Source organism: Paenibacillus aquistagni (genome assembly GCF_900177815.1).
Taxonomy (GTDB): domain Bacteria; phylum Bacillota; class Bacilli; order Paenibacillales; family Paenibacillaceae; genus Paenibacillus_B; species Paenibacillus_B aquistagni.
On sequence record NZ_FXAZ01000003.1, the window covers coordinates 403,018 to 460,688 of the forward strand.

Sequence of the window (57,671 nt, forward strand, 5' to 3'; positions counted from 1 at the left end):
CTCATACGTATTAACAGGCTCGGTCTTCCACAGCTCGATGGCATCCTCCCAGTTGCGGAACAGGCCTTCGATCATCTTGGCTTCATCGCGTTCGATCAGCTGGCCAAGCTCCTTCATGGCGAAGAATGACTTTGTACGTTCACGAATGATCACATAGACAGCAACAGCTGCTGCACCTACTGCAGCAGCGAGACCCATCTGCAGGAAGGTTTCGCCAAACAAAATGCCAAGGAGAGCGGCAGCAATCATCAACAGCACATGTATAGCGGTTGAGCGCTGAGCCAACTGCTCCGCTTTTTTCTCAATCGATATCAGCTGATCGCGCCCACAGTGAGGGCAAGGCTCGTCTGCAATTAATGTATACTGACGGCAATGGTTGCAAATTTTTAACTTCTGATAGCGATAGGTCGTCTTATGATAGGGAAGTAGCGTAACGGGCTGCTTCTTCGTCATCGTCCATCACCTTCCTTGTTAAAGGCGTGGAGCAGCTGCTTGTCCAAGTCATCGGGCAGCGGAGTATGCTTATGGATGGTCAGGGCCCGGATGCAGAGATATCCAAGAAAAAGCAACAATATACCGATGCAAACGTACGTAATCATAGGAATATCCTTTCTATGCGTGTAAATGTTAAATGCTAGAGTTATTGTGGAATAACTTGGTAGGCGGCAAGATAAATATGCCTTTTTCAGTAAAATGGTGAATCTTTCACTCTTAATGTAGCGTATTATCCAAGCAATCGACATCATTTTAATCTTTTTATAAGGTTCTTGTCATAGAATGTAATTACGTTTCTGTTTTATAATACAAATGGTAGAATGTGTAAAGTTGCGAAAATGGAAGTAAGGCTTTATACCTAAACTATAATATAAAAAGATGATAGCTTGATAGATAACCATAGGTTCGACAATATCTTATAAACTAGAGTTATTATCTCAGATTAGATCAAAGGAGTACAACCAATGGCAAATCGAAACACTCGAAGCATATACTTTCCTATCCTTATGATATGGATGGCTGCCCTATTGCTGCTTCCGCCAGCAGGCTGGGCACCGAAGGCCCAAGCGGCAGGACAAGCACAGGACCCGAACATTGATGCCATGCTGGTGCTTGATGTCAGCAACTCCATGAGCACAAGTGATGTGAATAAGATCGGCAATGAAGCGATGAAGATGTTCGTCGATATGCTGTCGCCTACAGGGGACAAAGTTGGCGTGATTGCGTATACCGATAAGATTGAGCGGGAAAAAGCGCTGTTAGAGATGAACCAGCCTCAGGATAAGGAGGATCTCAAATCGTTCATCGATGACCTGAATCGCGGACCATATACGGACATTGCCGTTGGACTGAATGAAGCTGTTAAGGTGCTCGAACAGGGGACAACCTCAGGCCATGAGCCGATGATCGTTCTCTTTGCAGACGGCAACAACTACCTGAACAGCAAGGGCAGCCGGACGCAGGAGCAATCCGATAAAGAGCTGAATGAGGCTGTTGAGACTGCGAAGAAGATCGGAGCGCCAATCTATACGGTGGGGCTCAATGCGGATGGACAGCTCAACGCATCCACACTCGAAGATTTATCGAACCGTACAGGGGGCAAATCCTTCGTCACTTCATCTGCTGAGGATCTTCCGCGAATCTTGAGTGAGATCTTTGCGAGCCACCAGAAGCTGAAGGTCGTACCCGTTGATACCATTACAGCGAATGGCGACTATCAGGATGTGGTGATCGATGTTCCCAACAGCAATGTGAAGGAAGCCAACATCTCATTAATGTCGAGCCAGCCCGTTGACGTTCGCTTGAAAGATCCAACAGGCAAGGAAGTAACGGTTCCTTCTAGTGAAGTGCTGCTGTCGCGTTCGAAGAGCTATTCTCTTGTGAAGCTCTTGCAGCCTGCTGAAGGGAAATGGACGCTTCAGGTCAAGGGCGTGCCGAAGGATAAGATCGATATCAGCCTTGTATTCAACTATGACTTGGCCCTTATTCTGGAGGACATTCCCTCAAAGAACTTAAAGCCTGGCGACAAGGTGGACATCAAGGCGTATCTAGCGAGCAACGGTACGAAGCTGCCAAGCGATGAGCTGTACCCGGATATGAACGCCGTCTTGAAGGTGAAGGATCTGGATACAGGAGATACGTCAGAGGTGAAGCTTGATCTAAAAGGCGACTACTTCGGCGGCACATTCAAGGTAAGCGACAAGCACGACTATGAGCTGGTTGTGCGTGCCGAAGGCGATAGCTTCTACCGAGAGACTGCACCGGTGACGGTGAGCGGCAAGGCAGGGGCCGGAGGCGGTTCGGCTTCAATAGAAGAGCCTGCTGTGCCGACATGGGTGTGGATAGCAGCAGGCATTGCGCTTGTCCTGCTTGCGATTGCAGGCATGTTTATATTAGCGGCTATTAAGAAGGCTAATCGCGGCTTTGTCGGCCAGATGGTAATCGAGATTCGAGATGACAACACCGGTGAGAAGACTTCACCTCAATATAAGAAGCTCACAGCCTTCCGCGGCAAATTCAGTCTGCATCAGCTGCTTCAGCTGGCTCCAGAAATGAAGGAAACGGAAGGGTTGATATTCACGCCAGGCAGCGAGGACCGTGTTGTCCTGCACAACAGCTCTCCTGTCGTGGTCGAGAAGTCGGGCCGCGCTGTTGACGCAAGCCGAGGCGTTGAGCTGAAGAGTGGGGACCGCCTTACCATTGCACTCACGAATGTAGACAAGACGATTACGCTTGAATATCTCAAATAAGAGGAGAGAAGCAATATGAAACCAATCGTAAGAGAGCATATCCAGCAGCTGGATGTCTCCCTTGGCGGAGGCATTGTCAGCGAGAAAATACGGGTCGACACGATCGACAACCCGATCCTAATTATCGGTCTTGGGGGGACCGGAATCGATGCGCTGCTGCGTTTGAAATATCAGATCAATAGACGCTTCAAGCTGCCTGAGGACCCTTTGTCCAAAAAGAAGCTGGAGAAGCCCAATAACGTGGAATTTCTAGCTTTTGAGACCAATGAGCAGGACAAAGGCAAGCGATATAAAGGGATTGGGCTCGACCCGATCAATGAGTTCGTGCTGCTGTCGAATGCGGAGATTGGGGGACTGCTTCAGAATCGGCGCATCCTAGAGCCATACATTACGGACTGGCTTTCCCCTGAACTCAGCATCACAGATGGCATGAACGGTGCCGCAGGGGTTCGTCAGGCTGGGCGACTGCTGCTCTTTACGAAGATTAATCAGGTTGTACAGGCAATCGATAAGAAGATCAAGACGTTATCCGTAGGAACCAACAAGAAGCTGATGGTATTCTTGCTGACCGGGTTGTCCGGCGGTACTGGAAGCGGCTGCTTCCTTGATATTTCCTACATTGTGCGCGGCATTATTGAACGCGACTACGGCTCTGCTGGGATTGATCGCGTTAACACACTTGGCTATCTGTTTACGCCGGATGTGAACCTGTCGAACAAGTCTCTAAGCGAGCACACGCGCGAGTATATCAAGAAGAACGGCTACGCAGCGCTCAAGGAGCTCGACTACTGGATGAACGTCGATAGCCGCGGGGAGCGATTCCAGCAGCGCTATGGCAATATCCTTACGGTGAATTCACCGCTTCCTCCGTTCAATCTATGCCATCTGATTTCGGCTACGAATACGGAAGGCAAGCTGCTTGAAAGTGCGTATGACTACTGCATGAACGTAACAGCAGAGAACATTACGAACTTTATGGCGAGCGAAGAGAAGCAATCAGGCGAGGAATTCGCGATTCACGATTATATCAGCAATATTCGTACGAACATCGCACAGATGAATAAGATGTATCCAGCCAATTATGAATACAACATCATTGGTGCATCTTCTGCCGTTCTTCCGATCGAGGAGATGACCACATACCTGGGCTACCGCTTATTCAACAAGATGGAGAAGATGTTCGTCAAGGCGCCGTCCCAAGAGGATGTCGAGAAGTTTGTGCGCAAGCTGGGACTTGATCTGGATACGATGATTAAGACGTTCGAATCCCGTGTGCCTGAACCGCTGCCGGGCTTTGAGAACAGCGAGCGCTTATCCTACAGCAACGTTGTGAAGATGCAAGTCGTGAATATGGATACCGAGCTTGAGCAGGGCTTCCTAACTCGTGCCCGTGAAGAATACATTAAGATGAAGAAGCAGCTTCCTGGCGAGATCATGGATCAGTTCGCCGATCAGCTTCGCCGCATGTTCCTTCATCCAGAACAAGGGCCATTCTATGTGTCCCGCATGATCCATACGGAGAAAGGCTTCTGTATTCTTAAAATGCTGCTCTCTTATATCGAGACGCTGCGCGAGAGCCTTCATCGCATTCCACGAGATATCGAAGCGGCTGCCGACCAAGCGGATCAGCGTCTTGGCGATGCGAAGAGCGCCTTTGTGTCGAAGGATAAGAAGAAGAACTTCTATATTGAAGCCAAGATCAACGAATACTGGCTGCGTGCCGATGTGGAACGAACCGAGCAGATGATCGAGTTCTACGAAGATCTATATCAGCTCCTGAACAGCGAGAACAACCGCATTTATAGCGTATTTACAGAGATTCTAAATGCACTGAACGGCATCTTCGAGAAGAATGGCGACATTCTCATTAACGGAGATGAAGAGCTTGATCATAAAGGCAACAAGACGTACTACTGGAACATTGTCAGCGTTCCGGATGTAGCGAAGGTCATCTCCAAGGTGATGGAGCAGAAGGAAGTCGATGATCTCATTCGCGACTTTACGCTTGAGCTCTTGAACCACTCGAACCAGTGGGTGAAGGAGCAGGAGATTGATATTGTAAGCTCTATTTCCGAATTCCTGACCGAGAAGTTTGGTGATCTGATCACGCAATCGATGGAAGAATTCCTCATTATGAAATATGGCGATGAGGAACCACTTGAGAAGTTTGTTGAACGCAAGATCGCAAGCAAGCTGGATGACGAAGCTGTAGCGGTATTCCACCTGAGCAACAGCGCAGGCAACCTGCACTTCCCATCCTGGGGCTTCGTGTCGGTGCCGGTGCAGGCGCCAAGCATCTTGAAGGGGATCAAGAACTATCAGAATAATGCAATCGGCAAGTCGAACTTTACGATCAAGGAAAGCCAAGTCAAGAACCGAATCTTCTGGCTCAATACGAAGAATGGCGTACCGCTCTTCGTGTATACGCCGCTTAAAGTGTATGAAGAGAGCTATGAGCGCACGATTCTGGACAAGGAGGGCATTGGCCGCCATCTTGTTCAAACAGAACGCGAGAACTGGACCTACCTGCCTTCTCCAATCCCAGAGAAGTCGTGGGGTGACACGTATCTGAATGAACGTGTTCAGCGTTACAATGCACGCGTGCGTGATGAATTTAAGAAGGCGCTGCAATACAAGGTTGTAGTAGAGAAGCACATTGATGAGAACACCAGCAACCGCTATGCGCTGACGACAACGAAGCCATTTGATCTCGCAGCCTTCTTGGAGGGCTATGACCTCTCCCTTCACACGGCCAAGCCGAACCTTGGCGAGGTGAAGCGTGCTGTAATCGATATGAAGCGCTTGTTGGCAGAAGGGCTTGAGTCTGCTGAGACCAAGGATATCTTCGGCAGCATCAATGAAGAGATGGCCAAGGAGAACCTGATCCGCACACCGAAGGGCATTGATCGCATGCGCCAGGAGCTTGGCAAGTATGAGGCTATTGCTGCGAAGGTAGCAGAGCTTGAGCATTTGCTTGGCCAGCATCAGGATGAAGAGAAGGTGCTGGATCAATTTATCGAGGCCTTGTACACGGCAACGATCACGAAGAAGGGCGCTCTCTTTGTCTACGACAAAGACGAAGAGGAAGAGGCATGGGAGCCATTCGCGAACGTGATGAAGAGCCGTGACTTTGTTGAATACGAGGTGTTCCAGGTCTTCAGGGAACTGGACGAGAAGCGTCGCAGCACCTTGATGCGCAAGGCTAGCCGCCGGGACAGCGAACTCACGGCATCAGAAGATGTATCGGTGCTGCTGGATCGCCTTGGCGACATGTATGAGACATTCCTTGAGGCTCGCGACCGCTTGGAATATGAGAAGATTGAGCTTGAGTATGGAGAGGATGCATATCGCTTCTACAATGAGGTTACCTCGAAGCTCCATGCCATTCGCAGAAAGTTGAGATAATCATGAGGACGCTACTGGAACGATTCGCAGCACAATATGCATACGAGGAAGACAAGCTAACCGGGCACGATGATGACCAGAGCAGCATTCATTATCCTTCCGTCTATCTCTTCATTGGAGATAAGACCGCATCTCTGATACAGCCGATGATGGACATTCATCATCGGCTGTGGGAGAACAGCGCCGGTGTCATGTATGTCCAGATCGGGACAGAACGGCAGCATACGGTGGTAGATAGACATCCTGCGGCGAATCACTCAGCATACGAAGCATCTCGGGATGGCTTTGAACACCAGCCATCTCACGATGCGGAGCATAACAACTTGGCACGCTCATCGCGCTATACTCGCATAGCACTGCAGGTGCAGGCGGAGCAGGAGAAGAGCAAGACCTATCGTCATGACTTGTACCAGGAATTGAGGCAAGATGCATCGCATCTGTATCAACTGAACCGCGCCTTGCGTCAGGTCAGCATGAACATAGCGGAATATGGAAGACTGTATGCATCCTTTGATCGCATTCATCTTCATGTCATTACGCGGGTCGATGACCCGCTTAATGTGTTCTTGCCAGAGCTTTCCGTACTCGCAAGCGCCATATTCGGCCAATCCTTCAAATCGGTGCAAATGGATCTGCACGTGCTCATTCGTGAGCGGGATCAGATCGAGTCATTTGGCTATACGAGCGCAGTCGGCATGGCCTTTATTCGCGAGCTGGAACAGATGCAAAGCTCGGATTATTCGTTTGAGGCGCTGCTGCATATGACAGAGGATGGCATTGCTATCCCAGTGAAGCATGAGAGCAGAGCCCTTTTTGACCTCGTATATGTCCTGTCGGATAAGGATGAGCGAGGAATAACCCTTGGTTCGGACGCAGAGGACGATGCAGAATTGATCTCGCATATTGCGCTTCTAAAAAACCGAAGACTGAAAGAGGATGGGCCTGATATCAATCGTGGCGCAAGTTCATACAATAACACCTCATTCAAAAATAACTTGCTGAATGAATCGGGTGTGCAGGGCTATGTATCCGCTGGTTTCTCGAAAGTAAAGCGGCCGAATCGATCCATTGCGCTTACGGTGCTCTATCATTTCTTCTGCGGACTTGAGCAAAGAATGTCGCAGCCGATTGATCGAAGCGTACAGGAAAAGCTCTCACTGCTTGGCGTTGACACGATGCAGGATACAGCATCTGTGCTGGCTTTGCTGCCTGATTCTAGTGCGATCGAGCATATGAATGGGTTGATGACGCATTCGATCAGCTATGGCGCTTTGAAGCGAATGACGTTGGCAGAAGCGGAAGAGGCCTTGTTTGGGCAAGGCTGCGCTCTTTATTTCAGAGAAAATGTAGAGCGCGAGGCAGAGCGGATACTCGGACAAGTCGATATTGAGTCTGAGCTTACTCGCGATCAGGCTGCAAGGCTCGCGCGATCTCCCGAGGTCAGCTTCTATCACTTGCATGTGTGGAGTGATGAACACATTGATCATGAAGGGGTTATGGGAGAGCTGCAAAGCCTGCAACGGGATAAGAGCAGGGAGCTTGTATCGCTGCAAGGGGAGCTTGAAGAGCTTTATCAGCTCCGTGTTGAAGATCTGTCCTTCCAGCGTCTCCCCTTGATGGACAAGCACAATATACGCAGCTTCATTCGTGCATTTTTTGATACGGTATATTTGAAGAAGCTTGAGATGGTGAGAAGGGAAGCAGAGCTTGCTCTTCTAAAGCGGTATGAGCGTGCGCTGATTCATATACACACGACATACAAGCATCAGGTGCGGCAGATGGAGGAGCTTCGACAAATGATCAAGGAGGCCGCTCAAGACAGCATCCGCCAAGCAGATGATTATATTGGCCAGAATCTAATGGCTTATTATGAGTTGGTGACCGCCGCTGCGATGGAGGACTTCGAGAAGAAGCGGGGCGCCTATGCTTTTTTCGAAGAGCGTTATGTTGGAGATGTTGCGGCACTTCTGAATGCTGGGCCTGATCAGCTGTTGAAGCGACTGGTTCAAGTATGTGAGCAGGAGATTCTGACGCAGCAGCCCTTCAAGCTGGCATTCGAAGAGGAACTGCTGCAGCGGGCAAACGTTGCCGTTGAATACCACAACAAAGAAGTGCTTGCAAAGGACGATCTGTTCAAGAAGCTGTATCGCACATTGGAAGATCATGCCGGCATTCGGATTCGTTTGCTGGACTATACGCATAAGCATCGCTATGAAGAGAAATATTTCTTCGGCGATACGCGCAGTGAATTCGTGCGATTTGCGATACAAGCAGATGAGACGAGCCGCATCTACAAGCTTGGCGCCGTACACGAGAATCGAAAGAGCGGTGTGGAGAAGCTGAATCTCATGGGCGGCTTCCAACTAAAAGACCTATTATTCTATCGCAATGGCAAAGTGTACTATGATTCCTATCAGGAGCATGGCTATGTCTTGCATGGACTCGATCCGAGCATGCTGCCTGAGCTAGAATAGGCTTGATCTTGTTGACCTTGTTGATCTTGTTGATCTTGTTGACCTTGTTGAACCGAAGCAGTGTTGCATGCAAATAGAGAGTAGACAAATTTGTACTAGGGGAGAAAGGAGGCATACGTTATGCAGCGTAAAATTAATGGCCTGCTCGTGCTGTTCAGCTTGCTTGGAGGAGCGCTCGGCTATGTCCTCGGCGAGATTCTTCTTCATCAATTAGAAGATAAGACCCCTCAGATTGTGAATGTGGGTTTGTATTTTGGAATCTTGGCACTGTGCATTGGGCTTGGCTGTCTGCTGGCGGAGATGATCTCTCCAAGGCTTAACGGCGCGTCGTGGCGTCAAATGTATATGGGCACCTCTTGGAAGCTATGGATTCCAGCTACGCTCGTGCTGCTGCTTGTTGCAGGGGCGGCGCTTGAGTTTCTATATGAGGTTGACATGGGCGGGCAGCGCCAGGTCCGCAATATCGTATTTGTCATTGATAATTCTGGCAGCATGAGACAGACGGACCCTGATAATGCGCGCTACGCGGCAGCCAAGAGCTTGATTGGCCAGATGGATTCGGCAAAGCAAGTATCGGTCATTTCATTTGGCAATGAGGCTGAAGTGATTCAGCCCTTCGTCAAGGCTCATGACCAGGATACGAAGCTAGCCATCTATGAGAAGATTGATGCGCTTGAGCCTACAGAGGATGGAACGAACATTGAAGGCGCCCTTAATCAGGCTATGCAGCTGATTCGGCAGGAGAGCACGAAAGGCACGCTTGTGATCTTGCTGTCAGACGGCGTTAGTGATGTGGATGTAGATAAGACGCTAAGCGATTATATCGATCAGCGCATTGCCGTCCATACCGTTGGGCTCAGCTTGGTTGATCCATCGGGCACGCGGCTCTTGGAGACAATTGCTGGCCGTACGGGCGGGCAGTATTACGATGTAGAGGAGGCAAAGGACCTGTCCTTGGTCTTCCAGCAAATCTACAATACCGTTGGGGAGCGTACCCTGCTGACCGAACGGACAGGCACGCTTGAGAGCAGCAGTCTGTATATGATATTGCGCATCGTGGCGCTTACGCTTATTGGCACATTGATCGGCCTTGCGCTCGGGATCATGTTCGACAACCGCTACTTGGCAAAAAGCTTTGCCATCGGCGGAGCGGCAGCAGGACTCCTTGCTGGCTGTCTGCTGGAGTTCGGCTTAAGCGGATCGCCTTGGCTAGATGGAATGATTCGACTGCTGGCAGCCCTTATTCTAGCGCTGATTATCTCCTTGTTTACGATGGTTGTACCAATCAAGGAGCATGGCGTGAAATCCTACTCAAGATCCGCGCGTCCAGGTCGTCAAGGGTCAGCTGCTCAAGCCTTTGATCAGCCTGACAAGGATCGGACAAGCAGAGGATTCAACAGGTAGGGGGCACACACGATGAGAATCGACAATCAAGCGCTAGAGTCCCGTCAGATTCGGGGGTTGGCAGGTAAGGTCAACGATAATCGCTGCACCTTGCAGTGGTTATGGCCGGCTGAGGTAGAGGCCGTCTATGTTCATAAGACACGGGCTGACCTGCCCCATGATGAGCCGGCGTCTTTGCAAGGCATGAAGCTGTACACGAAGGACGAGTACAAGGCGAATAATGGCTATCATGAACGCCTGGAGGATATCGGCGCGGTACGATACACCATTTACGTAACGGAGCTGTCTGCTGGCGAGACGATCTTGTATCGCCAGCAAGAAGGCTCTAATCAGCACACGGTTCGCGGCGCGAAGGCTAAGATCTATTATTCGATCCAGTACAAATCCGGCTTGTTCAAGAAGCATAAGACGGTCCAGATTCAAGTCATGAGCGAGGTGCCGCTTGCCAAGGACGTTCTATGCTATGTCAAAAAGCAGGGCGGGCCTCCAGCTCGTCTCGAGGATGGCACCTTATACCCCTTTGTCGAGGATTTCCCGCCAGGGCGTACAGTGCTTCCCGCAATCGAGATTGGAAAGGACGAGATGATTCGTCTTTTCTTTACAGATGGCCGCCATTACGGTCAGCTCTTTGAGCTGATACCGGAATAAGGAGGGAACATGGTGGGACTATTTGATTTGTTTAAACGAAAAAAAGATGAGGCGCCTAAGCCTTTGTTTTACGATATTGTATGTCCTTATTGCTTCAACAAGTTCTCCCCCGAGGAAGTCGTATTTCGTGCGGCTCACTCTCGGGAGGATGATGAGGATTATGCGCTGCAAGAAGACGAGGCGCTGAATCGGTATCGGGATCGGTTCGGTCTCGATACGGTCTATGAGATGGAAGCCGTATTGCGTCCACAGGATATCCCTGAGGAGCATCGCATCTATTCGGATCATGTGCTGGTAGCTTTGCATGATCGTTACGGGGTGACAACAAGGAAGCGGCTTTGCCCGCATTGCCACAATGAGCTTCCAGTGACAGCAGGCAAGGTGCCAAGCAATATCATCTCCATTGTGGGCGCTTCTCAGGTCGGCAAGTCGGTCTACATGACCTCGCTCATCCATACGCTTCAGCATATGACTGCGGATCGGTTCGATGCAGCCTGCATGCCGCTCACGACGGAGATCAGCCGCAAGTTCCGAACGATGTATGAGGAACCGCTGTTCGAGCGTGGAGACCTGCTTGCCTCCACTCAGAAGGAGAAGATGCAGGAGCCGTTCATCTTCCAGTTCGTGTTCCGGGATGAATTGAAGCCTCCGCTGACGCTGGTATTCTTTGATGTTGCCGGCGAAGGCATGGTGGATCAGGATTATCTTGGCCTGCATGGCCAGCATATTAAGAATTCGGCGGGCATTTTGTTTATGATCGATCCGCTGCAGATTCGCTCCATTCGCGAGAAGATTCGTATCAAGTATGGGGATCAGCCAGGCGAATGGACGCCGCAGTATGATGAGCCAAGGGATGTCGTGCTGACGCTCTTTGGCGACTTTATCGCCTACGAGGAAAGCGGCAAGACGGATATCCCTACGGCCGTTGTGCTGACCAAGAGCGATATGCTGAACTTCCTGAAGGAAGAAGACGGCGATTATATCAAGCCTAACAGCAACATGTTCAACAATGCTGTCCATGAGAAGTATTTTAATCTTAGTGAATTTGAAAATATTGATGGTGAGGTTCGACGGTTTATTGAGAAGGTGGATCGTCCGTTCAAAGGGACAATGGACGTATACTTTTCAAATGCGGCCTACTTTGCGGTATCTGCACTTGGTAGCAATCCGGTGAACCAGAAGCTGCAGGGCGTGGTTAGTCCGATTCGTGTTGATGAGCCATTCATCTGGCTTCTATACCAGCTTCAATATATTGAGGGGAGAGATTGATCATGCGCCCATCATCCTCAACATGGATTGAACAGCAAATGTATACAAGGGAGCGGCGCGGCATCTTCCGAACGAATGAGGGCTACGACACGGTTGCAGTATCAAAGGGACTTGATCCCAATATGGTCAAGAAGGTGCTGCATCCATTCTGTACTTACGATGCGCCAGCAGAGCTGACAGCATCAGGCGAGAAGGATGGAAGCTTGTACCCTGAGTCCATTCACTTGTACCATACGGAACAAGGCGCTAGTGTGCTCGGCCGCAGCATTTATCAGGCTCAGGACTTTACCGGCCTTCGCAGCGCCTTCTTCACCCATCATTATGTCATTCCTGCTGAGCGCAGCGAGGAAGTGGTCAACGGCTTCCGTCAGTGGCTGCATGCTGATTATGCAGCTCATTATGATATCGAAGAGGGAACAGAGCTTGCTCAGCTGCGAGACATCCCGGTCAAGCCAGCCGCTCAGGTACAGCCGTTAGAGCTGCTTAGCGAGCTTAAGATCGATGAGCGCATCTTTAAGCAGCTGTTGTTTGCGCTGACGAATGCCGCTACTGGCCGAAAAAAGGTCTATGTGGCATTGGATGTGCCGATTGACAAGCTTTCTGCTTACGCTGCTCGGTTGCTGGAGGTGTTGTTCCAAAGCCTCCCTTATGCTTATCGCCGCATGCTGGGCTTCATGACGTACAGCAAGGAGCCTGAGAGCAAGAAGGGCATTCATGTCATGTTCGTGGAAAAGGGCAGCCTTCGTGCGAATGATCGCAATATTGAGCGAGAATACATCTTTGATCTGGCCGCAGGGCGAATGATGAACGTCGATATCGAGCTGGAGCACCAGCCGTATTTGGAGTTTGCTTGGAAGCATCTGAATGATATAGATGCGCTTGAGGCGTTCTACCGCTATGCTGATCAGCTTCTTATAGGCACAGAACAGCATAAGCAGATTGCCCTTATAAGCTATCATGAGCTTTCGATCTTCTATCAATTGGAACAAGGCGATTATACGCTGTATGAAGAGCATAAGCAGCCTGTACTCCGGGCATTGCTCGGCCATATGGCCCAAGGGGAGATGACGACTGCGAAGCAGCGTCTGCATGCGCTATTTGCAAGACTAGAGGAGCTTGAGCTGGAGAATGTGAAGCAAGGTACGCTGCCAGAACCAGACTTGCTGGATGGCTTTAAGGATTACTTATACCAAGAGCAGGTGACAGAACGCGGGAAAGCGCAGCTTATTCCGCTGTTCATTCATTCGATACATCAAGCGGCAGTACAGAGCAACCATGCGTTGTCTTTGCGCTATTATGCCATTGTGGCCAGCCATCCGGAGCTAAGCCGAGTCTTTTTTGATACCGTCTTGAACCGAGGACTTGCTCAATCCTTATTTGAGCCCTATGTGGCGAAGCAGTTCCAAGAAGCCCCGCGAGCTGGCGATATCGTTGATCTCGTATGTGATTGGGGAACGCGTCATACCCAAGTGCTGAAGCTTGCTTCTTTCAGAGCGATGGCCCAGGAAGCCCTCATTCAGAAGCTTCGCAAGGAGAATGAGCCTGTCAAGATCGCGAATGCCATTCTTGAGCAGCTTCACCGCCTTCCTCGGGGACGGGATGAGGAAATCGAACTAGCGGATTCGGAGCTGATGGATACGCTGATATATGCGGTGAACTGCTTCTTGCTCTTGGAATCGGATCTTAAGCGGATCTCGAAGCAAGAGCTGCTGCAGATTGGCTTCTTGCAGCAGCCGAAGCAGTTCATCCAATGGGCCCGCCGCTTCGATGATCATGTCCAATCGAAGGCGGAGAAGATGGTGGCCTTATATGATTGGTTCCATGCATCTGCGCCTGAGGTGTTTGTGTTTGAGCGCTTGTCGCAAGAGGAACTAGAGGAGACACAGCAGATCGGACTGCGATTGCTTCAACAGGAGCTAAGCGAAGGGCAGTTTGCTCGACTTGTGCTGGCCTTCTATCGCGATACCGAATCCAGACAAGTGGAGTACGGTGCATTGCTCCAGTTTTTGCATCAGAGCGCGAAGAACAAAGAAGTCATTTATCAGTTCTTCCAATGGTCTGAAGATCATCATGACTTTGTCCGCTCGAAGAAGCCGTCTCCTGCGTACGCTGCAGCTTTGCTGAATTATTTTAAAAAGTATGACCGGGAAGCTTTTAAGCATCGCACGTATCGCAAGCATTACTTTGAGACAAGCTCGGTACTTGGACCCGTTTACCAAAAAGCGAAGGTAGAGCTGTCTTCGCCGCTCATGCGCCTGTTAGCGCGTAACAAGCGAGCTTTGTTCTCGCTCGTGGCGATTATAATCGTTGTTGGGGGGGCGCTGCTAGCCCTTCAAGCAACGGGCATTATGGGGGCAGATGGCAAGAAGGAAGCGAATCCGCCTATCGGGCAGGGCGACCAAACCACTAACGTGAAGCCGGAGATTCCTGTCTCGTCAACGCCAGTAACAACTGGAGTCATTCGGACTCCGGTCGATGGAGCTGAGAAGGAAGTGACCGTTTTAACCTTTTTCTTTGCAAGCCAGACAGAAGCTGACGGCTTTACGCCGGAGTCCATCATTTTGGACCCAGGGTCTGCTCAGCAAACGCTTGCGATCCTAAAGCGCGAGCCTTCTCTTGAGCAAAATCCGCTTGAAGGCGCTGACGAGCAGCAAGGAGACGCTTCTGAGGCCGGTAGGCAAGGTAAAGCATCGGATCAAGGGGATCAGAACGAAGAAGCGGACCCCTTGAATTCATCCGAGCAAGCAGATACATCTGCTGATTCGGATACAGACAAACAACAGAGCCAGACGGATGGGGCCAAGACGCCATCAGAGTCAACAGGGCCGTTTGAGGTTCGCATTTTGTTGACAGACAAGCACGACATCAAGGCTGGCACTGTCATTCAAGCGCAAGAAAAAAAATTCACGATCAAGGATCAAGTGTAAAAGCTCAAGTTCTGGATATCTAGATGCAAACAAGCATGAAGTCTATGTATAGAACGGCAGGACATTCACTTGATGGCGGCAGTGCTTGATGAAATGGCTTTTCCAGTCTGTTCATATGCTGTGAATACATGTTATAATGCAGAAACGCTTTTCACTCCTAACCGGGGTGCAAGGGCGTTTCTCTGTTTTTGCCGATGATCACGAAGGGAACACGCTTCATTCTGCGGTCTAATGGGTATAACATTCTGAAGACCAGCATACAGCATCCTTGCCGGCAGGTGGATGGTAATAGAATCAACATTAGGGCAAGGATATATACGAACCGATATATGTATGGACAAGATAGACAAAGAGTAGGTCCATGCCGCGATGTTCCTTCACGTTTCGTCAGCCATTGGATTACAGCGATACAGTTCTAGGGGAGAGAGGAAACAAATCATGAGAAGAGCGGTCCAGGTAAGCATTTTTGTTATCTTGCTCATGTTGCTCGGTTACTACGTGAATGACACGTTTGGCAAGTCCATTACTTGGGTGCTTAGTGTCATGACGAGTCTCGCGGTCATTACGATCGCCATCATTATCTTTATGGAGAACCGTCATCCCTCCAGCACGATGGCGTGGATTCTTGTATTGGCGCTGGTGCCGGTAGCGGGCTTTGTGTTTTATATTTTGTTCGGTCAAAATTATTACAAGCGTCGCTCCTTTGATAAGAAGAAAAGGCGGGATAAGGCGAGCTATGCCTTTGTAAGCAAGGATACATTGCCCAGTCATCCCGAGCTTACAACGTATACCGAGGACCAATTATTAATGCTTAAGCTGACACAGCGGATGAGCCGCTGTCCTGTCACCTTTAATTCAGAGACCGTTGTTCTGACGAATGGGCAGGAGACGTTCTCCGCCCTTCTCAATGAGCTTGAGAAGGCAAAGCATCATATTCATATGGAATATTATATTTATCGTGATGATGAGATCGGAAGAGACATCCAGCGCATTCTCATGGATAAGGCAAGAGCTGGGGTTGAGGTTCGCTTCATGTATGATGCGGTAGGCAGCATTCACTTAAAGAAGCCATTCCTTGAGGAGATGCGCAATGCTGGCGTCAAGGTCGCGGCTTTTGGACCTGTTAAGCTTCGCATGTTCTCCAATCAGGTCAATTACCGCAACCATCGCAAGATTGTCGTTGTGGATGGCTCCATTGCTTTTATGGGCGGCTTGAATGTAGGCGATGAATACCTGAGCCGCAGCAAGACATACGGCTTCTGGCGCGATACGCATATGCTTGTTCGCGGCGAGGCGGTACAGACGCTGCAAATGATCTTTTTGCAGGACTGGCGCTACCTGACGAAGGAGCATGTGATTGGCTCCAGATATTTTGTTGGCATTGCCCCGGATCGGGAGCACAAGGGAGCGGTGCAGATTATTCCGAGTGGACCCGATCAGGAGTTCCAGACGATGAAGAATCTGTTTTTCTCCATGCTGACCTCTGCCAAGAAGTCGATCTGGATGGCGACCCCTTATTTCATTCCCGATGAGGACATCTTCACGGCGCTGAAGGTGGCTGCCTTATCGGGCATCGAGGTTAAGGTGCTGTTCCCTGCGAAGCCGGACAAATGGATACCGTTTTTAGCCTCTCACTCCTACTTTCCAGGCTTAATTGAAGCAGGGGTGAAGATCTACGAGTACGAAAAAGGATTTTTGCACTCCAAGCTCGTAATTGTCGATGGAGAGATGGCCACGATCGGAACAACCAATATGGATATGCGAAGCTTCTACTTGAACTTCGAGGTGAATACCTTGCTCGTTCGCACTGAGAGTGTAGATCGTCTCATTCAAGACTTTGAGCGGGATCTGCATTCTGCAACGCGCATTCAAGAAGAGCAGTTTTTGCAGCGGAAGATGCGCATACGCTTTTTGGAATCAGCAGCAAGGCTGTTGTCGCCATTACTGTAAGGTTAATGCTTCATATTTTGTCTATTATAGGGAGACAATTGTCCGTTTGTTCAAAAGGGCAATTGTCTTCTTTTTTCTGCATGAAAATAGGTGGTTGGAGTCTTGACTTTCCTTCAATTATTTCGCATGCTTTACTTAAAAATGTCTTTGGTAAGTGGACAGTTTCTAGCGTACAATAGGTAAGAATGAGCGAAGCTGTTGTGGAATATTAAGGGATGGGGGCGTAAGCGGATGAAGTACCGCAGTGTATTCGATATTATTGGGCCGATTATGGTGGGACCCTCAAGCTCGCATACCGCAGGCGCGGCGAAGATCGGTCGTCTTGCACGCAGCATTTTTGGGCGACAGCCAAAAAAGGTGCATATTTCACTGTATGGATCGTTTGCTGAGACGTATAAAGGACATGCGACAGATGTTGCCTTGATCGCAGGGATTTTGGATTACGACACGAATGATCCAAGGTTGCCGGAAGCGCCTAAGTATGCTGAAGAAGCGGGCGTTGAGATTGAGATTACGACGGAAGAAGCTGTGCCTGAGCATCCGAACACCGCTCGTATTCGCATGATGGATGGCGCCGATGAGATGGAGGTAGTAGGCATCTCTATTGGCGGAGGCAAGGTGGAGATCGCTGAATTGAACGGCTTTCAACTGAATCTGTCGGGACAGAGTCCAGCCATCTTGGTCGTCAATCACGACCGCTATGGGGTTATCGCTAGCGTAACGGAGATTCTTAGCAAACAAAGAGTGAACATTGGCAATATGCGCGTATCCCGCAAGGAAAAAGGAAAGATGGCGCTGATGGTCATTGAGACCGATGATATCATGGATGAATCGATTTTGTCCCAGATTCGGGTGCTTCCAGGGGTAGAGCGTGTGCTTCGTATGGAAGACTAAGATTAATGCCTAATATCGTGCTGTTAAGCTCGTATTGAGTAGCTTAAGGGCACAGAAGAAGGGCGTAAATGGTGCAGAAGACGAATGGGCAGCTATAATGGCTGAATGTATATCTTGTTTATAGACGTTCAACATGATGATGGTGGAACTAAAGGTCGTGAGTAAAGGAGGGAGCGCTTACATGTTTCGAAATGTTGCAGAACTCGTGGCGCTTGCAGAGCAGCAGTCCTGTTCAATTGCTGAGATTATGGTGGAACAGGAAGTTCGGGTTACAGGCAGAACCCGTGAGCAGATAAGGGAGCAGATGGGGCGGAATCTGGATGTGATGGAGCAGGCCGTTGAACGCGGCCTCCAAGGCGTTCAATCTCATTCTGGCCTAACCGGCGGCGATGCGGTGAAGCTGAATCAATATATTGCTCAAGGCAAGGGATTGAGCGGGGATACTATCCTGGATGCTGTAAGCAAGGCTGTTGCCACGAATGAGGTCAATGCCGCGATGGGAATGATCTGCGCGACACCTACAGCGGGGTCAGCAGGCGTCGTGCCAGGCGCGCTGTTTGGACTAAAGGATAAGCTCAATCCGACGCGCGAACAGATGATTGACTATTTGTTCACCTCAGGAGCCTTTGGCTTCGTGGTGGCCAATAATGCATCGATCAGTGGAGCAGCAGGCGGCTGCCAAGCTGAAGTCGGATCAGCAGCAGGGATGGCAGCTGCTGCAATTGTTGCGCTGGCGGGAGGAACACCGCAGCAATCCGCCCATGCAATGGCTATCGCGCTCAAGAATTTGCTTGGCCTTGTGTGTGATCCGGTAGCTGGCCTTGTTGAAGTGCCATGCGTGAAACGCAATGCGATGGGAGCTGCGGTTGCTATGGTCGCAGCAGATATGGCGCTTGCCGGCATAACAAGCACTATTCCGTGTGACGAAGTAATTGAGGCCATGTTCCGTATTGGCCAGACGATGCCTACTGCTCTGCGGGAAACGGCGCTCGGAGGCTTGGCTGCAACACCGACAGGCAAGCGGCTTAAGGAAGAGATCTTTGGCAAGCAGCAGAACCCTTCTCCTTCATCCAAAGGATAGCTAGAACGGGATATGGGAAGCGCAGCATTTTCGGGAGAGTTGTATTCAGCAATAGGATTTGGCAATAGGAAAGCTATCTGAGAAATCATCTATAGATAGCCTCCTTCTTCAATGGATTAACTTCCATTGGCGAGGGAGGCTTTTTTGATGCCCGCCTATCTTCTGGACAAAACCATCATTTTGTTGGCTGATGTGGAGCTTGCATTACGATCTTGGAGCTGAACCAGATACAGGGCAGACACGATGAGAGCCAGATATTCTTGTTCAACATCCTGCTACGATTTGGACAAACTATGCTTCATATCACAGGCAATCCTATGATATGCTATGCTGAGATTAATTACATGCTGTTAACCATCATTTACATACAACGAATGGTCAGCATTGTCCGATGGAGAGACGAAGACACTGACTGACAAGGAAAGGAGAGACAAGATTGCCGCAGCATGAAGAGAATGCTTCAATAAAGCATGATGCCAGTCATCAAGCGAATCAGACTGAGCGCAGGAAAGCAGACCATATACGGATCTGCTTAGAAGAAACGGTACAGGCATCAGGCGTGACGACTGGACTTGAACGGTATCGTTTCGTGCATCAGGCTTTGCCTGAGTTGAATTTTGATGATATCGACCTTAACACCTCATGGTTTGGTATTCCTGTGGACACTCCTTTTCTCATCAGCTCTATGACGGGGGGCAGTGAGGGCACAGACCGGATTAACTTGCGTCTTGCTGCAATTGCAGAGGAGCGAGGCTGGGCAATGGGAGTTGGCTCGGTAAGAGCAGCTGTTGAGAATCCAGCGCTGATATCTACATTCAAGCTGAGGCATGTTGCACCTACGATTCCCTTGTTCGCCAATATCGGAGCTGTACAGCTGAATATGGGCATGGGGGTCAATGAATGCGAGAAGGCAGTTGAGATCGTAGAAGCCAATGCGCTGATTCTGCATTTGAATGCGCTGCAAGAAGTGTTCCAGCCAGAAGGCGATGTGGACTTTAGCGAGCTCCTGTTCAAGATCGAGGAAGTATGCCGGAAGCTGTCGGTGCCAGTTGGCGTGAAGGAAGTAGGCTGGGGGATCGCAGAAGATACCGCTCGCCAGCTGTCGGATGCAGGCGTATCTTTTATCGATGTGGCGGGAGCAGGGGGCACCTCTTGGAGCCAGGTTGAAAAGTTCCGCAGCCATCAAGCTGTGCAGCGTCGGGCGGCAGAGGCATTTGCCGATTGGGGGATTCCAACTGCTGACAGTGTGCTGGCTGTTGGCAGCGCGCTGCCAGAGATGAAGGTAGTGGCAAGCGGGGGGATCCGACATGGTGTTGATGCGGCCAAGGCGATTGCGCTTGGTGCGGATGCAGTCGGCTTCGGACGTTCACTGCTGCAAGCGGCTATCTCTTCGGAAGAAGAAGTGAATGAAGTGCTGATGCAAGTCGAGCTTGAGCTTCGCATTGCCATGTTCGGCATCGGCGCGAGAACCATTTCTGATCTGCAGCGCAGCAAAAGACTCGTGAAAATACAATGATTAGGTTAAAGAAGCTGTGAAATTGCAGCTTCATTTTTTGAATAAATCCTCATTAAATTGGTATGAAAACCATGATTTTATGCTAGTTATAGTAGAAACCGCTTTATTTTAAGTAAATATGTAAAATAAAACCTGTATCCATAGTATGGAAAAACGATTATATTATCTGTATATTATAATCCAAACCATGCTTTAATGTTCGGGTTTGTAGGGGGGAGTAGAAACAATGTCACAATCTAAATTCAACTTTACGACGAAGACCGTTGTTGCGATCGGTATCGGAGCAGCCTTATATGGCCTTCTTGGAAGTATATCGATTCCTGTATTTACGCAGACGGCATTGCGTCCAGCCATTGCTATTTTGACGATATTTGGCGCAATGTTCGGTCCAGTAGTGGGCCTATTAAGCGGTGCCATCGGTCATATCATTACAGACCTGATCTGGGGTGGGGGCACAATCTGGTGGACTTGGGTTGCAGGGTCCGCAATCTCGGGTCTTGGCATGGGCCTCGTCTTCATGAAGTCATCCTTCCATGTCAATGAAGGCCGTGCGGCTAAGGCTGATCTGTGGTTTTTGGGCATCGTGGGCTCATTAGCAATGGCGATCGGATATGGATTTTCCAGTGTCTTGGACATTTATTTATACGGAGAGCCGCCAGTGAAGATGTTCGCACAGTTCTTGTGGGCAACCGGAGCGAATGTCATTGTGCATCTCGTGCTTGGCGTTCCAGCTGTAGCGGGCTTGATCAGCCGCAACCGCAAAAATTCGAATCTCACAGTGTTAAAATAAGCGATTGTGCGCAAGTACAGCAAGGCAGACAGGAGCGATGATAAGCCACATGACTGAACCGATTATTTCTTTTAAAAATTTCTCCTTCCAATATCGCAGCTTGTCTGAGCCTACGCTGAAGGACATCAATCTGGATATTTTTCCTGGAGAAAAGATCCTGATTGCTGGCCCGAGCGGCTCAGGAAAGTCAACCCTAGCCCATTGTATAAATGGGCTAATTCCTTTTACGTATACAGGAACGATAAGCGGAGAGTACCAGCTGAAAGGGAAGCGACCGGACGAGCTTAGTATATTTGAGATCAGCCGTACCGTGGGCACGATTCTTCAAGATCAAGATGGGCAATTTATTGGATTGTCCGTCGGTGAAGATGTTGCCTTTGCCTATGAAAATGAATGCATGCCCACGTCTGATATGAAAGCGCGCGTAGAGTCCGCGCTTGGCGTCGTGGACATGCTGCCTTATATGGAGCACAGTCCTCATGATTTGTCCGGAGGGCAGAAGCAGCGCGTCTCGCTAGCAGGCGTGCTGTCCATGGATGTGGATGTGCTGCTCTTTGACGAGCCGCTTGCAAATCTTGATCCAGCGAGCGGCAAGCATGCGATGGAACTGATGGAGGAACTGCATCAGCAGCATAAGCAGACGATGATCATTATTGAGCATCGCGTAGAGGATGTGCTGGAGCAGCCTATCGATCGTATCATAGTGATGTCAGAAGGGCGTATTGCAGCCGTCGGCACTCCCGATGAGCTGCTTGCTTCCTCCGTCATGCATGAGCATGGGCTGCGCGAGCCGCTTTATATCTCGGCATTGAAGTATGCAGGGGTTCGCTTTCAGGCTGAAGATCATCCTTCTAAGCTTACCGAACTTAGCCGCCGTGCGGATGTTCAGGAGAAGCTGAGAACGTGGCTTGATGATGGCGATCGCGGCATGAACATTGAGACCGCGGCACCGCTTGTTTCGATGAAGCAGGTACGCTTCTCTTATGATGGTGAAGAGGATGTTATTCAAGGCCTGTCTTTGGATATCGGCCAAGGGGAGCGAATAGCGCTGCTCGGCAACAATGGCGCAGGCAAGTCGACGCTGTCGCATTTGCTGACCGGCATTGTGAAGCCTAGCGCTGGCGAGATCTATTTCCGTGATGAACGGATCAATAAGTGGTCCATTCGACGTCGTGGCAAGCATATCGGTTATGTGATGCAGAATCCGAACCATATGATTACCCAGCAGATGATTAAGGATGAGATTGCGCTTGGACTTCGAATGAAGGGGCTGCCTACAGATGTCGTACAGGAGAAAGTGGAAGAGACGCTGCGCATCTGCGGCTTGTATGGATACAGAGACTGGCCGATTACCGCGCTTAGCTATGGGCAAAAGAAGCGTGTAACGATCGCGTCCATTCTTGCCATGGAGCCGGAGCTTATGATTCTGGACGAACCGACTGCTGGACAGGACTATAAGCACTATACGGAATTTATGGACTTTATCGTGGACCTTGCTGATCGCGGCATGTCCTTCCTGTTCATTACTCACGATATGCATCTTGCGCTTGAATATACAGATCGTGCGTTTGTCCTTCATGATGGAGCCTGCATTGCCCAAGGCGAGACTTCGAATGTGCTTACGAATGTTGCAGCTATCCAACAGGCCAACTTGAAGGAGACTTCCTTGGGCGTGCTGGCTCGAGAGGCAGCTATTGATGCTCCTGAAGCCTTTGTGCGTCGATTTATTCAGCATGAAAGGAAGGGACGGCGCTCATGAGCAAGTCAGGTATGCTGTATGTAGACAAGGATACGCTGTTCCATCGCATGGACGGAGCGGCCAAGCTGATTGTTTTTGCCGTATGGACGGTGATCGTCTTCTTGTTTCAGGATTTGCGTGTATTTGTTCCCTTGTTTGCGATTGGCCTCATTTTATTATTTCTAGCACAAATTCCGTACAAACGGATTCGCCTTCTGGTGTGGATTATGGTCGTATTCAACTTGTTCAACTCGATCTTTACGCTTTTGATTACCCCATCCTACGGCAGTGAAGTGACCGGCACAGCAACCGTTGTGCTCGATTTGGGCTATAATGTGCTTACGCTGGAAACTTGTTTTTATGTGCTGACCTTGACGATGAAGTACATGTCGTTAATGCCGATCACGGTGCTGTTTATCTTTACGACGCACCCGACTCGCTTTGCGAGCAGCCTCAATCGCATCGGGGTGCCTTACAAGATTGCCTATGCGTTTAATATTGCATTTCGCTATGTGCCGGACCTGCAGACCGAATTCCGCAATATCTCCAATGCCATGCAGGCAAGAGGAATGGGCTTCGGCAAAGGTGAGGGAAGCATGCGAGATCGCGTAAAGCATTTTATTTCGATCGCGATCCCCTTGGTGCAATCTTCGCTTCATCGCATTGAGGTTGTCTCCAATGCCATGGATTTAAGAGGCTTTGGGCGGCATCAGAAGCGGACCTGGTATTCCGCTACGGCCTGGAGACGGGCCGATTATATAATCGCAGCACTAAGTGTGGTGGCTATTTTGGCCGCGATTGCGGTTAGACTAAGCGGCTTTGGGCGCTTTTGGTATCCTTTTTCATAAGGGAAGAAGTTGGGAGCCCGGCTTGAAGCTGTTTAAGCCTTCTGATTGGATGATAACATTGGTGTCAGTGTATGCTGGCACCTTTTTGTATCCCCATACATGTTCATCTGTTCACAAAAGGGGTATTGAGCAATAGGACCTAGAAATATGCAGCTTAGAAAGGATGACGGATATGAAACGATTACATAACAGCATTGATTACATCTTTCAGCGGTCAATCAAAACAAAATTCATCACGCTTATACTGATCCTAGCCTTCGGCTTTACCATTACGGGAATCGGCTCCTATATTCAATCCTCCAAGCTAATTGGCGGCGTAAATGAGCTGTACAACGAGCATATGCAGTCTGTCGTGCTGACAGAGAAGATGATGGTATCCTTTAAGCAGGCTTCTGTATTCTTAGAGCGCATCCTAGAAACGGATGATGCTTCTGCCGTACAGTGGCATATCGACGATTATCACAAACAGATGAGTGATGTGGATAAGAGCTATCAAGCTTTTGTGAATGAGCATGGCGGACAGAAGCAGGCGCTCGATGAATTGGGCCAAGCTATCGGCTCCTTCAAGACAGAAGCAGAGGCCGCGATTCAGGCGGTACAAGCGCATAATAAAGAGGCCGCGAAGAAAGGATATGACGAGCAGGGTCGCTCTTTAGAAAATATCGTTTTTCGTCAGATGGAGCAGCTAGAGAAGAACAACATGGAGCAGGCTTCTATCGTTCATGATCAGGTAACGAAGGATGCAGGCGGACGTCGGCTTATTATCATCGTCCTCTACATCGTCCTTCTTCTTCTAAGCGCTGGTGTGTCCTATGGCATCATGATCTCAATTGAGAAACCGATAGATTCCTTGCAAGCGTTGATGTCCAAGGCAGCGGCAGGTAATCTTACCGCCGAGAGCACACAATATATTCATCACGAGATGGGAAGAATATCGACAAGCTACAACGATATGCTGCAGGGTCTTCGCTCCTTAGTGCTTCACTTGAAGGATGCCGCGAATCAGCTGATTGAAGGCATCGGCAGCATTGCGGAATATACAGTCAAATCTCATGCCGCATCTGAAGCAACTGTCCAAACAATGCATCAGGCGGAAGAGGGGGCTGTAAAGCAGCAGCAGGCTACAGAAGAGTCAAGCCGCGCCATGGAAGAGATGGCAAGAGGGATTCAAGATATTGTGTATGCTTCGGGTTCTGTTATGGAGATTACCAATGAAGCAAGCGAGTTTACTGGACGTGGCTCCGAGCAGATGAAGCAGGCGATGAGTGAGATGGATCAGACCCATCATGCGGTGGAAGACGCTGTTACTAAGGTACGCCAGCTTCACGGCCACTCGAATTCGATTGGGAAAATGATCGTCATGATTCGCGAGATCAGCGCTCAGACGAGTCTGCTAGCCTTGAATGCCTCCATTGAAGCTGCACGCGCGGGCGAACATGGACGCGGATTCAGTGTAGTCGCGGAAGAAGTGCGCAAGCTGGCGGAGCAGTCGCATGATACCACACAGCATATGGAACAGCTCATTACACAGATTCAGCGAGATACGAATCAAACCGTAGATGTCATGACAGACGTACAGACGCATGTTCAGTCAGGACAACAATCGGTTGAAGCAGCAGGCGATGCTTTCTTGAAGCTGCATCAACGGATGAAGCATATCGTCGAGCAGATTGAGAGCGTATCGGCTTCCACAGAACAATTAAGCGCTGGCTCGGAAGAGGTTGCGGCATCCGCCGGAGAAGTATCGATGATCGCCTCGCAATCGGCTCAGGATATTCGCAACGTCGCGAAGCAGACGCAAGAGCAGCTCGATGCGATAAGTGTGATTTCCAATACAATGGATGAGCTGTATGAGCGTGTGTACAGCTTAGAGCAGTATGTGAATGAGTTCCAAATGGATGCGGCGAAGTGAGAGACTGGAAATGGTAATGATTTTTGGTAGGATGTAAATCACAGTAAGAAATTACCTTGGAACTTGATCCCCCATGTTGTTTAAAATGGGTGTTATATTTATGCGTCTAAAGTTATAAAGCGTCAATGAAGAGCAATCATAACATCAATACAACTGGGGAGTGTTTTGTAACATCATGTCTAGTCAGAAACCTAAGTCAAAGGCTTCAACAAGCACTTCAAGCGCAACGGAGCGCTTTAGTTCTGCTGGATTTATATTGGCGGCCATCGGAAGTTCTGTTGGACTCGGCAACATGTGGAAGTTTACCTATGAGACGGGAGCGCATGGCGGAGGCGCGTTCTTCCTGCTCTTCATCATTTGCATTTTGTTGGTTGGATTGCCCGTGCTGCTGGGAGAGCTTGCGATTGGCCGTGCTGGCCGCGGGGATGCGGTATATTCCTTTGCCAAGGTAACCGGCAAGAAATGGTGGGGGATCTTTGGCTTTGTCGGCGTGCTGGCCGCGTTTCTCATCATGACCTACTACAGCACGATTGCAGGCTGGACGCTGCATTATACGGTGCAATCCTTAACAGGAGAGCTGTATAAGAATCCAGATTATACAGCGACCTTCAGCGCATTCACAGGAAGCATGGCTCCTGTAGTATGGCAGATTGTCGTCATGCTGATTACGGGCTTTGTTATCGCCCGTGGCATATCGAGTGGGATTGAGCGATTTAATAAGATCGTGATTCCGGGCTTGCTCATTATTTTGGTCATTATGCTGGTTCGTACATTAACCCTTGACGGAGCCGCTGAAGGGGTTCGCTATTTCCTTTATCCGGACTTCTCCCAGCTTGACTTCAAGTCAGCGTTATCCGCGCTCGGACTTGCTTTTTTCTCTTTAACGCTTGGAATGGGCGCGATGCTCACTTACGGCGCTTATGTGGAGAAGCATCAATCGCTTCCTGCAGCAACTATTGCGGTTGGCGGAGGCGACTTGGCGTATGCGCTGATTGCAGGCTTGATCATTTTTCCTACGATCTTCACCTTTGGCATTCAGCCGGATGTTGGTCCAGGGCTCGTGTTCGTTGCACTGCCTGCAGCCTTTGCCTCCATGCCGCTTGGCAGCCTGTTCGGCGGGCTCTTCTTTATTTTGCTCGCGATTGCAGCTGTTACTTCCTGTCTTGCGCTGATTGAGGTGCCAGTAGCATTCGTGATGCGCAAATGGAAGCTGTCTCGGCCAAAAGCGACCATCTTTGTCGTACTCGCGATGTATGTCATTGCACTGCCTTGCACCTTGTCTTCAGGCGGTGTGTTGACCGATGTGCTTGTAGGCGGCAGAAACCTGTTTGATTGGGTAGACTTTATCACAATGAATATTATGCTTCCTCTGGGAGGCTTGTTCGTTACGATTGTGGCGGGTTATGTATGGAAGCATTCCGCGGAAGAGACAGGCCTTAAGGGCAGGACGCTTCGCGTGTGGGCCTTTATCATGCGATTTGCTGCTCCTGTTCTCATCATCTTGATCTTCTTGTCTTCGATCGGTCTGATCTAGCAGCCTTTCCCTATAAACATAGAAGCAACCCTAGCCATCCGGTCAGTAACAGCTAGGGTTGCTTCATGTTTATCAATAAAAAAGGGGAGAATGTCATGCTACTTACTATTCACCAACATACCGGCAGATGAAACATGCTCGTCGAAAACTTTTTGAATCGTATAGCGTACAACGTACATAGACATTATAATGGAAATTAAAACCACGCCAGCATGGCGCGAAAGCTGGAGGATCGATCGTATCATGGGCATAACGGATCGCATCGTCATGGAAGGTCATATCTACGCGGTGAATCTTCCAGAATTGTTTATGATTATGGAAAATGGAACAAAGGAACAGTCCTTAGAAGCGGCCAACGCATGCTTTGATGATCTAATGCTGGAAGAAGCAAGCGAGAGCAAGGCAACGTATTTGATTGAACCGCTGCTTGATATGCTGTTTGTTCGCGGCAAGTCTATCGCGAAGGCAGAGATTATGTGCAGAATGAATGGCTTAATCATACAAGACATTGCTGCGGTGCAGCGCAGCTATAGGGAGCCGTGCAGCTCCGTTGCGGGAGATAGCAGCATGAACCTGTGGGAGGATAAGCAATTATTCGGTGTTGCGCCGGTGTTTGCGGCACCGCATGTTCAATCCCACTGCCGGTTTCATGTATGGCGTGCTGCAGCCCTTGCCCGGATGGATCAACTCCTGATGCTGTTAGAAGAAGAGGAGACGGCTATTCAAGCCATCTACATGCTCCATCTGTTTCAGTGTCAGGACAAATCATTCGAAGATGCCCTGCTTGAAGTGACGCTCAATACGACATCATGGCTTGTGCGGGTAAATGGTCTCATGGCCTTGGCGGATCTAAGACGGCGTGTTAAGCGTCCTTATAAGCCGAACATTGGCTTTGGCCAGATACATACAGAGCCGCTCTATGAGGCGATGCGAGCGGTATGCGTCTGTCTTGTGGAAGGCACCAAGACAACTTCTCATTGGGAGGCGCTAATTCATGGCGTAGCCCTGCCGCGCATGGAGAAGCTCATATTCCCATGGATGGACGGCTCGCCTGCTGCGTGCTGTGCCCAAGCGGCACGACTTGCCATGGAGGAAAAAGAGTGGCAGCAGCAGAAGCGGGCAGCGTGGTGGCAAAGCTGCTTGGATCAAACGGTGCGATTTCATGATTTGAGGTCACGGATGGTGACGTTTGAATTTGAACAAACCGAGCTTAAGCTGGATGAGGAATGCTTGCAGTGGACATGGAACAGCCCGATGCTCGTTGCGGACAATATGCTGATGTCGCTGTTTGGCGATTATGAGCAGGATCGGATTGGAGCCTTCAGAGAGCAAAGCCATGAGGTGTGCGAAGCGTTGAGAGTCATTGTGGAGCATGCGATAGAAGTGCCCCATGCGACGAGATATGGCATGAGGCATCTGCTGCATCCTGTGCATTATACGCGCTAAATAAATAGCGCATCCTAATCGTGCGTTATGTCTTCATGTTGATGTGCCGAATAGGCATGTGAAGACGACGGTTGAGCTATTATAGCTAACTTGGCCCGCCTTTTGACCGCTCATCGTTCTAAACGCTTCTTCTACGAAGTGGCGAGTGATTCACAAATCGCGTCATGTCTCACGAGATGAGCTTACGGACGGTTAATCCGTCTTCTTTTTTTGCTGTTGAAAGGGAACGGCTGTCTTCGCTTGCTCCAAGGTATCATTTACGAAGGCCATATCTTGGTTCTTCGCTTTCATATTGGTGGTTCCCGCATAATTGCCCTTGTGTGTTTTATTTTCCATGGAACATCATCCTTTCTGCTTAAGAAGATTCATGGTGAGTGGGGATTCGTTCCTAGTGTGAGGATTATGGACAAGAACTATGCTTCGGCACACATGGCGGCTGAAATTACCTATTGTTCCTTAGGCTATATAACGACAATAAGGGACATCTTCTGCTATAATGAAAGAGAAGAGAACAGATAAAACAGGATCTAGGCTTAAAAATCTAGTCAGCGGCTAGGTTTTTTTCATGTTGTTGGTTATAATGAGTAAGGAATTTTATTCGGTATTATTTTTTTTAATGCTCGGACACGTCTGGTTACGTTGTTCATAATGATGGCTTATCACTGGAGCGGTTCGTCGGGACGCGCTCTATTCATGGGTATAACCACTTGTAGGAGATCAACTAAGGGAGATGGATTGAGACATGGCACTTAAAGCAGGTATCGTCGGTTTGCCGAACGTAGGCAAATCCACACTATTCAACGCAATTACACAAGCAGGAGCGGAATCCGCCAACTACCCGTTCTGTACAATTGACCCGAATGTCGGCGTAGTTGAAGTTCCCGATGAGCGTTTAAATAAACTGACAGAGCTTGTAACGCCAAACCGCACGGTTCCTACGGCTTTTGAATTCGTGGATATCGCAGGTCTTGTGCGCGGTGCAAGCAAAGGCGAAGGGCTTGGCAACAAGTTTTTGGCTCATATTCGTGAAGTGGACGCGATTGTGCATGTGGTCCGCTGCTTTGAAGATGAGAATATCACGCACGTTGACGGTAAAATCGACCCGATCAGCGATATTCAAACCATTAATCTTGAGCTGATTCTAGCGGATCTAGAATCGGTTGAGAAGCGTCTTGATCGCACGAAGAAAAATATGAAGAGCGGCGATAAGAAATATGCAGCAGAGGCAGCCGTGCTTGAGAAGCTGAAGGAAGCCCTCTATAACGATATGCCAGTGCGCAGCGTAGAGCTGAGCGACGATGAAAAGGTATTGATTCGCGAGCTGCATCTGCTCACAATTAAGCCTGTATTGTACGCAGCTAATGTTAGTGAGGATGAAGTATCCTCTGCGGACAGCAATCCATATGTATTGAAGGTAAAGGAATTTGCGGCTGAAGAAGGCGCAGAAGTAGTGCCGATTAGTGCAAAAGTAGAAGCTGAGATTGCGGAGCTTGAAGGGGAAGACCGCGATATGTTCTTGGAAGAGCTCGGCTTGGAGGAATCCGGTCTGAACCGCTTGATCAAGGCTGCTTATCGCTTGCTGGGATTGTACACGTACTTCACAGCTGGCGTGCAGGAAGTGCGTGCTTGGACGATTCGCAAGGGGATGAAGGCGCCTCAAGCGGCAGGCGTGATTCACACGGACTTCGAACGAGGCTTTATTCGCGCCGAGGTAGTATCCTATGACGATCTAGTCGCAGCAGGCACGATGGGCGTAGCTAGAGAGCAAGGCAAGCTAAGACTCGAAGGCAAGGAATACGTGGTGAACGACGGCGATGTGATGCATTTTAGATTCAACGTCTAGCAAGGGAGCTGGGCTGGCATCTTCATGTGTGGCATGAGCGATGCATGGAGAGCTTGAACCATGTCTTGCTGCTGGTTGAATCAAGGCCTGAATGAAGGTGAAGCTGCTGCATCGACAGGCAGCAGCTTAACTTCGTTGTGAGCCTCTAAATATCGAGGTGCGATAGAAAGCACCTCCTGCACGATAACACGTACTATAGATGGAGAGGTGAACGGATCATGATGGATCGTTTGCAAGCGCTGGCTGATCGATACGAGAAGCTGAGCGAGTTGTTGTGTGACCCGGACGTAGCGAATGATACGAAGAAGCTTCGTGATTATTCCAAGGAGCAGTCCGATCTACAAGAGGCGTACGAAACGTATATGGAGATGAAGACGGTCACAAGTGAATTGGATGCGGCAAAGATGATGCTGCAGGAGAAGCTTGATGATGAGATGCGCGAGATGGTGAAGATGGAGATTGACGATCTTACCTTGCGCAAGCAGGATCTGGAGGAGCGCGTTCGTATTTTGCTGCTGCCTAAGGACCCTAATGACGATAAGAACGTGATCGTTGAGATTCGTGGGGCAGCAGGTGGAGATGAAGCGGCTCTGTTTGCATCGGATCTATATCGCATGTACAACCGTTATGCGGATATGCAGGGCTGGCGCACTGAGCTTCTTGAAGCGAATATCAGCGATCTTGGCGGCTTCAAGGAAGTGATCTTCATGATCAGCGGCAAAGGCGCTTACAGCAAAATGAAGTATGAGAGCGGCGCTCATCGCGTGCAGCGCATTCCAGCTACAGAATCTGGCGGACGCATCCATACATCAACCTCCACAGTGGCTGTTATGCCTGAGATTGACGACTTTGAAGTTGAGATCATGGACAAAGATATCCGTGTCGATACGTTCTGTTCCTCTGGTGCAGGCGGTCAGTCTGTTAATACAACGAAATCCGCGGTGCGCGTGACTCATATTCCGACGGGTATCGTCGCAACCTGTCAGGACGGCAAGTCGCAAAATGACAATAAAGCGAAGGCGCTTCAAGTATTGCGCTCTCGCATCTATGATATTAAGCGCCAAGAAGAAGAAGCAAAATATGCGGGTGAGCGCAAGAGCAAGGTCGGTACGGGTGATCGCAGTGAACGCATTCGTACGTACAACTTTCCGCAAAGCCGTGTGACGGATCATCGCATTGGCCTTACCCTCCATAAGCTTGATTATGTGATGAACGGAGAGCTTGAGGAGATCATTCAAGCTCTCACGCTCACGGAGCAGGCAGAGCTGTTGGAGAAGGAGAATCAAGTGTAATGCCAACCACGGATCGCAGCGGTACTGTTGAACCGTTCCGTCTTGCATGGCCGCTTACCATAAGAGAAGCCTGGACACAGGCTTCTTCTTATTTGTCTGGAAGCGGTGTGGAAGATGGTGCTCATCATGCGGAGCTCCTGCTTAGGCATGTTCTGAACTGGGACCGGGCAGTCTATCTGCTGCACCTTCCTGATACCTTCCCTGAGCATGGTGCATCCGCTTATGAGGAAGCTGTTCAGAGACGTTCAACGGGAGAACCTACACAGTATATTATGGGAGAAGCTTACTTCTATGGCCGAAGATTTGCGGTATCCTCGTCGGTGCTGATTCCTCGTCCGGAGACGGAATTGCTGGTCGAGGCCGTGCTGGAAGAAGCCGATCGAATCTGGCCGCTAAGGGAATCCGCCATAACGGCTGCCGATATTGGAACAGGCAGCGGCGCGATAGCATGCACCTTGGCTGCTGAACGGCCTGAGTGGAAGCTGATCGGAGTCGATTTATCTCCGGATGCGCTTCGTGTTGCTCAGTCCAATGCGTGGGCACTTCGCATAGCGGAATCGATAGAATGGCTGGAGGGAGATTTGCTTTGTCCTTTGGAAGGCCGCAGCATTGATATTCTGGTATCGAATCCACCCTATATTCCGGAGGCGGACATGGAGGGGCTGCAGCGAGAGGTGCGGGACTTTGAGCCCCATCTTGCACTTGTAGGCGGTCAAGACGGCCTTGATCCCTATCGTCGGATGATCGGCATGATGAATGAATGGGAGAGGCTTCCTTCCATTCTTGCCTTTGAGCTTGGCCAAGGACAAGCGCAGGATGTTGCCCGTTTGATTAAGGAGCAGGGCAGCTGGCCGCATATCCGAATCGTAAAGGACCTGGCAGGTATTGATAGACATGTGCTAGGCATGAGAGATTGAGCGTAAGCCCTTGTGTAGATCACAGGGGCTTATTTTGGCATTACGCATTTCTACCTGACGATTCTCAGGATGTTTGCTGTATATCCATTTTTCATAGATTAATAGGTTTAGCTTGTGAGAGCCTCGGACATAATGATGGCTAAGAGGCGCGCCCAACCTCACAAGGAGTTACCTATCATGCAAATTCATAAATGGATGAACATGGTGCTGCTGAGCATCATTGTTGCAGCAGCAGTGATGAGTTGGGATCATACAACAGCATATGCAATGGAATCAACGGCAAAGAATTCAGATGCAAAGGTGCAAAAAAGCATTCCTGAGGACGCGATTCGCCTTCGTATTCTAGCACATTCAGATGCTGAAGACGATCAGGCAGTCAAACGAAAAGTGCGCGACCAAATCGTGCTTAACATCAATACATGGCTCGGCGAGCAGGCTCAGCCAGCGACTAGAGCAGAAGCAAGAGCGTTCATTGAAGCTCATCTGGAAGAGCTGCAGGAGACTGCAAGAGAAGTGGTGGAGCAAGAAGGCATGGATTACAGTGTTAAGGCAGAGCTCAAGGTAGTCCCGTTTCCAGCAAAGCTGTACGGTGGCGAAGTTTATCCAGCTGGCGACTATGAGACCTTGCGTATTACGCTGGGCGAAGGTTCAGGCCAGAACTGGTGGTGCGTGCTGTTCCCGCCGCTCTGCTTCGTGGATGGCAGTGAAGGAACGGCAACCGCTGCTGAACAGAATGCTGATCAAAAGAGTGCTGCTGATCAGAGTCAGGCAAGTGATGCTTCAGGCGAGCAAGCTCATGATCAAACCTCCAATCAAGATGCTGCTGAGCAAAAAGAAGTTCGATTTTTCTTGTTTGATATGCTGGCAGCCATCTTTCAATGGGTGATGGAGATGATTCATGCCTTGTTCGGCTAGACCAAGCGTGATGACTGTTGATAGATTGCAAGTATGATAAGGCCATATGAAAAAGGACGTCATGAGAGCAAATAACAAAAGCAAAGGTATTATCGAAGATTTAGCCATAATCGTGTATAATTTATAATGATAAACGAACGGTAAAAGATGTCGTGAGGTTGAAACGGCATCTTTTTTTACCATAATAGATCTATACGTTTCGTCATAGACGGAACCAGCATCCTATATGGCGATAAACCTGCATCTAAACGCAGTCGCGCCTCTGTGATTGGCTTCGATTGAGGTCACCTCACCATATGATAGGATAATTATAATGAAGGTTTGCAGCCGATAGGATAGTCTAATGTATATAACCTTTAACCTTTGAAGTAGGACGGATGGTTCATGGATAACAATTATAGTTCGGATCGATGTAAAAAGGATCAGCCTCCTCTCCACACGAAAATGTGGGTGATGGAGCAGCAAACTCAAGAAGAACAGCAAGCCGCTATTCAGGAGGCGGCCGATCTGCTGCACGATGGATGCACGGTCGCTTTTCCGACAGAGACGGTATATGGCCTTGGTGCTGATGCCACGTCTACAGCAGCAGTTGAGCGTATCTTTGCTGCGAAAGGCCGTCCCTCTGATAACCCGCTTATCGTTCACATTGCAGAACGCAAGCAGGTAAAGGAGCTGGTCGCAGATTGTCCATTTCTCGCCGAGCAGCTCATGGATGCATGTTGGCCAGGGCCGCTAACGCTTGTGCTTCCTGTTCGGGAGGGAGCCGTCTCCAATCGAGTCACGACAGGACTTGGCACTGTAGGCATTCGCATGCCTGATCATGCCCTTGCCTTGCAGCTCATTCAAGCATCGGGCAGACCGATTGCCGCACCAAGTGCCAACCGCTCAGGCCGGCCAAGCCCAACACGCGCTGCTCATGTGCTTGAGGATCTCGGAGGGCGGATTGCGGGCATTGTTGATGGGGGCGCGACTGGCGTAGGGGTAGAATCGACGGTTGTTGAGGTGAAAGGTGATCATATCCATGTGCTGCGTCCAGGCGGGATAACGGTATCTATGCTGAGGTCATTTACGCCGAATGTAACGATTGACCCCGCGGTTGATCCAGAGCGGGCGTTGTCGAAGTTGATGCAATCTCAATCACCCGAACCTGCTGCGTCAAAAGAACCCGATCAGACCGCCATGCTTGCTCCGCGTTCGCCGGGAATGAAATATACTCATTATGCCCCAAAGGGGAAGCTGCAACTTGTACAGGGAGCCTCGGACATCGCGGTCTCCGCTTATATCTTAGAGGATCTTCGTCGTGCCAAGCAGCAAGGCGAGAAGACAGGCGTGCTTGCCTTTGCGGAGCATGTGGGCAGGTATCAAGCCGATGTAGTGGTGGAACTCGGAAGCTTGACGCAGCTTGAGCAAGGAGCACATCGCTTATATGATGCGCTTCGTCATTTTGATGAGGAGGGAGCCACCTATATTTTAGCTGAGACCTGCAGCTACGAAGGGATGGGGCTTGCTCTAATGAATCGTTTGCTTAAGGCTGCAGGTCATCACGTTATTGTCATAGCCGATTGATGAGAGCCGAGCTCTTCATGTCATGAAACACCTCTTGTCCGCATACTTTCAGATAGATGCATGGACAAGGGGAGAGTGTGATGACGGGATCAATCCCCATGGGGGAATGGCTGACGGTAATGGTAATGGCGGTTGCATTGGGCTTTGATGCATTCTCGTTGTGCCTTGGCTTAGGCATGCGCAAGCTGAATCGTTGGTATATGGTTCGCATCAGCCTCTTGATTGCCTGCTTTCATATGCTGCTGCCGATCATTGGCATGCAAGCGGGCTTCTTTATGAGCTCTCTGCTCGGTCAGATTACAATTATTGCAGCAGGCGGCTTGCTGCTCTTGCTGGGCGGTCACATGATTTACAATGCCTTTAAGGTTGAACCGCAGGAATGGAGAGCGATGGAGAGCATCGCCGGCAGCTTGCTTTTTACTTTGAGCGTAAGCGTCGACTCCTTTTCAGTAGGAATCTCGCTTGGTATGTTTCATTCCAACCTGTTGTTCACGATATTAGCCTTTGGCCTATGCGGCGGCCTTATGTCTACGATAGGCATGATCTTAGGGAAATACGCGGGTTCAAAAATTGGAGAATATGGAGAAGCGGTAGGAGGAGCGATATTGTTTACCTTTGGCTTGATGTTTATTTTCTAGACCAGTATGCTCGAATTGTGAAGGCAATGACATCAACTGAGCTTGCCGCAGTCATGCGGGCTGCAGCAGAGGGATGAGCATTCAGCTAAGAGATGGGAGCATAATCCTTATCATCAGCAAAGAATATCATTCGCCAGAACGCAGGAACATTAGAACGCTAGAACGGAACGCTAGAACGGATCAAGAGAGATGTGAGGAGGGGATAGCATGACAAACATCTTATTTGTGTGTACAGGCAATACCTGCCGGAGTCCAATGGCAGAGTCGATGCTAAGACATATGGCCAAGTCCCGAGGTGTAACGATCGAGGTGCAATCCGCAGGCGTGTCCGCATGGGATGGAACACCGATGTCGCAGCATGCCAAAGAGGTGCTTGAACAGCGCAAGATGAGCAATGAGCAATTCCGCTCGCATGCCCTGACTGGACAAGCTGTGGCGTGGGCTGATCTTGTGCTGACGCTTACCCTTGGGCATAAGCAGCATGTGCTGCAGCGCTTCCCTGAAGCAGCGGACAAGACATTTACGTTGAAGGAATATGTCCATCAAGACGGCGATCAGCGCAATGTGCAAGGGGCGCTGAATGCATTGGTAACGGAGCTTCAGCTTAAGCTTGCTCTTGGCGACCAGCCGACGACCGAAGAGATGGAGCAGCTGAATTACTTGCAAAGCCAGCTCCCGGATATGGACATTGGCGATCCATTCGGCGGCTCGCTCTTGCATTATGAGCAGACAGCAAGTGAGATTGCGCAGGCGTTGGATCAGCTCCTGCACAGACTTTCAGAAAAATAGAAAAACAGTTGATTTCTTTCATGAAATACGATATGATTCAGCTAAATCACAAGACTCTAGTGTAACTGGCGACGAGAGTGGGATACCACGATGGAGCACTAGAGATACGGCCGGTCGCCTGGGCAGAAGAGCAAGGTATGCATGACGCATGCTGTGCTCTTTTTTCTTTATCTCTCCTTTTTTTGAATAGATGCTGCGCTTGTAAGGAAGCGGGGGAATCATTTCCTTGTCGATTCCGCCATTTTTTCATCAAATTAGCTATAATAGAACTATCTAATGGGACATGGGAGCCGCAGGAGTGAACGTGCTTACTGCGAGGTGCTTCGCATGTCGCAGATGCTTATAGCCGAATCAAGGTAGGGGGAATGGATCCGTGTTAATTGCAATAGGTGCAGATCACGCTGGAGTAAGATTGAAAGAAGATATTATTGCGGTGATACAAGAAATGGGCCATGAGGTGACGGATCAAGGTTGTCACTGCAACGATTCCGTAGATTATCCAGATTATGCTCTTCCAGTGGCAAAGCTGGTTGCGGAAGGAAAGGCAGACCGGGGGATTCTCATCTGCGGTACAGGCATCGGCATGTCGATTGCGGCCAACAAAGTCCACGGCGTTCGCTGTGCGCTTGTACATGATTTGTTCTCTGCTCAGGCGACACGAGAGCATAACGACACGAATGTGCTTGCACTTGGCGAGCGAGTTGTAGGCCCAGGCCTTGCGCAGGAGATTGTGCGCACTTGGCTGACGACGCCGTTTAGCGAAGGTGAACGTCATGTAGGTCGATTAAACAAGCTGAAGCAGATCGAAGAATCGCTGTAAGGAGACAGATCCTGCCACGACTGCCACGATGCTGGTCGCAATAAGGGCAGGAAGAATCGTGTAGGAAAGGGTTGGTATGATGACACAGCCATGGATCGAAACGGTTCGTGAGCAGGCTGCACAAGCCGCAGAGGCAATAGGGCAGGCTGCCAAGCTTAAACAAGGGCAAGTGGTTGTCATTGGCTGCAGCACGAGCGAAGTGCTGGGGGAACGCATCGGAACAGCTGGAACGCTTGAGGTGGCGGAAGCGCTTTTTGATGGGCTGCAACGATTAAGCCTCGATTATGGAGTGCATCTGGCTTTCCAATGCTGCGAGCATCTGAATCGCGCATTGGTCGTGGAGCGTGCTTGCTGCGACAAGTTTGGATGGACGGAGGTCAGTGCCGTCCCCGTGCCAAGAGCCGGCGGCTCTATGGCTGCTTGTGCCTATCAGAAGCTTCAGGATGCTTGTCTTGTCGAGGAGATCACTGCACATGCAGGCATCGACATTGGGGAAACGCTGATTGGCATGCATTTGAAGAGAGTGGCAATTCCGCTTCGCACGTCAGTGAAGGGGATCGGCCATGCTCATGTCGCCATGGCGGCGACAAGACCGAAGCTCATTGGCGGTGCCCGTGCGGTGTATGAGGCGCCTGTCATAGAGGACAGCTCTGCGAACTGCAAGTAAGGATGCTGGAACTGCTAAGCATGATTGGCAGTCCGATGATGTCTTATCGACGAATGCCAAAGCATTCCGATTTGAATAAATAACAATAACGATTACCGGGGAGGACGAAATGTCTATGGTTGATCATTTGAGACAGCAGGACCCAGAAGTATTGGAAGCGATGAATCTTGAGCTTCAGCGTCAGCGTCACAACATTGAGCTTATTGCATCCGAGAACATTGTTAGCGAAGCAGTTATGGAGGCCATGGGCACCGTTCTAACGAACAAATATGCAGAAGGCTATCCAGGACGCCGTTATTATGGCGGCTGCGAGCATGTTGATATCGTGGAAGATTTGGCTCGCGATCGTGCAAAGGAATTGTTTGGTGCAGAGCATGTCAATGTTCAGCCGCATTCTGGTGCTCAAGCGAACATGGCGGTATATCTTGCTGCTCTGAAGCCTGGAGACACCGTGCTTGGCATGAATTTGGCTCATGGCGGTCACTTGACACATGGAAGTCCGGTTAATGCTTCGGGCCTCTTGTACAATTTCGTTGCTTACGGTGTAAAGGAAGATACATTCCGCATCGACTATGATGATGTTCGCAAGGCTGCATTCAAGCATCGTCCGAAGATGATCGTTGCGGGTGCCAGCGCGTACCCTCGCGTTATCGATTTTGAAGCGCTCGCTAGCATTGCGAATGATGTAGGTGCATTGTTCATGGTTGATATGGCCCATATCGCAGGACTCGTTGCAGCAGGGCTCCATCCAAGCCCAGTTCCGCATGCCCACTTTGTTACGACAACGACGCACAAGACGCTTCGCGGTCCGCGCGGCGGGATGATTCTCTGTCGCAAGGCTTGGGCGCAGGCCATTGACAAAGCGGTCTTCCCTGGTACGCAAGGCGGCCCACTGATGCATGTTATCGCATCTAAGGCGGTAGCGCTGGGAGAGGCGCTTCAGCCTTCCTTCAAGGCTTACGCTGAGCAGGTTGTCAAGAACGCGCAGGTATTGGCTGAATCGTTGATGGCTCAAGGGCTTAACTTGGTATCTGACGGTACAGACAATCACTTGGTGCTGATTGATACCCGCAACATTAACATCACAGGTAAAGATGCAGAGAAGGTGCTTGATGAGGTAGGCATCACGGTTAACAAGAATGCGATTCCATTTGATCCAACAAGCCCATTCGTTACAAGCGGCATCCGCATCGGTACCCCTGCAGCGACTTCTCGCGGCATGGATGAAGCGGCGATGGTGAAGATCGGCGAGATCATTGCCCTCACGCTCAAAAACCCTACGGATGAAGCGGTGCTGAGCAAAGCGCGTACGATGGTGCGTGAACTGACGGATCAATATCCGCTTTACCCTGAGCTGAAGTACTAATCAGCGGCTTGTTTCAGACAGATGATGATAGATGACTAGCTATAGGCCTCTCTGGTTGGAGAGGCCTTCTTGCATGTGTGCAGGATGCTTGCCTATCCATGTCCGAACAAATAAGAACGTATGCTATGAGGCGGTTAGTGCCTGTGATGAACAAAAAGTGAACATTTTCCCTTTCGAAATTTTTTGTGAACGGACTCATGTTTTTCATATGGTTGCCGATAATAAAGCATGATTTCCCTGTCTTTGTCCTGTTAATAAACTGCATACCTACGCTCAGATTACAAAAACAGCAGGATGGGGCTCATTCTGAATTCGTTGGGCACTCTCTATTGAAGAAGGGAAAGCCTAAGTTGTTTGAGGAATGAATAACCAGTAGAAGAAATGCTTTCAATTTAAAAGTATAGTTTTTTACATTTCTTCTAAAAACATTTTATGGATAAAATGTTTTCCATGATCCGGTTAATGTGCAGTTTAGCACAAGGGATGTTATAATAGGGGCTGTTTCAGTGAACGACAACACACAACATATGAGTCAGCAAAGAGTATAAAGCGGAGGGACAATTTTTTATGAGCAAACTGATCATTTGCGATCACCCATTGATTCAACACAAAACCACCTTGATTCGGGACAAGCGCACAAGCACAAAAGATTTCCGTGAGCTTGTTGATGAAGTGGCTACCTTGATGGCTTACGAGATTACACGCGAGCTGCGCCTTGAGGCTATTGAAGTGGAAACTCCTGTAGCGAAGACACAGTCCAATATCATCGCAGGACGCATGCTGGGCTTGATCCCGATCCTTCGTGCAGGCCTTGGCATGGTCGAAGGCATCGTGAAGCTGATCCCAGGCGCTAAGATTGGCCACGTCGGCTTGTTCCGTGACCCAGAGACCCTGCAGCCAGTAGAATACTACACGAAGCTGCCAACCGATGTTCAAGAGCGTGAGTTGATCGTGATTGACCCAATGCTTGCAACAGGCGGCTCTGCTATTGCTGCTATCGATGTTCTGAAGAAACGCGATTGCACGCGAATCAAGCTGATGTGCTTGATTGCTGCTCCTGAAGGCGTAAAGGCTGTGCAGGAAGCACATCCGGATGTAGATATTTATCTTGCTGCTCTTGATGAGAAGCTTGACGACCATGGATACATTATTCCTGGACTTGGCGATGCCGGAGATCGTCTGTTCGGAACAAAGTAATTCATCCTGGGAAGCATTCTGCTGTAGGGGTGGAGGGAGATTGATCTTTCTCTACCCTAGTGGAATGTTCTTATCATCGCTCTCTTCGTGCCTTCATGCCATGAAAGCAAGATGCAAAGCCGTTGAGCGTTGGTATTCTTTTCTTTGAAATATGCTGTCGAGTCATGCTTAAGCTGGTCAACCTACATATGGCATGTCGCTAGAAGACAGCCACACATCTGTAGTGAAGGCCGTCCTTGATTGTAGGGATGGCCTGTTAGAGTAGATATTGATAGAATGGGGGCATTTCTGTGAGCAAATTAAAAGTTATGACGGTATTCGGCGTACGCCCGGAGGCAATCAAGATGGCACCGCTCATCCTCGAACTGGAAAAGCACCCTGAGCAAATCGAATCCATCGTGTGCGTAACCGCTCAGCACCGTCAAATGCTGGACCAAGTCCTAGATGTATTCAACATCAAGCCGGATTATGACCTTGATATTATGCAGCAGCGCCAAACGCTAAATGATATTTCGATTCGCGTGCTGGGAGGCTTAGAGCCTGTTCTGCGTGAGGCGAAGCCAGATATCGTGCTTGTTCACGGGGACACGCTGACCACGTTCCTCGCAAGCTATGCTGCGTTCCTGCAGCAAATCAAGGTCGGACATGTCGAAGCAGGTCTTCGCACATGGAACAAGATGTCTCCCTATCCAGAAGAAATGAATCGTCAGCTGACAGGTGTGATTGCTGATCTTCATTTTTCACCGACGAATTGGTCTGCTGACAACTTGAGAAAAGAAAATAAATCGGAGTCATCGATATATGTCACAGGCAACACAGTCACAGATGTGTTTCAATATACGGTACGACCTGATTATACCCATGAGGTGCTCGATTGGGCACAAGGTAAGCGCCTGATTCTAATGACGGCTCATCGCCGCGAATCTCAAGGGGAGCCGCACCGCAACATCTTCCGGGCTGTACGACGCATTGCTGACGAGTTTGAGGACGTTGCGATCGTGTACCCGGTACATCCTAGTCCGGCCGTTCGTGAGCCTGCTCATGAGATGCTTGGCGACCATCCTCGTATTAAATTGATTGAACCGCTTGATGTGGTAGATCTTCACAACTTCTATCCGCATACTCATTTAATCTTGACAGATTCTGGCGGACTTCAAGAGGAGGCACCATCCTTTGGCATTCCGGTGCTTGTGCTTCGTGACACCACTGAACGTCCAGAAGGCATTGATGCAGGAACATTAGAATTAGTCGGAACGGATGAAGCTCGTATTTATGAGCACGCGAAGATCCTTTTAACCGATGAAAGCGTCTATTCGAAAATGAGCAAGGCTGCGAACCCTTATGGGGACGGAAAAGCGTCGGAACGCATTGTCAGTGCGATACTTCACAGCTTCGGTATAAAAAAGGAAAAACCGTCCAGTTTTCACACAATGTTCACAAATTAATTAACTCTATGCTTGTAAGTTAAAGCCTCACAGTATACAGTGTTACTGTACAGTTGGAACGTTTTCAAAGGCTCAAAAAGAGCGCTGAATAACACGTAACATTCGTTGACAAATGTTTTAATTTTTCGATAAAATGATATGGGAAAAATATCCTATGAAGAAAAAGGAAACAGAGGCGAGTGCCTGGCGTGTTGCTCTTGCAATAGGCGGAGCGGGCTTTACGTTAGCGGGTTATATCGTGGTTGGGTTGCTTCTTGGAAAGTGGATGATGCACCTGTACGAAGGGCCTAAGCTATGGATGGGCATTGGAGCTATCGTAGGGTTTATACTAGGTATTTTGAATATCGTATGGCTGATTAGAAAGTTTGTGGGGGAGCAACATGAATGAGATGCACGCCATTGTCAATGGCACGACAAGAGTTACCTTCCTTCTCATGTCTGCGCTGCTCTTTGGCTATGCATTGTTGCCTGATTATCGCGCCGAAACACTTGGAATGACCTTAGGCTTGGCGGCAGGACTGATCAATGTTAGGTATTTGTCGATGAAGGTTGCTCAAGTGTCCGAGATCGCGACACAATCCAACAAAAAAAGAGTCAGCTTAGGTTTCGTCACCAGATTATGCATTGGGCTGCTAGTCGTTATGTTTGCTGTAAAGTTCGAGCAGGTATCTCTGGTGTTTACGATAATAGGGTTGTTCATGGCCCAGCTTTTGATTTTGGTTGTGGCCCTTGTTTTGAGTTTAAAGAATAAGCATTAACCATCTTATCGGAAAGGGGTGAACACAACGACATGCATGAATCGCCGATAATTGTATTGGGAGGATTGCGTTTTGACTTGTCTGCTATAGGCATGCTGCTTATCACGGTCATCGTGGTCATGGTGCTTGCTAAACTAGCAGTACGCAATCTATCAGTTGAAAATCCAGGCAAATTGCAGAACTTTATGGAATGGGTTGTGGAATTTGTTGAGAATCTAGTTTCTAGTGCAATGGATTTGAAGCATGGGCGCAAGTATATTTCCTTGGGACTGACCTTGATGCTCTTTATCTTTGTATCCAACATACTAGGATTGCCGTTTGCAGTCATTACAGAGGCACACGGTGTTCAGAGTATTTTTGGACAGCCTATTCAGGCCACGCTTACGAATGAGCATGCGCATCTTCTATGGTGGAAATCACCAACAGCTGATCTCTCGATTACTGCCGGTTTAGCCTTTATGGTCTTTGTACTTATCAATGTAATGGGGCTTAAAGATAACCGCAAACATTATTTGAAGCATTATGTAGAACCATTTTGGATCTTCCTGCCGCTTAATATTGTTGAGAACATCGCGAAGCCAGTTGCGCTAGCAATCCGTTTGTTTGCCAACATCTTCGCAGGTGAAGTTATTCTCGCAACCTTAATCAAGGCAAGTGTCTTTGGACTTCCGTTTGTCGCAGCATGGCAAGGTTTCAGTCTTTTCGTAGGCGCCTTGCAGGCTTTCATCTTCACAATGCTGACGATGGTATACATCGGTCAAGCCACCGTGCACGAAGAACATTGATTAACTCTTCCGTTAGATACTAGACGTATCGAAGGTGAGATCAATAAGCAATACCACTATATTATGAAAGATAATTTTGAGGAGGATTTAACTCATGGAAATGTTAGCAGCAGCAATTGCAGTAGGTATGGGCGCATTGGGCGCTGGTCTTGGTAATGGTATGATCGTAAAAAGTACAGTTGAGTCCATTGCTCGTCAACCTGAAGCGAAAAGCGCTTTGCAAACAACAATGTTTATCGGTGTTGGTATCGTAGAGGTTATTCCTCTTGCTGCAACACTTATCGCGTTCTTGATCATGTTCTCTTAATTTAATAGACAACGGTCTGGCGGGGAAGGCCGATGCCATCCGCGCCTTACTTTTATGCAAGTACACATGTGAATGAAGATTCCTGAACAAGTAACGATAGATTGTCTAGATGCGAGAAGCTTCTCCATTCTTGTACAGCTTGTCCGCGAACAGGTTTGGTGAAGCTGCGGCCGGAGGCTGCCTCGCATGATGTTATCGGAAAGGAGTGACTGCATTGAGTTTTGTATGGGAAAATTTCGTCTGGGCTATTGTTGCATTCGGTATTTTGTACTTCTTGCTTTCCAAATACGCGTTTGGCCCATTGTTCTCCGTTATGGAGAAGCGTCGTGAGCTAGTTAAGCAGCAGCTTGACGAAGCTGCAAGCAGTCGCACGCAAGCTCAGCAATATATCGATGAGCAGAAGGAAGCCCTTGCTACAGCTCGTAAAGAGGCTCACGATATCATTGAGCAAGCGAAGCGTAGTTCTTCCCTTCAAGCAGATGAAATCATCGAGAAGGCGAAAGAAGAAACAACTCGCCTTAAGGATAGTGCAGCTCGTGATATCGAGAATGAGAAGGAAAAAGCTATTGCAGCGCTGCGTGGTGAAGTGAGCAGCATGTCCGTCGCGATCGCATCCAAGATCCTGACCAAAGAAATTGACGAGAAGGATCAAACGGAATTGGTTGGCCAATACCTGAATGAGGTAGGGGGCAAACAATAATGAATCGTGAGACCGCTGTTGCAAAACGATATGCGAAGGCACTGTTCGAGCTTGCTCAAGAAAAGAACACGGTATTGGAAACCGAACAGCAGCTTGAATTCGTAGTCCAAGCGATCACTTCTAATCATGACCTTCAATTGCTATTAACAACGCCGAAGATTGACATGGAAGGCAAAATGAACGTTTTGCGTGAAACATTTAAAGATCAAACTTCGGATACGGTTCTAGATACAGTTCAGCTTCTTATTGAGCGTGGACGCATTCAAGTATTGAATGATGTGCTCGATAGCTATGTCCGGATTGCGAGTGCCGCTATAAATGTGGCAGACGCCATCGTGACGTCGGCAGTACCGCTTCCTGATGCTGAAAAAGAATCAGTCGCGGCTACGTTCGGTAAGCAGCTTAATAAGAAGATTCGCATTAAAAACATTGTCGATCCTTCGATTATCGGCGGACTTCAGGTTCGAATCGGAGATCGCCTTTATGATGGAAGCTTGTCCGGCAAGCTGAAGCAACTGCAAAAAATAATGAAATAAGCAAGGTAGAATGGGGTGAAGCGAATTGAGCATTAGACCTGATGAAATCAGCACGCTGATAAAAAGTCAAATCGAGAAATATAAAGCGGAGATCGAAGTATCTGAGATCGGCACTGTAATCTATGTCGGTGACGGTATTGCTCGCGTATATGGTCTCGAACAATGTATGCAGGGTGAGTTGCTCGAATTCTCTAACGGTGTTATGGGTATGGCCCTTAACCTTGAAGAGAACAATGTCGGTGTCGTTATTCTTGGACCTTACACAGATATTCGCGAGGGTGACGAAGTTAAACGTACAGGACGCATTATGGAAGTTCCTGTTGGCGAAGCGATGCTCGGCCGCGTCGTGAACCCGCTTGGTCAGCCAGTTGATGGCAAAGGCCCAATCGAAACAACTGAATTCCGTCCTGTTGAAGCAAATGCTCCAGGTGTTATCGATCGTAAATCGGTACATGAGCCAATGCAGACCGGTATCAAAGCGATTGACTCCATGGTTCCAATCGGCCGTGGACAGCGCGAATTGATTATCGGTGACCGTCAAACAGGTAAGACGGCAATCGCGATCGATACCATCCTTAACCAAAAAGGAAACGGCGTAAAATGTATTTACGTTGCGATCGGTCAAAAGCAATCTACGGTTGCGCAAGTAGTAGAAACCCTTCGCCGCAATGGTGCGCTTGATTATACCATCGTGGTTACAGCTGCTGCTTCTGAGCCATCTCCACTTCTTTACTTGGCTCCTTATGCAGGTTGTGCAATGGGTGAGTACTTCATGTACAAAGGCGGACATGTGCTAGTTATCTATGATGACTTGACTAAACAGGCGGCTGCTTATCGTGAGCTTTCCTTGCTGCTTCGTCGTCCTCCAGGCCGTGAAGCATATCCAGGGGATGTCTTCTACTTGCACTCCCGCTTGCTAGAGCGCGCAGCGAAGCTTAGCGATGAACTTGGCGGCGGTTCCTTGACTGCACTGCCATTTATCGAGACACAAGCTTCCGACGTATCGGCATACATTCCAACAAACGTAATCTCCATCACAGACGGTCAGATCTTCCTTGAGTCAGATTTGTTCTACTCGGGTCAGCGTCCAGCGATCAACGTTGGTATCTCCGTATCTCGTGTTGGTGGTTCCGCTCAAATCAAAGCCATGAAAAAAGTAGCAGGTACACTGCGTCTTGATCTGGCTCAATATCGTGAGCTTCAAGCGTTCGCGCAGTTCGGTTCCGACCTTGATAAGTCCACCTTGTCTCGTTTGAACCGTGGTGCTCGTCTGATGGAAATCCTGAAGCAAGGCGTACACCAGCCGCTTGCGGTTGAAAAGCAGGTTGTCAGCTTGTACGTGGCGACAAAAGGACATATCGATGAGATTCCTGTCCAAGACGTTACACGCTTCGAGCAAGATTTCTTGAAGTTCGTTGAAACAAACTACAGCTCCGTGCTTGACGGCATCCGTGAGACAAAAGATTTGTCCAAGGAAATCGAAGACGGCATCGTAGAAGCTGTGAACCAGTTCAAGAAGGGCTTTGCTGTATCAGCTTAAGGATAGAGCGTGAGTAGGGTAAGGTCGCATAGACCTGCCCGGACTCACAACCGGAACGAGAAGTTTGCTTTGCCTCATGCAAAGCGCTTAAGGCAGGTGAAACGTAAGTGGCTAAAGGAATGCGCGAAATAAAACGCCAAATTAAAAGTATTCAAAGTACGAAGCAGATCACTAAGGCGATGGAGATGGTTGCAGCTGCAAAGCTTCGCCGTGCTCAGGAGCAAGCTCAAGCAGCTCGTCCGTATGCGGATAAGCTAAAAGAGGTTGTGACAAGCATCGCATCCGGCACAAGAGGCGTGTCTCACCCGATGCTCGTGAAGCGTCCAGTGAAGAAGATCGGCTACCTCGTTGTGACTTCCGACCGTGGTCTTGCAGGCGGCTATAATGCCAATATTCTTCGCTTGGTGATGGATACCATTCGTGAACGCCATACATCAAAGGATGAATACGTACTATTTGTTATTGGACGTAAGGGACGTGATTACTTCCGCCGTCGCGGTTTGCCGATCGTGGAGGAAATTACGGAATTGCCAGATTCGCCTACCTTTGCGGATATCAAGACGGTTGCCTATAAAGCAGTGAAGTATTTCGACGAGGGGCAGTATGACGAATTGAATGTATTCTACAACCAATTCGTGAACGCTTTGACGCATATCCCAACTGAGAAGCGTCTTCTTCCACTCGAAGACGATGCAACAGCTCATGAAGGCGATGGCCTTACGGCATCGTATGAATTTGAGCCTTCTCCTGAGGTTGTGCTGGAGCACCTCTTGCCGAAATATGCTGAGACACTGATTTATAGCGCTGTATTGGACGCGAAGGCAAGTGAATTTGGAGCGCGTATGACGGCAATGGGTTCTGCGACGAAGAATGCATCGGAGATGATCTCCAGCCTGACGTTGACGTACAACCGTGCTCGTCAAGCAGCCATTACGCAAGAAATTACAGAAATCGTAGCCGGCGCGAACGCACAAGGCTAATTCGGAATATGCGAGTTTTGATTTAGTATGAATCGATGAACGCTTCTTGCCATCGAATTCATCAGAGGAGGGAACAAGATGAACAAAGGACGCGTGATAAGCGTTATGGGTCCGGTCGTCGACATTGAGTTCGAACGCGGTCAACTTCCGGAAATTTTGAACGCAATCAAGGTTGAGCACAAATCAACCACTCCTGGCGCGCCTGACATCAGCCTGACGCTGGAAGCAGCTGTGCATTTGGGTGACAGCACTCTTCGTTGTATTGCGATGTCTTCTACAGATGGTATGGTGCGCGGTATGGAAGCTGTTGACCTTGGTGCTCCAATCTCCGTACCAGTGGGTAATGTTACACTTGGTCGTGTATTTAACGTATTGGGTAATCCAATCGATAACGTTGGTGAAGTGGTTTCTGAGCACCAAAGCCCCATTCACCGTGAAGCACCGAAGTTCGAAGAACTTTCTACTCAAGCAGAAATGCTTGAAACAGGTATCAAAGTTATCGACTTGCTCGCTCCTTATGCGAAGGGCGGTAAGATCGGCCTCTTCGGTGGTGCAGGCGTAGGTAAAACCGTTACGATTCAGGAATTGATCAACAACATTGCGCAAGAGCACGGCGGTATCTCCGTATTCTCCGGTGTTGGTGAGCGTACTCGTGAAGGTAATGACTTGTACCACGAGATGAAGGATTCCGGCGTAATCAACAAGACGGCGATGGTATTCGGTCAGATGAACGAACCACCAGGTGCTCGTCTTCGTGTAGCCTTGACAGGCCTTACTATGGCGGAATACTTCCGTGATCAAGAAGGCAAAGACGTATTGCTCTTCATCGATAACATCTTCCGCTTCACACAAGCAGGCTCCGAGGTATCCGCGTTACTTGGCCGCATGCCATCTGCGGTAGGTTACCAGCCAACGCTGGCAACAGAGATGGGTCAGCTTCAAGAGCGTATTACATCGACAAAAAAAGGTTCTGTAACCTCTATTCAAGCGATTTACGTTCCTGCGGATGACTATACCGATCCAGCGCCAGCAACGACGTTTGCTCACTTGGATGCAACAACGAACTTGGAGCGTAAGATCTCCGAGATGGGTATCTTCCCTGCGGTAGATCCACTCGCTTCTTCTTCTCGTATCCTGACTCCAGACGTTGTCGGAGAAGAGCACTACAATGTAGCTCAAGGCGTTAAACGCCTTCTTCAACGTTACAGAGAGCTTCAAGATATCATCAATATCTTGGGTATGGACGAGTTGTCTGAGGAAGATAAGCTGACTGTTGCACGTGCACGTAAAGTTCAGCGCTTCTTGTCCCAGCCGTTCCACGTAGCGGAGCAGTTCACTGGTCTTGCTGGTAAGTATGTGCCCGTTAAAGAAACGGTTCGCAGCTTCAGAGAGATCCTGGACGGCAAACATGACGACTTGCCAGAAGCGGCATTCTTGTTCGTTGGTTCGATCGAAGAAGCTGTGGAGAAAGCGAAGACGCTGTAAGGCGTTAGCGTGACGTGATACGGTCTGCATCTCCTATTAGATGTGGAACGGAAGGAGGAAACCGCAGTTGAGTACCTTTTTGTTAGAAATCGTTACTCCTGAACGCAAAGTATTCGCTGAACAAGTGGATATGGTTGTCGTCAAAGGCGTTGAAGGTGATCTTGGTATTATGGCGGGTCATATTCCTTTAGTAACGCCGCTTCGAATCTCACCAGTGAAGATCAAAATGAACGGCAAGGATACATGGCTTGCGGTTCACGGCGGCTTCATTGAGGTTGGCCAGCAGAAGGTCGTCATCCTTGCTGAAAGCGCAGAGCTGCCAGAAGATATCGATGTCGATCGTGCGAAGGCAGCGATGGTTCGTGCGGAGCAACGCCTGAAGATGAATGAACGCAGCAAGAAAGACCACGTCGACTTCCGTCGTGCTGAAGTGTCTCTTCAACGTGCGCTTACGCGTATCGAAGTGACGAAGCATACGAAGCGTTAAGACGTTGTTTATAGCAAAAGAGACGGTATGCCTATCATAAAGATAGCAATGCCGTCTCTTTTTTGTATGTGCTCCTTCGGGAAGAGAGCGCATGTTATAAGCCTGAATGAATATAGCTAATCAAGCAATCAGGTTTTCAGGTTTAAATAAAATAAGTTCATGGTGTGTCAGCAAGAACACACTAAGGCTTCAATTGCACCTCTGCTTCTTTTTTCTCCATATGCATGCGGTAGAACGCATCTCCGATTGTCGATGAATCAAAAGGCGTCCCCTCTTGCACAAATCCGCATATCGTTAACGTTCCGGCATATAGTCCAGCTTGTTTCAGCTCTTCATGAAGACTGAGTGCGAGACTGCGAAGTCCTGATTTGCCGATGCCAAGTGAAGCTAGCGTTGGTGTTGGATGCAGGGCTTGACCACCGCCTGTGAGCAGAATGGAGCCTGTGCCGCGTGCTTTCATGTGTGGCAGTACAGCTTGAACCGAGGTCACAGCGCCAAGCACATTGACCTGGAAGTCCTGCAGCAGATCTGATGTCGAGACTTCAGATGGATAACCTGGCGTATGTGAGGAAGCGTTATAGACAAGTACATCAGGAACACCGCTTCTCTCAAGCAGATCCGCAAGAGCGGCCGACAGCTGATCAAGCTGACCGGAATAAGCGACCACACCGTCTGCTTGGATGTTATGCTCTAGTAAAGCTTGCTTCATGTGCTGAAGGGTAGATTCATCTTTGGTAATAAGGACAGGCGTATAGCCACGCTTGCCGAATGTTCTAGCGATGCCAAGGCCGATACCGCAGCCTGCGCCAACGATCCAAATGGATGGTTGATTCACTGGATTCAACTCCTTGCAAATAGACATGATGTATTGAATATTGTAAACGAACGAATGCGATCCTTCAAAGACAATGATTACAAAAAACGCATCAGCCGATATTTGGAAAAATATTTAAAAATAAGTTTCAAGATGGTTGACAGGCAAGTGGAGCATTTAGTATACTGATCTCAGTTAATATTGATAATCATTCTCACATATAGCTTGAGGTGTTATCGCGTTGACTACGTTCTTGCGGACGTTCCTCCGGTAAGGTACGTCATGCAGTTGGTTGGTTGTAGTTCCTCATCCTCCATTGGATAGCCGTGTAGAGACACGGCTCTTTTTTTTGCCCATTTTAGATACCTTTCCCCTCAATTATAAGGAATTCTTATCCCGATTACGCTTCCCATTCATAAACAGAAAGCCTGTTCATATAGTATAAGAGGCAACCAAAAGTCAGGTAGGGCACGCCGCAGGCTCTAAAAGGAAAAGGCCATTCGTGCTCTTCGTGATATGCAAGATGGGGGAGATGCGATGGAATACTTGAATCATTATGTCATTGTGGTCATTTTCGTAGCTTTAGGAATCTTGCTGCCAGTCATAGCACTGACGGCAGGCAGGTGGCTTCGTCCTCACAAGCCGACAGAAATGAAGAAGACTACCTATGAGAGCGGAAATGACCCGGTAGGAGTAGGACAAGTCAGGTTTAATATTCGCTACTATGTATTTGCGCTTATGTTTGTCATTTTTGATGTAGAGACGATATTCCTGTATCCATGGGCCGTTGCGTATAAGCAGCTAGGATTATTTGTGTTGTTAGAGATGCTCATTTTTGTTCTGCTTCTGCTCGTTGGATTGGTATATGCCTGGAAGAAGAGGGTGTTGACATGGAATTCTCATTAGAATCTTTAGCGCCTGAAGAGAGACAGCAGCTTGAACAGAATGTATTTTTAACGACACTGGAGCAGGTAAAGGGCTGGGCTAGAAGCAATTCAATCTGGCCGTTAACGTTCGGACTCGCCTGCTGCGCAATAGAAATGATGGGAACGGGCGCCTCTCATTATGATCTCGATCGCTTTGGGGTGATATTCCGGACGTCTCCTCGGCAATCCGATTGCATGATTGTGGCAGGTACAGTGACCAAGAAGATGGCGCCTCTGCTTCGACGGCTGTATGATCAGATGCCTGAGCCAAAATGGGTCATTGCGATGGGATCTTGCGCTACAGCCGGGGGACCCTATGTCAAATCCTATGCTGTCGTTAAAGGGGTGGACCAAGTTGTCCCTGTCGATGTGTACATTCCCGGCTGTCCGCCGAATCCGGCTGCGCTTATTTATGGTATTCACAAGCTTCAGGAGAAGATCCGCTATGAGGCGAAGACAGGAAAGCGGGTGACCGCAACGTGAGTGAAGACAAGAATCAACGCGAAGAAAAAGATCATAAGCAGGAACAAGAGCAAGGTCACAAGCTAGAACAAAAGAGTGAACCTTCAAGTACACCTCATGAACCATCACACGAGCCACTTCAGCAAGAAGCAATATCCTCAAGTACGCAAGATGTACACTCACAAGCCATAAGCCAAGAGGAAAAAGTAGAGACAGCAGCGCTCCATGAAACCGCTAACCTAGAGCAGAAACAAACACCGCCTAAGCCCCCTGCTAACGCAACCGATACGGAAGCTGCCAAGGACAAATCGAAGAATGATACGAAGGCAACACCAACACCTACAGGATCGGCAAAAGAACGACCAGCCAAGCCGCCGAGGGCCGCGAAGTCAGCAGAAGCAGTGCCTGAGGAGCCATCTCCTTTACAGCCATTGCTGGATCAGCTGTTGGAGGGCATCAAGCGAGAAGTGGCGGAATCGGCCGTGCAGTCAGCTGGCATTAATCAGAAGAATGGTCATTTGATCACGCTTGTGGTTGCATGCGAGCATTGGCTGCGCTTAGCCGAGTGGCTAAAGCATGATCCAGCCTGGCAGTGTAATTATTTGCGGAATCTATCAGGTGTGGATCAGGAGAGCTATTTAGAAGTGGTCTACCATTTAATCGGACTGTCTACGAGAAGAGAGGTAGCCATCCATGTGAGGGCGGATTGCGACTCTCCGAGTATTCCTTCCGTGACCTCCCTATGGGAAGCTGCAAATTGGAATGAACGAGAGGTTTATGATCTGTTCGGCATCCATTTCTCCGATCATCCGAACTTAACGCGAATCATGATGCCAGATCAATGGGTCGGTCATCCGCTGCGCAAAGATTATGAGCCGCTCGATTCGGAGGTATAGCACAATGATACGTACAGAAGAACTGCTGCTGAATGTTGGACCACAGCATCCGAGCACACATGGCGTATTTCGCATCATCGTGAAGCTCGATGGCGAGGTAATCACGGATGCAACACCCGTAATGGGGTACTTGCATCGGGGTACGGAGAAGCTGGCTGAGAACTTAAACTACACCCAGATTATCCCGTATACGGATCGGATGGATTATGTCTCAGCGATGACTAACAATTATGTGCTGGTTCATGCCGTCGAGAAGCTTATGGACATTGAAGTGCCGGAGAGAGCCGAGTTTCTTAGGCTTATAGTCATGGAGCTGCAAAGAGTAGCTAGCCATCTCGTATGGTGGGGGACCTATTTGCTGGACATTGGCGCGATGAGTCCTTTTTTGTATGCATTTCGTGATCGGGAGATCATCGTGGATTTGTTCAATGAGCTGTGCGGGGCGAGATTGACCTATAACTATATGCGAGTAGGCGGAGTGAAATGGGATGCTCCAAGCGGGTGGATCGATAAGGTGAGGGACTTTATTCCGCACATGCGAAAAAGGCTTGATGAGTATGATCGACTCGTCAGCGGCAATGAGATCTTCCTCGCTCGCATTAAAGGAGTCGGACAGTATGATCAGGAGACGGCCATTAACTATGGCCTAAGCGGAGCCAATCTGCGGTCGACAGGAGTGGACTGGGATCTTCGCAGGGCAGAGCCATACAGCCTGTATCCACGATTTGAGTTCGATGTTCCGCTTGGCTCGAAGGGAGATTGCTATGACCGTTATGTGATTCGCATCCAAGAGATTAAGGAAAGCCTGCGTATCCTGGAGCAGGCTGTCGCTCAGTTTCCATCCTCAGGGGAGACGATGGGCAAGGTGCCAAGGGTGATTCGTCCGCCCGAAGGCGAAATCTATGCTCGCATTGAATCTCCACGAGGGGAAATTGGCTGCTATATCATCTCAAAAGGAAAAGCAGAGCCTTATCGCTTGAAGTTTAGGCGCCCTTCCTTTGTGAACTTGCAGATTCTGCCGAAGCTGCTGATCGGAGAAACCATGACGAACCTGATTACGATCCTGGGCGGTGTTGATATTGTCGTTGGAGAGGTGGACTGCTGATGAATGAGCTCATTCAACAGACGTTTACATGGCAGAACGGATTGATTTTTCTGGGATGGGGCATTGTCTTCTTATTCATCGTATTGGGGTTTGTGACCTACGCCATCTATTTTGAACGCAAAGTGATTGGCTGGATGCAGTACCGTCATGGGCCGACTCGATTAGGTCCATTCGGCATGTTCCAAACGATCGCAGATATTTTCAAACTGCTGATTAAAGAAGATACCATTCCTAAAAAAGCAGATCGGGCGCTGTTTATTCTGGCTCCAGTGATTGCTTATGTCCCAGCCTTTGCCGTACTGGCGACCATTCCTTATACCTCCACACTGGGCTTTGCTGATCTGAATGTAGGGCTGCTGTATTATGCGGCATTGTCGAGTATTTCGACGATTGGCATTGTGCTCGCAGGGTGGGCTTCGAATAACAAGTATTCCTTGCTTGGCGGGATGCGTTCCGCTGCCCAAATGATCAGCTATGAGATTCCGCTGGTGCTGTCCGTAGTCGGCATCATTATGATGAATGGCAGCTTGAGTCTTCGAACGATCGTTGAAGGACAGGGCAGCAACTTCTGGGAATGGAATCTGTTCCCGCAGATCGTGGGTTTCATGGTGTTTGTCATCGCGGCTGTCTCGGAGCTGAACCGTACCCCCTTTGATCTGCCTGAAGCTGAGTCAGAGCTTGTTGCGGGCTACCATGTCGAATACAGCGGGTTTCGCTTTGCTTTCTTTATGCTGGCGGAGTATGTGTATGTCTTTGCGATATCTGCGCTAACCACCGTTTTGTTTCTCGGAGGATGGCATCCGCCGCTTGCTGCGCTGGATGTGATTCCAGGGCTGCTATGGTTCGTGCTGAAGTTCTCTTTTTGTGTCTTCTTCTTGTTCTGGCTGCGTGCGACACTGCCGCGTATCCGAGTGGATCAGTTGATGAGCTTGGGCTGGAAGGTGCTGCTGCCGATTGCGTTAGCCAATATTTTTGTAACGGCTGTCTGTCTTGAGATTTTTAGCAAATAGATCCCATTCAAACATTCAATGTATAGGTTAACTCCTCTACGAAAGAAGGGGTGAAGGAATGAAAGGCTTGATCCAAGGGCTTGGAGTGACGCTTAAGGCATTGACGTCAAAAAAGGTCACCTACCGTTATCCAGATGTGCCATTGACGATGCCAGACCGCTTCCGAGGAATTCAGTATCTCGACCCTGACAAATGCATTGTGTGCAACCAATGCGCAAGAATTTGCCCTACGGACTGCATCACGTTAACAGGCAAGCCCAATCCGGACCCTGAAGCAAAGGGAAAGGTTGTCGATACATTCGATCTCAACTTTGAGACCTGCATCTTATGCGATCTGTGCACAGAGGTATGCCCGACAGAGGCCATCGTCATGACGAATCAATTCGAGCTTGCGGCATACAGCCGTGATGACTTATTCAAGGATCGCAAGTGGCTGAGCGAGAACACCTCCCTTATTCGGCAAGACAATAATGGGGCTTTTATGCTGCCGAAGGGAGGCGGCAAGAAGGATGCCTGACCTGGACCTGGACCTAATCTTGAATGGACAGACGATTGCGTACTTTATGCTGGCCATCTGTGCGATTGTGGGCGCCATTCTGATGATCAGCTTTACGAAAGTTGTGCACATGGTCGTGTCGCTAGCCCTCGTTTTCTTGAGCCTTGCCGGCATCTATCTGCTGCTGGAAGCAGAATTCGTAGCCTTCGTGCAAGTACTGGTATATGCCGGAGCCATCTCTATTCTGATGATCTTTGGCATTATGATGACCCGGCATGACAGGCAGGAGGAGCATATGGTGAAGCGCGCACGTTCCTTTGCGGCCTTGATTGGCTGCGGCGCTTTGTTCGCAGTGCTGTTCTTGGCCATTCGAGGCACAGCCTTCATTGATCCAGAAGCCCAGCCGCTAGCGGAGAACAATACGCTTCGCATCGGCGAGCTTTTGTTTACAGAACATGTCATTCCCTTTGAGCTGCTGTCTGTTCTGCTTACAGTCGCTTTTATTGGGGCTATCGTTCTGGCGAAGTCGGATCACGAGGAAGGCTCGTCTAGCTTGCCTAAAGAAGAAACGCCTGTTGCTAAGTCGGCGCCTCTTGTCCCAGATCGGAAGGGAGAGGAGGAATTCCAATGAGTTCGATGCTGGCTTCTTTTTTAACGCTGGCGGCGATATTGTTTACCATCGGATGCTATGGCGTGTTGACGAAGCGCAGTGCAGTCATTGTGCTGTTGTCGATTGAGCTGATGCTGAATGCCGTCAATTTGAACCTGATCGCCTTTTCCAAATACGGAATCATCCCAAGTCTAAAAGGACAAGTGTTCTCCTTGTTTACAATCGCAGTTGCTGCTGCTGAAGCCGCTGTGGGCGTCGCAATTCTTATTGCCTTATATCGCAAGCGCGGTACGGCCAATGTCGATGAGTATCATGAGCTTCAGTCATAAGTAAAAGGTGAAGGGAGGTGCAAGAATGGAACTTATATTCGCGCCTTACGTATGGATGGTTCCAGCCATTCCTTTAGTATGTTTTATCCTGCTTCTCCTGCTGCGGAGCGTCTTAGCTGGCCGTAGAGCGGCTATTGCTGGCACCATAGGGTCATCCCTTTCGTTATTGCTGGCCTTGTTCATTCTCATTGAACAGCTGCCTTCAGGGTCTGATACCCTGACTTGGACGTTTGAATGGCTGCATATTGGGGAGATCGTTATCCCGCTTGGATATGAGCTCAATCATTTGAATATGCTGATGCTCATTGTGATTACCGTTGTGAGCCTGCTTGTCCACTTGTACTCCATCGGCTATATGGCGAAAGATAAAAGACTGCCAACCTACTATGCCTATTTAGCCTTGTTCACAAGCGCGATGCTGGGGCTGGTTCTGGCTCCGAATCTCATTCAATTGTTCGTTTTTTGGGAGCTTGTCGGCGTATGCTCTTTTCTCTTGATTGGATTTTGGTATGAGCGGGAAGCCGCCAAAGCTGCGGCAAAAAAGGCATTTATGGTTACCCGTGTCGGAGATGTGGGCTTATTTATCGCGATCTTGCTGTTGTACTGGCATATGCCTAATCATTCGCTCGATTTCTCTACCCTGGCCTTTGTCTTTGAATCTTCTTCGACATTAGCGCAGCATGGGCTTTCCTTAGGGCTCGCGACATGGATTGGCTGCCTGCTCTTTGCAGGGGCAATCGGCAAATCAGGCCAGTTTCCCCTTCATGTCTGGCTGCCTGATGCGATGGAAGGGCCTACTCCGGTATCAGCCCTTATTCACGCTGCGACCATGGTGGCCGCAGGTGTGTATTTGGTTGCGCGGACCTTCGATATATTCCGTGTATCGGAGACAACCATGACGATTGTGATGATCATTGGCGGGTTTACCGCTCTCTTTGCAGCGACGATCGCATTGGTGCAGAAAGATTTGAAGCGAGTGCTTGCATATTCGACCATTAGTCAGCTGGGTTATATGATGCTGGCCTTAGGACTTGGCTCTGCTGCGGCAGCAATGTTTCATTTGTTTACCCATGCTTTTTTCAAAGCGCTGCTATTCCTTGGGGCTGGAAGCATCATTCATGCAGTGCATAAACAAGACATTACGGAGATGGGCGGCCTTGGCCGCAAGCTCAAGGTGACCGCCTGGACATTTGCTATCGGCATGCTCGCTCTAAGCGGCATCCCTCCTTTCTCGGGCTTCTGGTCAAAGGAGGTTATTCTCAGCTTGGCATGGGAGCAGCAGAAGCTGTGGTTTGTGGTCGCAATCCTTACCGCTTTTTTAACGGCATTGTATATGGCGAGAATGTTTTTCCTTGTGTTCACAGGCAAAAGCAATTCCGACAAGGCGTCGCCGGACATCCATGAAGCGCC

At 49.2% G+C, this 57,671-nt stretch carries 50 protein-coding genes, 1 pseudogene and 1 riboswitch (2 of these 52 only partly in view); of the genes and pseudogenes, 48 read left to right on the plus strand and 3 right to left on the minus strand.

What is annotated here, in order from left to right; translation table 11 throughout:
* Window positions 1-453: the start of a hypothetical protein gene (locus tag B9Y93_RS13210; RefSeq protein ID WP_085494881.1), read on the minus strand. It extends 492 nt beyond the left edge of the window; only the first 453 of its 945 coding nucleotides appear in the window; the start codon lies at window positions 451-453; its stop codon lies off the left edge, out of view.
* A 506-nt stretch (window positions 454-959) separates the two neighbouring features.
* Here B9Y93_RS13210 and B9Y93_RS13220 point away from each other — a divergent pair.
* From B9Y93_RS13220 to B9Y93_RS13305, 17 genes are all read left to right on the plus strand, one after another.
* Window positions 960-2,744 (plus strand): vWA domain-containing protein, encoded by a 1,785-nt coding sequence (locus B9Y93_RS13220; RefSeq protein ID WP_085494883.1) that lies wholly within the window; start codon window positions 960-962, stop codon window positions 2,742-2,744.
* A gap of 15 nt (window positions 2,745-2,759) precedes the next feature.
* Complete coding sequence (locus tag B9Y93_RS13225; protein ID WP_085494884.1) at window positions 2,760-6,149, plus strand: tubulin-like doman-containing protein; 3,390 nt, start codon at window positions 2,760-2,762, stop codon at window positions 6,147-6,149.
* Window positions 6,150-6,151: 2 nt separating this feature from the next.
* Window positions 6,152-8,623, plus strand: a complete 2,472-nt coding sequence (locus B9Y93_RS13230; protein WP_085494885.1) for a transcription initiation factor TFIID — start codon at window positions 6,152-6,154, stop codon at window positions 8,621-8,623.
* A gap of 120 nt (window positions 8,624-8,743) precedes the next feature.
* On the plus strand, window positions 8,744-10,027 hold the full coding sequence (locus tag B9Y93_RS13235) for a vWA domain-containing protein (protein ID WP_085494886.1): 1,284 nt from the start codon (window positions 8,744-8,746) through the stop codon (window positions 10,025-10,027).
* A gap of 12 nt (window positions 10,028-10,039) precedes the next feature.
* Window positions 10,040-10,675 (plus strand): beta-mannanase, encoded by a 636-nt coding sequence (locus B9Y93_RS13240; RefSeq protein ID WP_085494887.1) that lies wholly within the window; start codon window positions 10,040-10,042, stop codon window positions 10,673-10,675.
* A 9-nt stretch (window positions 10,676-10,684) separates the two neighbouring features.
* Window positions 10,685-11,944 (plus strand): hypothetical protein, encoded by a 1,260-nt coding sequence (locus B9Y93_RS13245; RefSeq protein ID WP_176228924.1) that lies wholly within the window; start codon window positions 10,685-10,687, stop codon window positions 11,942-11,944.
* 2 nt (window positions 11,945-11,946) lie between these two features.
* Window positions 11,947-14,871, plus strand: coding sequence for a GAP1-N2 domain-containing protein (locus B9Y93_RS13250; protein WP_085494889.1), 2,925 nt, complete (start codon window positions 11,947-11,949; stop codon window positions 14,869-14,871).
* A gap of 438 nt (window positions 14,872-15,309) precedes the next feature.
* Entirely contained in the window at window positions 15,310-16,821 is a 1,512-nt protein-coding gene (gene cls, locus B9Y93_RS13255) for a cardiolipin synthase (RefSeq protein ID WP_085494890.1), read from the plus strand.
* A gap of 231 nt (window positions 16,822-17,052) precedes the next feature.
* Window positions 17,053-17,715 carry an L-serine ammonia-lyase, iron-sulfur-dependent subunit beta gene (gene sdaAB, locus B9Y93_RS13260; protein ID WP_085494891.1) on the plus strand — a complete coding sequence of 221 codons (663 nt, stop codon included), beginning with the start codon at window positions 17,053-17,055 and terminating at the stop codon, window positions 17,713-17,715.
* A 181-nt stretch (window positions 17,716-17,896) separates the two neighbouring features.
* Entirely contained in the window at window positions 17,897-18,796 is a 900-nt protein-coding gene (gene sdaAA / locus B9Y93_RS13265; protein ID WP_085494892.1) for an L-serine ammonia-lyase, iron-sulfur-dependent, subunit alpha, read from the plus strand.
* A 436-nt stretch (window positions 18,797-19,232) separates the two neighbouring features.
* On the plus strand, window positions 19,233-20,312 hold the full coding sequence (gene fni / locus B9Y93_RS13275) for a type 2 isopentenyl-diphosphate Delta-isomerase (RefSeq protein ID WP_244903398.1): 1,080 nt from the start codon (window positions 19,233-19,235) through the stop codon (window positions 20,310-20,312).
* 226 nt (window positions 20,313-20,538) lie between these two features.
* The gene (locus B9Y93_RS13280) at window positions 20,539-21,102 is read left to right on the plus strand and encodes an ECF-type riboflavin transporter substrate-binding protein (protein WP_085494894.1); all 564 of its coding nucleotides are present in this window, start codon (window positions 20,539-20,541) and stop codon (window positions 21,100-21,102) included.
* A 49-nt stretch (window positions 21,103-21,151) separates the two neighbouring features.
* The gene (locus tag B9Y93_RS13285) at window positions 21,152-22,861 is read left to right on the plus strand and encodes an ABC transporter ATP-binding protein (protein ID WP_085494895.1); all 1,710 of its coding nucleotides are present in this window, start codon (window positions 21,152-21,154) and stop codon (window positions 22,859-22,861) included.
* Complete coding sequence (locus B9Y93_RS13290; RefSeq protein ID WP_085494896.1) at window positions 22,858-23,688, plus strand: energy-coupling factor transporter transmembrane component T family protein; 831 nt, start codon at window positions 22,858-22,860, stop codon at window positions 23,686-23,688. The genes B9Y93_RS13285 and B9Y93_RS13290 overlap by 4 nt, the downstream gene beginning before the upstream one ends.
* 172 nt (window positions 23,689-23,860) lie before the next feature.
* Entirely contained in the window at window positions 23,861-25,600 is a 1,740-nt protein-coding gene (locus B9Y93_RS13295) for a methyl-accepting chemotaxis protein (protein ID WP_176228925.1), read from the plus strand.
* 175 nt (window positions 25,601-25,775) lie between these two features.
* Window positions 25,776-27,134, plus strand: a complete 1,359-nt coding sequence (locus tag B9Y93_RS13300; RefSeq protein WP_085494898.1) for a sodium-dependent transporter — start codon at window positions 25,776-25,778, stop codon at window positions 27,132-27,134.
* Between the two features lie 243 nt (window positions 27,135-27,377).
* Window positions 27,378-28,580, plus strand: a complete 1,203-nt coding sequence (locus B9Y93_RS13305; RefSeq protein ID WP_085494899.1) for a hypothetical protein — start codon at window positions 27,378-27,380, stop codon at window positions 28,578-28,580.
* A 192-nt stretch (window positions 28,581-28,772) separates the two neighbouring features.
* On the opposite strand, the gene B9Y93_RS24575 is transcribed toward B9Y93_RS13305, so the two are convergent.
* The gene (locus B9Y93_RS24575) at window positions 28,773-28,916 is read right to left on the minus strand and encodes a hypothetical protein (protein WP_170936506.1); all 144 of its coding nucleotides are present in this window, start codon (window positions 28,914-28,916) and stop codon (window positions 28,773-28,775) included.
* A 406-nt stretch (window positions 28,917-29,322) separates the two neighbouring features.
* Here B9Y93_RS24575 and ychF point away from each other — a divergent pair, with 406 nt between their 5' ends.
* From ychF to B9Y93_RS13415, 22 genes are all read left to right on the plus strand, one after another.
* Window positions 29,323-30,423, plus strand: coding sequence for a redox-regulated ATPase YchF (gene ychF, locus B9Y93_RS13310; RefSeq protein WP_085494900.1), 1,101 nt, complete (start codon window positions 29,323-29,325; stop codon window positions 30,421-30,423).
* 218 nt (window positions 30,424-30,641) lie between these two features.
* Entirely contained in the window at window positions 30,642-31,715 is a 1,074-nt protein-coding gene (gene prfA / locus B9Y93_RS13315) for a peptide chain release factor 1 (protein ID WP_085494901.1), read from the plus strand.
* Window positions 31,715-32,632, plus strand: coding sequence for a peptide chain release factor N(5)-glutamine methyltransferase (gene prmC / locus B9Y93_RS13320; RefSeq protein WP_085494902.1), 918 nt, complete (start codon window positions 31,715-31,717; stop codon window positions 32,630-32,632). Before prfA ends, prmC begins: the two co-directional genes overlap by 1 nt.
* A gap of 177 nt (window positions 32,633-32,809) precedes the next feature.
* A complete protein-coding gene (spoIIR, locus tag B9Y93_RS13325) occupies window positions 32,810-33,547 on the plus strand; it encodes a stage II sporulation protein R (RefSeq protein ID WP_085494903.1) in 738 nt (245 codons plus the stop codon).
* A gap of 384 nt (window positions 33,548-33,931) precedes the next feature.
* Complete coding sequence (locus B9Y93_RS13330) at window positions 33,932-35,113, plus strand: L-threonylcarbamoyladenylate synthase (RefSeq protein ID WP_085494904.1); 1,182 nt, start codon at window positions 33,932-33,934, stop codon at window positions 35,111-35,113.
* A 77-nt stretch (window positions 35,114-35,190) separates the two neighbouring features.
* On the plus strand, window positions 35,191-35,751 hold the full coding sequence (locus B9Y93_RS13335; RefSeq protein WP_425320341.1) for a manganese efflux pump MntP: 561 nt from the start codon (window positions 35,191-35,193) through the stop codon (window positions 35,749-35,751).
* Between the two features lie 207 nt (window positions 35,752-35,958).
* Complete coding sequence (locus B9Y93_RS13340) at window positions 35,959-36,540, plus strand: low molecular weight protein arginine phosphatase (protein WP_085494906.1); 582 nt, start codon at window positions 35,959-35,961, stop codon at window positions 36,538-36,540.
* A 51-nt stretch (window positions 36,541-36,591) separates the two neighbouring features.
* Window positions 36,592-36,671: riboswitch (ZMP/ZTP riboswitch) on the plus strand.
* A gap of 242 nt (window positions 36,672-36,913) precedes the next feature.
* Complete coding sequence (gene rpiB, locus B9Y93_RS13345) at window positions 36,914-37,360, plus strand: ribose 5-phosphate isomerase B (RefSeq protein ID WP_085494907.1); 447 nt, start codon at window positions 36,914-36,916, stop codon at window positions 37,358-37,360.
* A 79-nt stretch (window positions 37,361-37,439) separates the two neighbouring features.
* The gene (locus B9Y93_RS13350) at window positions 37,440-38,027 is read left to right on the plus strand and encodes a TIGR01440 family protein (RefSeq protein WP_085495153.1); all 588 of its coding nucleotides are present in this window, start codon (window positions 37,440-37,442) and stop codon (window positions 38,025-38,027) included.
* A 115-nt stretch (window positions 38,028-38,142) separates the two neighbouring features.
* Complete coding sequence (locus tag B9Y93_RS13355; RefSeq protein ID WP_085494908.1) at window positions 38,143-39,393, plus strand: serine hydroxymethyltransferase; 1,251 nt, start codon at window positions 38,143-38,145, stop codon at window positions 39,391-39,393.
* Between the two features lie 567 nt (window positions 39,394-39,960).
* Window positions 39,961-40,590 (plus strand): uracil phosphoribosyltransferase, encoded by a 630-nt coding sequence (gene upp / locus B9Y93_RS13360; protein WP_085494909.1) that lies wholly within the window; start codon window positions 39,961-39,963, stop codon window positions 40,588-40,590.
* Window positions 40,591-40,880: 290 nt separating this feature from the next.
* A complete protein-coding gene (gene wecB / locus B9Y93_RS13365) occupies window positions 40,881-42,035 on the plus strand; it encodes a non-hydrolyzing UDP-N-acetylglucosamine 2-epimerase (protein ID WP_085494910.1) in 1,155 nt (384 codons plus the stop codon).
* A 154-nt stretch (window positions 42,036-42,189) separates the two neighbouring features.
* Entirely contained in the window at window positions 42,190-42,423 is a 234-nt protein-coding gene (locus B9Y93_RS13370) for an AtpZ/AtpI family protein (protein WP_085494911.1), read from the plus strand.
* Window positions 42,416-42,793: an ATP synthase subunit I gene (locus tag B9Y93_RS13375; protein WP_085494912.1), complete on the plus strand. Its 378-nt coding sequence runs from the start codon at window positions 42,416-42,418 to the stop codon at window positions 42,791-42,793. Before B9Y93_RS13370 ends, B9Y93_RS13375 begins: the two co-directional genes overlap by 8 nt.
* 32 nt (window positions 42,794-42,825) lie before the next feature.
* Window positions 42,826-43,578: a F0F1 ATP synthase subunit A gene (gene atpB / locus B9Y93_RS13380; RefSeq protein WP_085494913.1), complete on the plus strand. Its 753-nt coding sequence runs from the start codon at window positions 42,826-42,828 to the stop codon at window positions 43,576-43,578.
* Window positions 43,579-43,672: 94 nt separating this feature from the next.
* Window positions 43,673-43,885, plus strand: a complete 213-nt coding sequence (gene atpE, locus B9Y93_RS13385) for a F0F1 ATP synthase subunit C (protein WP_085494914.1) — start codon at window positions 43,673-43,675, stop codon at window positions 43,883-43,885.
* Between the two features lie 214 nt (window positions 43,886-44,099).
* Entirely contained in the window at window positions 44,100-44,585 is a 486-nt protein-coding gene (atpF, locus tag B9Y93_RS13390; RefSeq protein ID WP_085494915.1) for a F0F1 ATP synthase subunit B, read from the plus strand.
* Window positions 44,585-45,121 (plus strand): F0F1 ATP synthase subunit delta, encoded by a 537-nt coding sequence (locus B9Y93_RS13395; RefSeq protein ID WP_085494916.1) that lies wholly within the window; start codon window positions 44,585-44,587, stop codon window positions 45,119-45,121. The genes atpF and B9Y93_RS13395 overlap by 1 nt, the downstream gene beginning before the upstream one ends.
* Before the next feature lie 25 nt (window positions 45,122-45,146).
* A complete protein-coding gene (gene atpA / locus B9Y93_RS13400) occupies window positions 45,147-46,661 on the plus strand; it encodes a F0F1 ATP synthase subunit alpha (RefSeq protein ID WP_085494917.1) in 1,515 nt (504 codons plus the stop codon).
* Window positions 46,662-46,768: 107 nt separating this feature from the next.
* Complete coding sequence (gene atpG, locus B9Y93_RS13405) at window positions 46,769-47,641, plus strand: ATP synthase F1 subunit gamma (RefSeq protein WP_085494918.1); 873 nt, start codon at window positions 46,769-46,771, stop codon at window positions 47,639-47,641.
* A gap of 78 nt (window positions 47,642-47,719) precedes the next feature.
* Window positions 47,720-49,126, plus strand: coding sequence for a F0F1 ATP synthase subunit beta (gene atpD, locus B9Y93_RS13410; RefSeq protein WP_085494919.1), 1,407 nt, complete (start codon window positions 47,720-47,722; stop codon window positions 49,124-49,126).
* A 67-nt stretch (window positions 49,127-49,193) separates the two neighbouring features.
* Window positions 49,194-49,613: a F0F1 ATP synthase subunit epsilon gene (locus B9Y93_RS13415; protein WP_085494920.1), complete on the plus strand. Its 420-nt coding sequence runs from the start codon at window positions 49,194-49,196 to the stop codon at window positions 49,611-49,613.
* Between the two features lie 181 nt (window positions 49,614-49,794).
* On the opposite strand, the gene B9Y93_RS13420 is transcribed toward B9Y93_RS13415, so the two are convergent.
* On the minus strand, window positions 49,795-50,448 hold the full coding sequence (locus B9Y93_RS13420) for an SDR family NAD(P)-dependent oxidoreductase (RefSeq protein ID WP_085494921.1): 654 nt from the start codon (window positions 50,446-50,448) through the stop codon (window positions 49,795-49,797).
* A gap of 516 nt (window positions 50,449-50,964) precedes the next feature.
* Here B9Y93_RS13420 and B9Y93_RS13425 point away from each other — a divergent pair.
* The 9 genes and pseudogenes from B9Y93_RS13425 to nuoL form a co-directional block, all read left to right on the plus strand.
* The gene (locus tag B9Y93_RS13425) at window positions 50,965-51,333 is read left to right on the plus strand and encodes an NADH-quinone oxidoreductase subunit A (protein ID WP_085494922.1); all 369 of its coding nucleotides are present in this window, start codon (window positions 50,965-50,967) and stop codon (window positions 51,331-51,333) included.
* Window positions 51,318-51,836, plus strand: a complete 519-nt coding sequence (locus B9Y93_RS13430; protein WP_085494923.1) for a NuoB/complex I 20 kDa subunit family protein — start codon at window positions 51,318-51,320, stop codon at window positions 51,834-51,836. The genes B9Y93_RS13425 and B9Y93_RS13430 overlap by 16 nt, the downstream gene beginning before the upstream one ends.
* Window positions 51,833-52,711: an NADH-quinone oxidoreductase subunit C gene (locus B9Y93_RS13435; RefSeq protein ID WP_244903399.1), complete on the plus strand. Its 879-nt coding sequence runs from the start codon at window positions 51,833-51,835 to the stop codon at window positions 52,709-52,711. Before B9Y93_RS13430 ends, B9Y93_RS13435 begins: the two co-directional genes overlap by 4 nt.
* 4 nt (window positions 52,712-52,715) lie before the next feature.
* Window positions 52,716-53,816, plus strand: coding sequence for an NADH-quinone oxidoreductase subunit D (locus B9Y93_RS13440; protein ID WP_085494924.1), 1,101 nt, complete (start codon window positions 52,716-52,718; stop codon window positions 53,814-53,816).
* Window positions 53,816-54,826 (plus strand): NADH-quinone oxidoreductase subunit NuoH, encoded by a 1,011-nt coding sequence (gene nuoH / locus B9Y93_RS13445; RefSeq protein WP_085494925.1) that lies wholly within the window; start codon window positions 53,816-53,818, stop codon window positions 54,824-54,826. Before B9Y93_RS13440 ends, nuoH begins: the two co-directional genes overlap by 1 nt.
* Window positions 54,827-54,884: 58 nt before the next feature.
* Window positions 54,885-55,343 (plus strand): NADH-quinone oxidoreductase subunit NuoI, encoded by a 459-nt coding sequence (gene nuoI, locus B9Y93_RS13450; protein ID WP_085494926.1) that lies wholly within the window; start codon window positions 54,885-54,887, stop codon window positions 55,341-55,343.
* Window positions 55,344-55,389: 46 nt separating this feature from the next.
* Window positions 55,390-55,860, plus strand: a pseudogene (locus B9Y93_RS13455) (NADH-quinone oxidoreductase subunit J); the annotation flags it as partial.
* An 89-nt stretch (window positions 55,861-55,949) separates the two neighbouring features.
* Window positions 55,950-56,261: an NADH-quinone oxidoreductase subunit NuoK gene (gene nuoK, locus B9Y93_RS13460; RefSeq protein ID WP_085494928.1), complete on the plus strand. Its 312-nt coding sequence runs from the start codon at window positions 55,950-55,952 to the stop codon at window positions 56,259-56,261.
* Between the two features lie 25 nt (window positions 56,262-56,286).
* Window positions 56,287-57,671: the 5' portion of an NADH-quinone oxidoreductase subunit L gene (gene nuoL / locus B9Y93_RS13465; protein WP_085494929.1), read on the plus strand. 505 nt of this gene lie beyond the right edge of the window; 1,385 of the gene's 1,890 nt are visible here — the first part of the coding sequence; its start codon is at window positions 56,287-56,289; the stop codon falls past the right edge of the window.

What these genes read in the sequence shown, in the direction of transcription:
- nuoK (WP_085494928.1), top strand. Translation starts at nt 55,950, where the DNA reads ATGAGTTCGATGCTGGCTTCTTTTTTAACGCTGGCGGCGATATTGTTT.
- nuoI (WP_085494926.1), top strand. Translation starts at nt 54,885, where the DNA reads ATGAAAGGCTTGATCCAAGGGCTTGGAGTGACGCTTAAGGCATTGACG.
- B9Y93_RS24575 (WP_170936506.1), bottom strand. Translation starts at nt 28,916, where the DNA reads ATGGAAAATAAAACACACAAGGGCAATTATGCGGGAACCACCAATATG.
- sdaAA (WP_085494892.1), top strand. Translation starts at nt 17,897, where the DNA reads ATGTTTCGAAATGTTGCAGAACTCGTGGCGCTTGCAGAGCAGCAGTCC.
- B9Y93_RS13305 (WP_085494899.1), top strand. Translation starts at nt 27,378, where the DNA reads ATGGGCATAACGGATCGCATCGTCATGGAAGGTCATATCTACGCGGTG.
- cls (WP_085494890.1), top strand. Translation starts at nt 15,310, where the DNA reads ATGAGAAGAGCGGTCCAGGTAAGCATTTTTGTTATCTTGCTCATGTTG.
- prfA (WP_085494901.1), top strand. Translation starts at nt 30,642, where the DNA reads ATGATGGATCGTTTGCAAGCGCTGGCTGATCGATACGAGAAGCTGAGC.
- B9Y93_RS13280 (WP_085494894.1), top strand. Translation starts at nt 20,539, where the DNA reads ATGTCACAATCTAAATTCAACTTTACGACGAAGACCGTTGTTGCGATC.
- atpB (WP_085494913.1), top strand. Translation starts at nt 42,826, where the DNA reads ATGCATGAATCGCCGATAATTGTATTGGGAGGATTGCGTTTTGACTTG.
- B9Y93_RS13290 (WP_085494896.1), top strand. Translation starts at nt 22,858, where the DNA reads ATGAGCAAGTCAGGTATGCTGTATGTAGACAAGGATACGCTGTTCCAT.
- B9Y93_RS13245 (WP_176228924.1), top strand. Translation starts at nt 10,685, where the DNA reads ATGGTGGGACTATTTGATTTGTTTAAACGAAAAAAAGATGAGGCGCCT.
- B9Y93_RS13375 (WP_085494912.1), top strand. Translation starts at nt 42,416, where the DNA reads ATGAATGAGATGCACGCCATTGTCAATGGCACGACAAGAGTTACCTTC.
- B9Y93_RS13340 (WP_085494906.1), top strand. Translation starts at nt 35,959, where the DNA reads ATGACAAACATCTTATTTGTGTGTACAGGCAATACCTGCCGGAGTCCA.
- B9Y93_RS13425 (WP_085494922.1), top strand. Translation starts at nt 50,965, where the DNA reads ATGGAATACTTGAATCATTATGTCATTGTGGTCATTTTCGTAGCTTTA.
- atpD (WP_085494919.1), top strand. Translation starts at nt 47,720, where the DNA reads ATGAACAAAGGACGCGTGATAAGCGTTATGGGTCCGGTCGTCGACATT.
- ychF (WP_085494900.1), top strand. Translation starts at nt 29,323, where the DNA reads ATGGCACTTAAAGCAGGTATCGTCGGTTTGCCGAACGTAGGCAAATCC.
- spoIIR (WP_085494903.1), top strand. Translation starts at nt 32,810, where the DNA reads ATGCAAATTCATAAATGGATGAACATGGTGCTGCTGAGCATCATTGTT.
- nuoH (WP_085494925.1), top strand. Translation starts at nt 53,816, where the DNA reads ATGAATGAGCTCATTCAACAGACGTTTACATGGCAGAACGGATTGATT.
- B9Y93_RS13330 (WP_085494904.1), top strand. Translation starts at nt 33,932, where the DNA reads ATGGATAACAATTATAGTTCGGATCGATGTAAAAAGGATCAGCCTCCT.
- atpE (WP_085494914.1), top strand. Translation starts at nt 43,673, where the DNA reads ATGGAAATGTTAGCAGCAGCAATTGCAGTAGGTATGGGCGCATTGGGC.
- B9Y93_RS13430 (WP_085494923.1), top strand. Translation starts at nt 51,318, where the DNA reads ATGGAATTCTCATTAGAATCTTTAGCGCCTGAAGAGAGACAGCAGCTT.
- upp (WP_085494909.1), top strand. Translation starts at nt 39,961, where the DNA reads ATGAGCAAACTGATCATTTGCGATCACCCATTGATTCAACACAAAACC.
- B9Y93_RS13440 (WP_085494924.1), top strand. Translation starts at nt 52,716, where the DNA reads ATGATACGTACAGAAGAACTGCTGCTGAATGTTGGACCACAGCATCCG.
- B9Y93_RS13295 (WP_176228925.1), top strand. Translation starts at nt 23,861, where the DNA reads ATGAAACGATTACATAACAGCATTGATTACATCTTTCAGCGGTCAATC.
- B9Y93_RS13370 (WP_085494911.1), top strand. Translation starts at nt 42,190, where the DNA reads ATGAAGAAAAAGGAAACAGAGGCGAGTGCCTGGCGTGTTGCTCTTGCA.
- B9Y93_RS13300 (WP_085494898.1), top strand. Translation starts at nt 25,776, where the DNA reads ATGTCTAGTCAGAAACCTAAGTCAAAGGCTTCAACAAGCACTTCAAGC.
- B9Y93_RS13285 (WP_085494895.1), top strand. Translation starts at nt 21,152, where the DNA reads ATGACTGAACCGATTATTTCTTTTAAAAATTTCTCCTTCCAATATCGC.
- B9Y93_RS13220 (WP_085494883.1), top strand. Translation starts at nt 960, where the DNA reads ATGGCAAATCGAAACACTCGAAGCATATACTTTCCTATCCTTATGATA.
- sdaAB (WP_085494891.1), top strand. Translation starts at nt 17,053, where the DNA reads ATGAAGTACCGCAGTGTATTCGATATTATTGGGCCGATTATGGTGGGA.
- B9Y93_RS13230 (WP_085494885.1), top strand. Translation starts at nt 6,152, where the DNA reads ATGAGGACGCTACTGGAACGATTCGCAGCACAATATGCATACGAGGAA.
- B9Y93_RS13250 (WP_085494889.1), top strand. Translation starts at nt 11,947, where the DNA reads ATGCGCCCATCATCCTCAACATGGATTGAACAGCAAATGTATACAAGG.
- B9Y93_RS13235 (WP_085494886.1), top strand. Translation starts at nt 8,744, where the DNA reads ATGCAGCGTAAAATTAATGGCCTGCTCGTGCTGTTCAGCTTGCTTGGA.
- B9Y93_RS13240 (WP_085494887.1), top strand. Translation starts at nt 10,040, where the DNA reads ATGAGAATCGACAATCAAGCGCTAGAGTCCCGTCAGATTCGGGGGTTG.
- B9Y93_RS13350 (WP_085495153.1), top strand. Translation starts at nt 37,440, where the DNA reads ATGACACAGCCATGGATCGAAACGGTTCGTGAGCAGGCTGCACAAGCC.
- prmC (WP_085494902.1), top strand. Translation starts at nt 31,715, where the DNA reads ATGCCAACCACGGATCGCAGCGGTACTGTTGAACCGTTCCGTCTTGCA.
- B9Y93_RS13395 (WP_085494916.1), top strand. Translation starts at nt 44,585, where the DNA reads ATGAATCGTGAGACCGCTGTTGCAAAACGATATGCGAAGGCACTGTTC.
- B9Y93_RS13355 (WP_085494908.1), top strand. Translation starts at nt 38,143, where the DNA reads ATGGTTGATCATTTGAGACAGCAGGACCCAGAAGTATTGGAAGCGATG.
- B9Y93_RS13225 (WP_085494884.1), top strand. Translation starts at nt 2,760, where the DNA reads ATGAAACCAATCGTAAGAGAGCATATCCAGCAGCTGGATGTCTCCCTT.